This is a genomic window from Hoylesella loescheii DSM 19665 = JCM 12249 = ATCC 15930 (assembly GCF_000378085.1).
Taxonomy (GTDB): Bacteria; Bacteroidota; Bacteroidia; order Bacteroidales; family Bacteroidaceae; genus Prevotella; species Prevotella loescheii.
Genome location: NZ_KB899211.1, coordinates 329,413 through 376,720 on the forward strand (window position 1 = coordinate 329,413; position 47,308 = coordinate 376,720).

Annotated in this window: 30 protein-coding genes, 2 tRNA genes and 1 rRNA gene (1 of these 33 cut by a window edge); 19 read left to right on the forward strand and 14 right to left on the reverse strand. The window is 45.4% G+C overall.

Annotated features, from left to right (window positions below; translation table 11 throughout):
- Together F453_RS0103545 and F453_RS15615 are read left to right on the forward strand one after the other, a co-directional pair.
- On the forward strand, window positions 1–1,263 hold the 3' portion of the coding sequence (locus tag F453_RS0103545; RefSeq protein WP_025789935.1) for an alpha/beta hydrolase-fold protein. 423 nt of this gene lie to the left of the window's left edge; only the last 1,263 of its 1,686 coding nucleotides appear in the window; its start codon lies beyond the left edge, outside the window; the stop codon is at window positions 1,261–1,263.
- Window positions 1,264–1,780: 517 nt separating this feature from the next.
- Entirely contained in the window at window positions 1,781–1,921 is a 141-nt protein-coding gene (locus F453_RS15615) for a hypothetical protein (RefSeq protein WP_018966768.1), read from the forward strand.
- A gap of 214 nt (window positions 1,922–2,135) precedes the next feature.
- Here F453_RS15615 and F453_RS0103555 read toward each other — a convergent pair whose 3' ends face one another.
- Entirely contained in the window at window positions 2,136–2,738 is a 603-nt protein-coding gene (locus F453_RS0103555) for an RloB family protein (RefSeq protein ID WP_018966769.1), read from the reverse strand.
- A 2-nt stretch (window positions 2,739–2,740) separates the two neighbouring features.
- Entirely contained in the window at window positions 2,741–4,132 is a 1,392-nt protein-coding gene (locus F453_RS0103560) for an AAA family ATPase (protein WP_234398396.1), read from the reverse strand.
- Between the two features lie 434 nt (window positions 4,133–4,566).
- Here F453_RS0103560 and glsA point away from each other — a divergent pair, with 434 nt between their 5' ends.
- From glsA to F453_RS0103580, 3 genes are all read left to right on the forward strand, one after another.
- Window positions 4,567–5,415 carry a lyso-glycine lipid O-acyltransferase GlsA gene (glsA, locus tag F453_RS0103565; protein ID WP_018966771.1) on the forward strand — a complete coding sequence of 283 codons (849 nt, stop codon included), beginning with the start codon at window positions 4,567–4,569 and terminating at the stop codon, window positions 5,413–5,415.
- A 25-nt stretch (window positions 5,416–5,440) separates the two neighbouring features.
- Window positions 5,441–6,430: a glycine N(alpha)-acyltransferase GlsB gene (gene glsB, locus F453_RS0103570; protein ID WP_018966772.1), complete on the forward strand. Its 990-nt coding sequence runs from the start codon at window positions 5,441–5,443 to the stop codon at window positions 6,428–6,430.
- 423 nt (window positions 6,431–6,853) lie between these two features.
- Window positions 6,854–7,111, forward strand: coding sequence for a DUF5053 domain-containing protein (locus F453_RS0103580; protein ID WP_025789937.1), 258 nt, complete (start codon window positions 6,854–6,856; stop codon window positions 7,109–7,111).
- A gap of 208 nt (window positions 7,112–7,319) precedes the next feature.
- On the opposite strand, the gene F453_RS0103585 is transcribed toward F453_RS0103580, so the two are convergent.
- Window positions 7,320–7,395, reverse strand: a tRNA-Pro gene (locus F453_RS0103585).
- A 190-nt stretch (window positions 7,396–7,585) separates the two neighbouring features.
- Between F453_RS0103585 and F453_RS0103590 the strand changes: the two genes are divergently transcribed.
- The 3 genes from F453_RS0103590 (at window position 7,586) to F453_RS0103600 (ending at window position 11,096) form a co-directional block, all read left to right on the forward strand.
- Window positions 7,586–7,658: transfer RNA gene (locus tag F453_RS0103590), tRNA-Phe, on the forward strand.
- Window positions 7,659–7,991: 333 nt separating this feature from the next.
- Window positions 7,992–9,713 carry a sulfatase family protein gene (locus F453_RS0103595; RefSeq protein ID WP_025789938.1) on the forward strand — a complete coding sequence of 574 codons (1,722 nt, stop codon included), beginning with the start codon at window positions 7,992–7,994 and terminating at the stop codon, window positions 9,711–9,713.
- An 81-nt stretch (window positions 9,714–9,794) separates the two neighbouring features.
- The gene (locus F453_RS0103600) at window positions 9,795–11,096 is read left to right on the forward strand and encodes a UDP-N-acetylmuramoyl-tripeptide--D-alanyl-D-alanine ligase (protein ID WP_018966776.1); all 1,302 of its coding nucleotides are present in this window, start codon (window positions 9,795–9,797) and stop codon (window positions 11,094–11,096) included.
- 781 nt (window positions 11,097–11,877) lie between these two features.
- Here the strand turns inward: F453_RS0103600 and F453_RS0103605 are convergent.
- From F453_RS0103605 to F453_RS0103650, 9 genes are all read right to left on the reverse strand, one after another.
- Window positions 11,878–12,078 (reverse strand): hypothetical protein, encoded by a 201-nt coding sequence (locus F453_RS0103605; protein ID WP_025789939.1) that lies wholly within the window; start codon window positions 12,076–12,078, stop codon window positions 11,878–11,880.
- A gap of 11 nt (window positions 12,079–12,089) precedes the next feature.
- A complete protein-coding gene (locus F453_RS0103610) occupies window positions 12,090–15,467 on the reverse strand; it encodes a leucine-rich repeat domain-containing protein (protein ID WP_018966777.1) in 3,378 nt (1,125 codons plus the stop codon).
- Between the two features lie 755 nt (window positions 15,468–16,222).
- Window positions 16,223–16,423 carry a hypothetical protein gene (locus F453_RS0103615; RefSeq protein WP_018966778.1) on the reverse strand — a complete coding sequence of 67 codons (201 nt, stop codon included), beginning with the start codon at window positions 16,421–16,423 and terminating at the stop codon, window positions 16,223–16,225.
- Between the two features lie 10 nt (window positions 16,424–16,433).
- Entirely contained in the window at window positions 16,434–19,829 is a 3,396-nt protein-coding gene (locus F453_RS0103620) for a leucine-rich repeat domain-containing protein (protein ID WP_033404110.1), read from the reverse strand.
- A 455-nt stretch (window positions 19,830–20,284) separates the two neighbouring features.
- The gene (locus F453_RS0103625) at window positions 20,285–20,485 is read right to left on the reverse strand and encodes a hypothetical protein (protein WP_018966780.1); all 201 of its coding nucleotides are present in this window, start codon (window positions 20,483–20,485) and stop codon (window positions 20,285–20,287) included.
- A 10-nt stretch (window positions 20,486–20,495) separates the two neighbouring features.
- Window positions 20,496–23,891, reverse strand: a complete 3,396-nt coding sequence (locus tag F453_RS0103630; RefSeq protein ID WP_033404111.1) for a leucine-rich repeat domain-containing protein — start codon at window positions 23,889–23,891, stop codon at window positions 20,496–20,498.
- Between the two features lie 465 nt (window positions 23,892–24,356).
- A complete protein-coding gene (locus F453_RS0103635; protein ID WP_018966782.1) occupies window positions 24,357–24,557 on the reverse strand; it encodes a hypothetical protein in 201 nt (66 codons plus the stop codon).
- A 10-nt stretch (window positions 24,558–24,567) separates the two neighbouring features.
- Entirely contained in the window at window positions 24,568–27,927 is a 3,360-nt protein-coding gene (locus F453_RS0103640; protein ID WP_018966783.1) for a leucine-rich repeat domain-containing protein, read from the reverse strand.
- A 1,202-nt stretch (window positions 27,928–29,129) separates the two neighbouring features.
- On the reverse strand, window positions 29,130–29,639 hold the full coding sequence (locus F453_RS0103650) for a hypothetical protein (protein ID WP_018966785.1): 510 nt from the start codon (window positions 29,637–29,639) through the stop codon (window positions 29,130–29,132).
- 219 nt (window positions 29,640–29,858) lie between these two features.
- Here F453_RS0103650 and F453_RS0103655 point away from each other — a divergent pair, with 219 nt between their 5' ends.
- The 5 genes from F453_RS0103655 (at window position 29,859) to F453_RS0103675 (ending at window position 35,449) form a co-directional block, all read left to right on the forward strand.
- Window positions 29,859–31,070, forward strand: a complete 1,212-nt coding sequence (locus F453_RS0103655) for an ROK family transcriptional regulator (RefSeq protein WP_018966787.1) — start codon at window positions 29,859–29,861, stop codon at window positions 31,068–31,070.
- Window positions 31,071–31,224: 154 nt separating this feature from the next.
- Window positions 31,225–33,033 (forward strand): AMP-dependent synthetase/ligase, encoded by a 1,809-nt coding sequence (locus F453_RS0103660; protein WP_018966788.1) that lies wholly within the window; start codon window positions 31,225–31,227, stop codon window positions 33,031–33,033.
- A 181-nt stretch (window positions 33,034–33,214) separates the two neighbouring features.
- A complete protein-coding gene (gene prfB, locus F453_RS0103665; RefSeq protein WP_018966789.1) occupies window positions 33,215–34,333 on the forward strand; it encodes a peptide chain release factor 2 in 1,119 nt (372 codons plus the stop codon).
- A gap of 380 nt (window positions 34,334–34,713) precedes the next feature.
- Window positions 34,714–34,851 carry a hypothetical protein gene (locus F453_RS15810; RefSeq protein ID WP_169333977.1) on the forward strand — a complete coding sequence of 46 codons (138 nt, stop codon included), beginning with the start codon at window positions 34,714–34,716 and terminating at the stop codon, window positions 34,849–34,851.
- A gap of 97 nt (window positions 34,852–34,948) precedes the next feature.
- The gene (locus F453_RS0103675) at window positions 34,949–35,449 is read left to right on the forward strand and encodes a CYTH domain-containing protein (protein ID WP_018966791.1); all 501 of its coding nucleotides are present in this window, start codon (window positions 34,949–34,951) and stop codon (window positions 35,447–35,449) included.
- Here the strand turns inward: F453_RS0103675 and F453_RS0103680 are convergent.
- Window positions 35,400–35,825, reverse strand: a complete 426-nt coding sequence (locus F453_RS0103680) for a VanZ family protein (RefSeq protein WP_044108455.1) — start codon at window positions 35,823–35,825, stop codon at window positions 35,400–35,402. The genes F453_RS0103675 and F453_RS0103680 overlap by 50 nt on opposite strands.
- Before the next feature lie 184 nt (window positions 35,826–36,009).
- Between F453_RS0103680 and F453_RS0103685 the strand changes: the two genes are divergently transcribed.
- Both F453_RS0103685 and F453_RS0103690 read left to right on the forward strand, forming a co-directional pair.
- Window positions 36,010–37,371, forward strand: a complete 1,362-nt coding sequence (locus F453_RS0103685; RefSeq protein WP_018966793.1) for a sodium-dependent transporter — start codon at window positions 36,010–36,012, stop codon at window positions 37,369–37,371.
- A 77-nt stretch (window positions 37,372–37,448) separates the two neighbouring features.
- Window positions 37,449–38,360, forward strand: a complete 912-nt coding sequence (locus F453_RS0103690; RefSeq protein WP_018966794.1) for a ComEA family DNA-binding protein — start codon at window positions 37,449–37,451, stop codon at window positions 38,358–38,360.
- A gap of 106 nt (window positions 38,361–38,466) precedes the next feature.
- Here the strand turns inward: F453_RS0103690 and dgt are convergent, their stop codons facing one another.
- Complete coding sequence (gene dgt / locus F453_RS0103695; protein WP_018966795.1) at window positions 38,467–39,804, reverse strand: dGTP triphosphohydrolase; 1,338 nt, start codon at window positions 39,802–39,804, stop codon at window positions 38,467–38,469.
- Between the two features lie 231 nt (window positions 39,805–40,035).
- Here dgt and F453_RS0103700 point away from each other — a divergent pair, with 231 nt between their 5' ends.
- The 4 genes from F453_RS0103700 to F453_RS0103720 form a co-directional block, all read left to right on the forward strand.
- Window positions 40,036–40,713, forward strand: a complete 678-nt coding sequence (locus tag F453_RS0103700) for a Crp/Fnr family transcriptional regulator (protein WP_018966796.1) — start codon at window positions 40,036–40,038, stop codon at window positions 40,711–40,713.
- Between the two features lie 858 nt (window positions 40,714–41,571).
- Complete coding sequence (locus F453_RS0103710) at window positions 41,572–44,886, forward strand: SusC/RagA family TonB-linked outer membrane protein (protein WP_018966798.1); 3,315 nt, start codon at window positions 41,572–41,574, stop codon at window positions 44,884–44,886.
- A 12-nt stretch (window positions 44,887–44,898) separates the two neighbouring features.
- Window positions 44,899–46,299: a RagB/SusD family nutrient uptake outer membrane protein gene (locus F453_RS0103715; RefSeq protein WP_018966799.1), complete on the forward strand. Its 1,401-nt coding sequence runs from the start codon at window positions 44,899–44,901 to the stop codon at window positions 46,297–46,299.
- A 726-nt stretch (window positions 46,300–47,025) separates the two neighbouring features.
- Window positions 47,026–47,308: ribosomal RNA gene (locus tag F453_RS0103720) — 16S ribosomal RNA — on the forward strand; the annotation flags it as partial.

Consider the following 47,308-nt stretch of genomic DNA (forward strand, 5'->3'; position numbering starts at 1 on the left):
GACGACCTAAAAGCCCTCGAAAAAGAGTTTTACGCTGTGGACAAAGAGCCATTGAACAAAACGAAAGACGGCAAGGTTCTGTACAGCGAGATGAAGAAAGAGGCTGGATTCCTGCCCAAGCAACACCAAGACTATTCCCTTACGCTGGTGATAAACGACACGGCACGAACGGCATTCCTCGTTCATCTGCCCCCAAACTACAACCCAACAAAGCGTTATCCCTTGCTATTCTTCCTGCATGGGGCAGTCAGGAACAACCTCCTCACCGACTATCTGCCTGCTTCGTGGGTGCTATACGATTGGAACAGATACTACACCAAGTATGCCGAGCTAAACGATGTGATACTTGTCTTTCCCCACGGTAGTAAAGAATTCAACTGGATGACTCCCGATGATGGGTTCTTTATGGTGCCTAAGATTCTTACACTCGTTAAGAAAGCGCTCAACATAGACGACAACAAGGTGTTTGTTTCAGGGCATTCCAATGGGGCGACAGGCTCCTTTTCGTACCTCATGAAGCAGCCAACGCCATTTGCGGGCTTCTATGGCTTCAACACCCAGCCAAAAGTTTTCACGGGTGGAACCTTTGTCGAGAACATCAAAAACCGTTCGTTCATCAACTTTTCGACAGATCAAGACTACTATTATCCGCCTAATGCCAACGATGATTTTACCCAATTGATGAACAGCATCAAAGCAGATTACAAGGAATATCGCTACAATGGCTTCCCGCATTGGTTTCCCCAGTTCGACGAATCAGAACCTGCATACAAGATTTTGTTTGCCGACCTTCTTCATCGGCAAAGAAACCCCTTCCCAAAAGAAATATCATGGGAGTTTGACGACAATCGTTATGGTCACGTAGATTGGCTTTCCAACATGAAGCTAGACACCTTGGCAGTGCCTAAAACGTGGCATAAGGAGAAGAATTTCAAAATCATCCGCGAGCTAGAATACGACGAGAAAGACAGTCTTATAACCAAAGACGTAAACCGAATGGCCTTCGATTTTCCACGCAAATCGGGCAAAATATTGGCCAAGTATGCAAATAATGTCTTCCATATAGAAACCTCTTGCATCAAGTCTTTTGCGATAAACATATCCCCCGAAATGGTAGATACCCATAAGAAGGTGCGCATATATGTAAACGGGAAGCTGCGCTTCGATAAGCATATTGGATACGATACGGCCTTTATGTTGAAGAATTTCGATATAAACCAAGACAGAATTCAAGTCTGGATAAATCAGATTGACATACGATGAACGGCTACCCATAAGCTTTCGTATCAAGATCAGGCATGTTTTAGGCACTACTTGGCATCAGATGGTTGACTTCCCGCATCGAGCACGGGCAAGATTACAACCACGCGCAGGCGTGATTTGTAATATTTTCGTACATTTTTTAACATTGTGAGTGCCCGTCCGACCTGTTGTATGTTCATCAATGGCCAAATAATCGATTCTCGCAGGCACATTGTGCGCCCAAAAAGGGGCAACTTTTCATCCTCGCTTTGCATACCAAGCAAAGCATCATTACGAAACATCTAAACACCCACTTCTATCCAGTAGTTCACCCATTCACAACACCGACATCAACTAACGCATACCGACAATAGTGCTCTGGTGCTCTGTTTTAAGGCTTCGCGCGGTGTATTTTACCTGTTGGAAGGGTGTTCCCGCTTAGCTGGAATGCTGTTCCATATCAACTGTAACATTGTTCCATGTCAGTTGTAACAGCCTTCCAACTTAGTAAAAACCGTCTATCTTGCCCCAAAACGACATGCAAGAACATACAAAACGGAGGACGAAAGCCAAGAAAAAATGGAGAGAAAAAGTTGTGGATTTTGCTGAATTGGGAAGAAACAAGCTAACGCCAAACGGACCTAAAAGAGAGAGAAGAAGGAGAGTAATTAACAAATAAACATCGTTTATTGGCCAATTTTATTTCCTCACAAAGTTCCCTTTTGGATGCATTAGGCATAGAAAACAAAGATAAACTTTTCTAGAAGGTGAAGTGACGATAGGTGCTTTTTGTAAAATCCGTTTACCCACCTTACTCGTTTGCGGACATCAAACGATAAAGCATGCCCCATGATTGCAAGCCAAAGACCTGACCTTAATGAACAATGGTTGCCCTAGGTCTTCCTTTTCTCCAGCAGTTCCAATGCCTTATACACCCTGGAGTATGATACGTCCTGGCCTTTTTGCACCTTTTCTTCTTGCAATTTAGCCCTGTCAATTGCTTGTGTTAAACATCCGTTTTTGCACAGTTGCTTTACCCAGTCAGTATCTTTCAGAAACTTTTCGTTTTTGTCGAACTGTGTGATATGTTTCTTTAATTCCCTAACAACCTCGTCGCACGTATAAAACGGTCGGCCAACATCCTTATAATGCAGCAAAAACCAATATTCGATAGAGGGTAGGCTGTCGCATAACAACACGGCTTTGTTATTGGCATACTTACTTTTCATGCGTTCCACTAGTTGGCGTTCCTGGTCGTTGCGTTGCGAAACGTCGGCATCAAACACCACAATGGCAAGGCCTTGGTCTTTGAGAACGTCGTCTACGCGCTTGACTAGTTCAAACGCGTTTTCCCGTCCGAAGTAACGTGGCCTTACTTTTACCCTATATTTTCGCAACGTTTGCAGGTGTTTAAAATACCATTGCTCAGTAATCCCCGCTCCAATGATGGTGGGTGTTGGATCTTTTAATTGCTTTTGCGCTTGCTTCCTTGCCATACTTACCCGATGTTAGGCAATGCACCGAAGCGGCCATTGCGGTAGAATTTACGGAAAGAACTAATCTTATTCAGTCCCTTAAAGTCTGCAAGTGAATAAAGCTTGGTAGCACCATCCTCCCCTTTCTCTGTAAACCACACCATGTCCTTTCTAAACATATCGTCCACTTCATCTAAAAGTGGGTCGTAGTGTGTGGTGATTAGCAGCTGACTACGACCTTCTTTCTGCAAGAATCGGGTGAGGATAAACTCTACGAGTTCAGGATGTAGCGATGATTCTATCTCGTCTATCGTAAGAAAAGATTCTAGCACGCAAGCATGGTATATTTCAGTTTCTATACCAAAACCTCGTCTTGTGCCAGCACTTTGTACATTACTAGGCAAAAAATATGTTTCTTTTCCACGCGCTGTAATAACTTCATGCTTAAAATTAACATTAATTCGACTTGGTGCCCAACCATCTAGTAACATTTGCTTTGCACCATCTGAAAGCCTTTTGTCATGCAAAAGATTTTTGAACATTTCATCTGATAAAGGCCCTTTTTCACGTTTCACAATAATCTCTGTAATGTTAAAATCTGAATGCTGCATAAACCTTAAAAGGAAATCTTTTAACAGATTGTCGTCAGATACGGATTTAGCAGCTAATGAAAATACATCTGTTTCTGGTCTAACAACACACATCAAGTCAATGATCTCCATCCAATCAAGCACCTCATCCACAAAAGGTATCGCCACATTCACCATTTCTTTAGCAGCGAAAAACGACATGTTGGGCAAGCATTTCAGAGATAACTCCTCCAATGCGGCCTTTGATACTTTGAGGTTTGCTTGCAATTTGACAACCGAAACGCCATTGTCTAAGGTGCGGTTAAGCAGCAATGTGGGTTGTGTTGTTTTGTAATACGACAAGCGTTCGCTGTAAACCAACTTGTTGTCCAACACAACTTCGTACTTATACTTCACATCTCCCACAAAGAATACAAGCTCGAAGGAGGAAGGCTCGTTAGGGGTTGTCTGATCGAGCATAAAGGGTTGTGCACCGATAGCTTCGTCTTTCGCATGTTTTTTACTAAACCAAAAACTATGTAAGAATTCGAATGCGGCCAACAGGTTAGACTTCCCGCTGGCGTTTGCACCATAAACTAGGGCAAAGCGCAACAGCCGTGTGCTGCCAATCTGCACCACCTGATAGTCTTCGAGGGTCTTATCGTTTGTCGCTTCGAAACTAAATGTGGTAGCCTCTTTAAACGATAAGAAGTTTTTTATTGTTAGTTCTTGTATCATTGCCATTAATTGGAACGTAGAGATATTGGCTACATTCATTCTGCAAAGATAAGAAAAAGAAACTATCATACATCGATTTGTATGGTTTTTAACGATTCTATATTGCAAAATGGCGTAAGTTTGGCTAAAATGAGAAATAAAATATCGTTTTTAATGGGATATATCTCGTGATGAAACAATAACCTTCCACACCTAACGAGTTGCACTTTTGAATATCTAGAATGCAATGCTATCAGAATACGGGCAGTATGTTAAAGCAATTTATACGTTTTGTAGCATACAGGCAATAGAGCGCATTTTAATTTATACACCCAATCTTTTCAGCCTCTCACTTTTCTACCTTTTCGCAGTTTCATTTTTCTCACCCTTTCATCTTTTCACTCTTCCACCTTTTCACTCTTTCACCCTTTCTCCTGCCATAAAAATGCACATTGCGGGCAATATGCAAAAAAACGCACATTTTTTAGGCGACATAACGCATATATTAAAAAAAGAAGTGTTATTTTTGCAAATTGTTAGTATTGTTTTGATAGAACGACATTGTGGAGAAAACCATAGACATAGACAACATCCTTAAAAGCAAGATGGGCGACAAGGCACGTCTTGTGCCTCGACCGCTGGTAAGATGGCTTAAGCACATTGTGCACCAAGACGAGGTGAACGGTTTTCTTTGGGACAACCGCGAACGTGTGGGTGTAGACTGGTTGGAGGCTTGCGTTAGCTATCTTGGCCTCACATTGAACGTGCATGGCATAGAAAATCTGCCCGCGAAAGATGATGGCCGCCTATATACGTTCGTCTCTAACCATCCATTGGGTGGCATTGATGGCGTGGCTCTCGGTGCAATCGTGGGTCGCCACTATGACGGCAACTTCCGTTATCTGGTTAACGACCTGCTGATGCACCTGCCTGGTTTGGCTCCGCTATGTATTCCTATCAACAAAACAGGCAACCAAAGTCGCGCGTTCCCTGCTATGGTGGAGGCTGGATTTAAGGGCGAACAGCACATGATGATGTTTCCCGCGGGTCTGTGCAGCCGCAGAACAAAGGGCGAGATACGCGACATAGCGTGGACAAAGACGTTCATCGCCAAGAGCGTAGAAACAAAAAGAGACGTGGTGCCCATACACTTCGGTGGGCAGAACTCAAACTTTTTCTACCGTTTGGCAAACGCCTGCAAACGTCTGGGCATCAAATTCAACGTGGCCATGCTGTTCCTTGTAGACGAAATGTACAAGAACAGGCACAAAACCTTTAACGTCACCATCGGAAAACCCATTCCTTGGCAAACGTTCGACAATAGCCGAACGCCCTTGCAATGGGCACAAATGGTGCAAGACATGGTGTACCAACTGCCCACAAACAACCAAAACCGACAACTTAACCCCTAAGCCATAACCGATAACCGAAGGAAGAATGGAAGAAAAAATCATCCAACCCGTTGACAGGGAGCTGCTGAGAAGCGAACTCACGCCCAATAAACAATTGCGCCTGACGAACAAGAGCAATAACGAGATTTACATCGTTACTGCCCAAGACTCGCCTAACGTGATGCGAGAGATCGGTAGACTGCGCGAAATAGCGTTCCGAAACGCTGGCGGAGGAACGGGAAAGGCGATGGATATCGATGAGTTTGACACGATGGAAGGCGGATATAAACAGCTCATCGTGTGGAATCCTGATGCCGAAGAAATCATTGGGGGATACCGTTTTATATATGGAACGGACTGGAAGATGGGTGCCGACGGACAACCGCAGTTGGCAACGAGCCACATGTTCAAGTTCTCCAACCGCTTCCTTACCGAGTATATGCCCTATACGGTGGAGCTAGGTCGTTCGTTTGTGGCCGTAGAATACCAGAGTATTCGTAAAGGAGCAAAGAGCATTTTCGCACTAGACAACCTCTGGGACGGACTTGGCGCGCTCACGGTTATCAATCCTAAGCTGAAATATTTCTTTGGAAAGATGACGATGTATCCTTCTTACATTCGCCGCGGCAGGGATATGATACTCTATTTTCTTAAAAAACACTTCGACGATAAGGAGAATCTGATTACGCCAATGAAACCCCTTATCATCGAAACCGACCCGAAAGAACTGGAAACGCTATTCAGTGCGACCGGCTTTAAGGAAGACTACAAGATCTTGAACCGCGAAATTCGTGCGCTGGGATATGACATTCCGCCGTTGGTTAACGCCTACATGGGGCTTAGTCCCACAATGAAACTCTTCGGAACGGCTATCAATAATGGTTTCGGCGACGTTGAAGAAACGGGTATTCTCATTGCCGTTGACGAGATTTTGGAAGAGAAACGCGTGCGCCACATCGACAGTTTCATTGCCGAGAACAGGGAAACGCTGGAATTGACAACGGGACAAAACAAGATTATATATAAGGCGAAGTAGGGAGAAGATCCAAAACTGCTGATGCATGTTGGGGTGAACGAAGTGCAGCTCTATTAATCTTTGGCATGTAATCAATAGAAATAAACTGTGTATAATCAGACGGCACCCTCTTTGTATAGAAGTGTTAAATGCACTTTTAACACAGGTAAAAGTATGTAGTTCATTTGAATAGTACGAATAAAAGTATTATCTTTGTATTGTTCAAATTAAGTAATACGACCATGAAAAGAAGAGTGATATTGACAGAAAGTGAGTACGATCTGATCGAAACGGTAAGAAATTACAAAAGGTGTTTCCCAAATGGGGAGCCTGGATTAAGGTGGGCGATCGAAAGAATGCTAGCAGAATTGCTCGATGAACGGCTCTAATTATAAGAACAACAAACTTCATCATCAAGTTAGTTACATAAAAAAAGGAGGGACTATGGCAACAATGACATTGACAAAAGATAAAGTGGGGACAATGAAATCCCAATTAAAAGACATTCTGCTTGCTATTTCGTGGGCAGACCTTTCTAAAACATACTTTGGCAAATCGAACTCGTGGCTCTACCATAAGCTTGATGGTATAGACGGGAATAAGAAACCGATAACGTTTAATGAGCAAGAGAAAGCCCAGCTTAAAGGTGCACTAGTAGACCTTGCCGATCGTATTCGGCGAGCTGCCGACAATATACAATAAGCCTCGGTTGTATTACACCGTTGAACAAAAGCCGCCATTGGGCTTGTGGCGCACCCATAACCTCTCAACAAAATGAGAGGTTATTTTATTGAAGATAATGTGCAATTTGATCATTTTGCTTTATACCATATAAGGCTTTTTACAACAAAGCACACCCCAGAATCAATCGGCCACGACATTGGAAACCCAATGCGTGGCCGATTGCTTTTGGTCGGGATGAGGCGACTCGAACGCCCGACCCCTACGTCCCGAACGTAGTGCGCTACCAACTGCGCTACATCCCGATGCCAAAACGAATGCCAATGGCGAACCGTAATATTGCTTTCGCAACTGGCTTTCTTCGCTTAAATGCGGTGCAAAGGTACTGCAAAAATCTGAATAACGTGCAAATGAAGAGAAAATAATAAAGAAATGTTCCGCAAAATTTGCCAGTTAAATAATTAATCACTACCTTTGCACTCGCAATGGAAAAATGGTGCCATAGCTCAGTTGGTAGAGCAAAGGACTGAAAATCCTTGTGTCCCCGGTTCGATTCCTGGTGGCACCACTATTTTTTGGTTAATAAATTGTGTGGGTCTTTGAAGTCGTGAGATTTCAAGGACTTTTTTTATTTTCGATATTTTGATAGTTTATGCCCCGCGTGCTGCCCTCGTCTGGGTAGCGTTCGGCCAAGAGTCATAGCCCCACACCCAATCAAGAAACTTTTGCTTTCAATATAAAAAATGTGCCATCAAGGGTATCCATCCCCATGATTTTGTGTACTTTTGTAGTGTATAACGTGCAGCCAACATGGCCATCGCTATCTTAGCGAATGTTATTTGGTGCACAATAACAACCAACTTACACAAAGATGAATCTACCATCCCACTTCTCGCTTACCATGCTTCCTGCTCTCGCATTGGCCACAACGGCCGAGAAGGCAGTGGCACAAACCAACGACACCAGCTACCCCAAATGTCCTGAGCTGGCCACGTTTCCTGTAAACGCAGCGGAAAAAGCCGCTGCCGTGGGTCCGAACATATTATATATAATGTGTGACGACCACTCCATGCAAACCATCAGTGCATACGGCAGCGCCATATCTAAGCTTGCGCCCACGCCCAACATCGACCGTTTGGCACGCCGTGGCATGCTGTTTAGGTCGGCCTTTGTAGAAAACTCGCTGTCTACACCCAGTCGCGCCTGTCTCATAACAGGTCTTTACAGCCACCAAAACGGACAACGACAACTGGGAGAAGGCATCGATACCACCCGAACCTTTTTTAGCGAACTGCTTCAGAAGGCAGGTTACACCACGGGAATGGTAGGCAAATGGCACATGCACTGTCGCCCTAAGGGGTTCGATTACTTCCATATCCTGAACAACCAAGGGTCTTATTACAACCCCGTGTTCTGCTCAAATCGCGAATATGGCAAGTACAAGCAAGAGAAAGGCTATGCAACGACACTCATTACCGACCATGCCATCGACTTTTTAGAGCGTCGAGACAAGTCGAAACCTTTCTGCCTGTTGGTGCATCATAAGGCCCCGCACCGCAATTGGATGCCCGAAGAGAAGTATTTTGGCCTTTATGGCGACGTAGAGTTCCCACTTCCCAAGACGTTTTGGGACGATTACGCCACTCGTGGCTCAGCTGCAAGCACGCAAAAGATGCGTATCGACGACGATATGCGTATGATTCAAGACCTGAAAGTGCCCGAAACGCTCGACACCACCGATGTTGAAAGCATGGATTCGTATTACGCCCTGCTCGGAGAAACAAGCAGATTTACTCCCGAACAGCGTGTGGCCTTCGACAAATACTACATGCCCAGGAACAAGAAGTTTATCGAAGCTAAGCTTTCGGGCAAGGAATTGGTGAAGTGGAAGTATCAAAACTACATACGCGACTATGTTGCCGTGATACGTTCTGTTGACGACAACGTGGGTCGACTGCTTGACTATCTGGAACAAAACGGACTTAGCGACAACACCATTGTGGTGTACACGTCGGACCAAGGCTTCTATATGGGCGAACACGGATGGTTTGATAAGCGGTTCATGTACGAAGAATCGTTCCACACGCCACTTATTATCAGCTATCCCGGGCACGTAAAAGAGGGAACGGAATGCAATCAATTGGTGCAGAACATCGACTTTGCGCCCACCTTTCTTGACCTTGCTGGGGTGAAAAAGCCCACAGAGATGAGTGGCCGTAGTCTGCGACCACTGTTCAACGACACAAATGTGAAGGACTGGCGAAAAGACCTTTACTACCATTATTACGACTATCCAACCTATCATTTGGTGCGTAAGCATGATGGTGTGCGCAATGAACGCTACAAGCTTATTCATTTCTACGGCAAGGGAAGCGACCGTGCCGTGCAAGAAAACAAGTATCAACGCACACCCGGAACCAGCGAATACTATACCTATCAGGCATTGAAACGCATCAATTACTTCCGCGATGATGCCGACATAGATTATTACGAACTGTACGACTTGCAGGCCGACCCCGACGAGCTGAACAACATCTATGGCAAGCCAGGTACGGAAAAGGTTACCAAACAGTTGCTTAAGCGATTGCGCGAATATCGTAAAGAGTTGAAAGTAGACGAGTAACGCACGACCAAAGATAAGTTTGCGAGTGTGTCAATAGGTTGCTGCGCTTTTTGCAGAAGTAGCCACTATAGAAGAAAGAACATGACAACAGAACAATTATATAAGATTTTTGAACGCCACCCTGTGGTTACCACCGACAGCCGCGACTGTCCTGCGGGTAGCATTTTCTTCGCTCTCAAGGGCGAATCGTTCAATGGAAACAAGTTTGCTGCTGCTGCTTTGCAACAAGGTTGCGCCTTTGCCGTGGTAGACGAGGCCGAATATTGTGTGCAGGGAGACGAACGATATATATTGGTAGACAACGTTTTGCGCGCCTTCCAACTGCTGGCGCGCCATCATCGTCGTATCCTTGGTACGCGCATCGTGGGCATAACGGGCACCAACGGCAAAACAACCACGAAGGAATTACTGGCTGCCGTGCTGGGCGAGAAGTATAACGTGCTGTACACTTTGGGCAATTTCAACAACGATATTGGTGTTCCCAAGACCCTATTACGCCTTAAACCCGAGCACGAAGTGGCCGTTGTCGAGATGGGCGCGAGTCATCCTGGCGACATTAAAACGTTGGTTGAGTTGGTTGAACCCGACCTCGCACTCATCACCAACGTAGGCATGGCCCACCTGCAAGGCTTCGGTTCGTTCGAAGGAGTGGTGAAAACCAAGGGCGAACTATACGACTTTATGCGCCAAAGCAAGCGTGGAAAGGTGTTTATTGATGCCAATAACCCTCACCTGATGGGCATTGCCGAGGGGCTAGACCTCGTCAAGTATGGTACGCCAGCCCGTCCCGACCTCTTCGTTAGCGGGAAAGTGGTGTCGGCTGCACCGTTCTTGCGGTTCGCTTGGCAACGCGAAGGCGGTGCGTGGAACGAGGTTCAGACCCACCTTGTTGGAGCATACAACGTGCTAAACATGCTTGCAGCCATCAGCGTAGGCCTTTATCTAGGCGTATCGGCTGATGAAGCGAACCGCGCTTTGGCTCATTACGTGCCTAGCAACAACCGTTCGCAGCTGGAAGAAACGGCGCACAACAAGCTGATAATGGATGCCTACAACGCCAACCCCACAAGTATGAGCGTGGCTCTGAATAACTTTCACGACATGGAAGTGCCGCACAAGATGGCCATTTTGGGCGACATGCTCGAACTGGGAGCTGTTAGCCAGAGTGCACATCAGGCCATTGCCGACCAGCTTTCGCAACTAGCACTCGACGAGGTGTGGCTTGTTGGCCCCGAGTTTGCCCGCACGCATTGTGCCTTCCGCAAGTTTAACGATGTAGAAGAAGTGATTACCGAGCTTAAAAAGCATCGTCCCGAGAACCATTATATTCTCGTTAAGGGCAGCAACGGCATACATCTCGACAAGTTGCCGCAGTGGCTTTGATGTCGGTAATATGTGCGAGTTCGGGATAAGAGACAATCGTTGTGCCAACTAATGCGTAGTTCTAGTTGGCGAGATAGCCATTCGTTTACTGGTCTAGTTTTGTTCAAAAAGGCGTGGTATCTTATCCCGAGCTCGCCAACTAACCCTTTCGTCGCTTGCATTTTCATCGTTCCGAGAATGCGCTTTCTAAGCCTTGAAGATGCATTATTACATTAATCGCCGTGTTATATATGTTTTGGACGGCTGTTCCATGTTATCTGGAATGCAGTTCCAGTTGAATTGGAACACGATTCCAACTTAGCCGGAACGGGAGTCCATCTTAGCTGTAACAAAGTGGGAGCTTAAAAAGCTCACAACAAGGGCTTAACGAGTGGGGAATGAAAGATGGCGTTTGAAGGTAGGAAGGGTGAGTTGTTGGCGGTGATAGACTGTGGAATGAACGGCCCAGATAGTACCAAGCTAGCGTCAAACGCTACGAGAATTCGGGATAAGAGAAACGCGTTATGCCAACCGCTACACGGTAGTTGGTGAGATAACCATTCGCTTTTTATCTAATCTTGCGCAAAGAAGCATCGTATTTTATTTCGATTTTACGTTGATTTGACGTATTTATATAGCATAGATTATATGCCATTTCTCTCGGCCCACTTACGTATATTCACCATATTAAAAAGAAGAAGGGGAGCGAATAGTCGCTCCCCTTCTTGGGTTTTAGCTTTTTTCTTTGTATCCTACAAACCGCTTTAGGAGCAGTGTAGTAGTTTCAAAGGATGTATGCAGCCTAGTATTTCCATACGGAGAAAGGGTATTGCGGTTCGTCTTCCTCTTCTTCGTCTTCCTCGAAGAAGTTCGAACCTTTGCTGTCTACACCCGCACCCGGGTCGTAACCATCGCCTACACCAGGGCTGGCTGTTATCATCAGCTGTTCGGTTGCCAAGCTTATGTTGTAAGTTTTGGGCTCAATATATAGTTTCTTTTTCATTGTTTCGTACATTATTTGATGATAACTTTCTTGCCATTATGAATATAGATGCCTCTTTGCGGATTGCTTACGCGTTGGCCGTTGAGGTTGTAGAAGGTGTCGTTGCCCTTGTTCTCGCCATCGATGGTAATGTCTTCGATGCCCGTTGTGGCGTCGTCGTCGAAGTGGAATATCACCTTTGCACCGCTAGGATTGTTTAGCTTGAGGTAAGCCTTGTGTACGGAGAAGTTGGATATGTTGGTTGTTACCTTTTGGAACGCACCCCTTTGCATGACATATACAGGCGAACTAGCAGTGGCAGCCACGTTGGTGGGGTTAACCGTTACACCATTCATGATGTTCTTTGTTACATTATAGGTGGTGTTATCCTTTTCGCCGATGGTGTAGTAGAAGTCGGCGGGAGTGGCAGCAACATTCGAATCGAGCACTTTCAGCAGTACGCCCGTTTTTGCAGGAACGTAAGCATAAGAGTCTGCAGCACCACCGTTAACGTCGATACTTGTCATCCTGATGTGCATGGTAGCTGTTCCATAGTCGGCAGGGCCATTCTCTATTTTCGAACCAGCTACGAAAGCGGCAATCTTAGTGTTGTTGTTTGTTGCGTAGTAGTCGCTGAAATCGGTGTCGAACTCACGCGCGAAGGTACCATACTTGGTAGCAATCTTCACGTCTTTGATTTTATAGTCAATGCGCGAAGTGAAGTTGAAATCACTTACTTTCTCCGTACCTGTTGCGGTGTCGTACACCATCTTTTTCCAAGCCGTTTGGTATGCGGTGAGTGCCGACTTCTTTACGTAGATCCGTGTGTTGTCGGCAAACTCGTTGTAGTTATTCTTAGTCTCATCGAGTTCGAAACGAGTAGTACTCAACATACTCTTGGTGGGAGCACTCTCGATGAAGAATACGCTCTCAATATTACCTGCATTGGGTATGAAAGCTTTTGCGCCAATGTACTTAACGTTGCTCTTAACAACTACCTCTTTTATGTTGTTGGGTGCATTTTGGAAGGCGTAGTCGCCAATGAGGCTAACGGCGTATTTCGTGCCACTGTGCTCAACTTCCGTAGGCAATACGAAAGTATAGTCGGTGCGTGTGGTGCTGAGAAGGTTTACGGCCTTGTCTGAAACCGCAATATATTCTTCTGTACCATCGGTGAACGAAGGACTTGTAGAGGCAAACTTCTTGTAGAATTCGTCTGCTTTGTACTGAGCAAGCTTGTCTTGACGTACATTGATGTGGATTCTTCCAAAAGCGTTCTGGGTCTGTTGCGTTCCATCATCGAAAGCCATCGCGTTAGTTCCTTGGGCAATGTTGGCAGGGTTGATCATCTGATCGCAAAGGAAAGTAACCGTATTGAGGTTGTCGCAAAGACCAAAAGCACGCTTACCGATAGACGTTACTTTGTTGGGGATGGTAACGTTCTTCAGCTTTTTACAGTCGTAGAAAGCGTACTCGCCAATGGCGGTGATAGAGGGTGGGAGCAGTGTGAACTGATCGTTTGCCTTACCAGTTGGGAAGATGATGAGCTTCTCTTTGTTCTGCGATAGCAGATAGCCATCGACGCTAGAGTATACGGTATTCTTTTTATCTACATTGATGTCGGTAAGGTTCGTGCAATACTTAAATGCCTCGGGGCTAATTTCGGTTGTGGTCTCGGTAATGTTAACCTCAGATAGTGCCGTACAGTTACGGAAGGCCTCTCTTTCAATCTTACTTACCTTTTTGGGAACATTGAAATTCTTTAGACCACAGTCGGCAAAAGCACCTGAACCGATGGCTACTATTTCTGCATCTTTATCGAAACTTACGGTCTCCAAGCTGTGGCAGCCACCAAAAGCATTGGTTCCAATGGCAGTAACAGATTTGGGGAAGTTAAACGTTTTAAGATCCTTGAGGCCCACAAAGGCATTGTCCTGAATTTCGGTTAATGCACATTCGCCAAGGAAGTTAAATGCTTTCAGCTTCGTATTGGTTTTGAGCGCCTGTGATTTGATGGTTTTGAGTGTTGCACCAGCAGGGATATTAACGGTTTCAAGGTTGCTACACAAATAGAAAACCTCGTCAAGCTCGTTAAGTTTTTTGGGCAACGTAACTTCTTTTAGCTTTGTGCAGCCTCTGAAAGTGTAATACGCAATCTTGTTAATCTCCGATTCGGGATCGTAAGTAACACTTTCTAGCTCTGTAATTTCACGGAAGGCCTCAGGGTTAATGGTTACCACATTCTTGGGGATGTTCATTGTTTTAATGAACTTGGAACCTTGAAACGCACGTGAACCAATTGTCTTTACCGTTCCGGGTATAATGTAGGTATCGCCCGTTTTGCTTGGGGGATAGAAGTATAATGTTTGCTCGTCTTTTGAATAAATAACGCCGTCTTTGGCAGAAAAGTAGTTGTTTTCTGCTGGAACTTTGTATTCTGCAATCTTCTGGCAGGCTTCAAAACAACCTTCGTACAAGCCTTCTTTTGTGGCGGCATCGAAAGGTTTAATACCCTTAGGTAGGGTGATAGAGGTGAGTTCGGCTGCTGCGTAAATGGCTGCGTCGGCCAACTTGGTCACTTCGTTAAGGTCGATAGCCTGCATAAAGGAACTGTTAGAGATGGCATAACGAGCGACAGACTTGATGCCAGCTGGCACTTGATATGGGGTTGTTTGCTTGCTTCTGGGGTATAAAACGAGTTCAGTACCTTTAAAGAGTACGCCATCGATAACCTTAAAGTCGGTAGTTCCACCACTTGTGATATCGAATTCGGTGATGGATGAAGTGGGTGCGATGGTGGGATAACCTTCCTTGATATCTTTGAGGTTCTTAGGGAATACAATCTTCTTAAGGTTAGGAATATCTAGGAAGACAGCTTTGATGATTGTCTCAACGTTCTCATCGACGGTATATACACCGTTGTTTAATGCAACATTTGAAGGAACGCCATAAAGGGTCTTCTTATCTTTTGAGTAAAGAGCACCTGCTTGGTCTGCACTAAACTTGGTACTGCTGGCGTCTACGTTGAATTTAGGCAAGCCGTTTATGCTAGCCCATGCCGACTCGTGTATTTCTTCCAAGGATGCGGGAATGTTCATTGTTGTCAATCTGGCTCCAGGGAAAGAGTTTGGACCAATCTTTTTGATGGTAGAAGGTAGTTGTACGGAGGTGATTCCATAACATCTGTAAAGGGCATCGTAATCCGTTTCGGTTACGGTGTATGTAACACCGCTGTTTATAAGTACTGTTTCGGGGATAACGAGATGTCCTGTTGCAGCGGGGGTGTTGCCTAGATACGCGAGTGTTGCGTCGGCTGCCGAGATCACTTTATAGGTTTTTCCATCACGGGTGATGACTTCACCGTTTGTTTGGGAAAAGCCCAAAATTGGTATTGCCGTTAATAGCAACATCAATAAATAATGTCGAAATGTATTCATATACAAATGAGTTAAAAATGTAAATTATTGTTATCTTGAATATTCTAAATATATAAAAGGGGACAGACTTACAGTAGGAGTAAGTTGTTTTAAGTGTTGAATGCCATTTGAATAATCCCAATGACAGGTATGCAAATGACAAGTTTGATAAGACACGTTGCCTTATCGATCATGTTTGTTTTGTTTTATCCTATTAAAAGCATAAGTTAAGTATATTCGAAATGCGTATAAAATTGTAAACTCTCTCTCTTATAATAAAGGCAACTGTAGCCTTAAATCTATATGTGACAACCCTTTTTCAGGTCATCTGTTGCGTATCGAGAAACTTCTACCCACTAGGGTGATGGTAAATGATGAATGCTGATTACTAGTTTGAACCGCTTGTTGGAAACATAACACGGCGCATTGTTAATCGTTGCAAAGTTAAATAAAATTTATAATAGAAACAAGCGGTTTGCTTGATATTTTTTATAAATATGCACCAGAATGACTCTTGGCGGTTGGACAACTACCAAGTAATCAGGCAAGTAAAGGTAGAGTGGGGCAGACGGGCTTGGATGTAGGTGAATGGCTTTTAACCCTGCGAAAGATGGGGATACCTAAGGACGGCTGATGTGCCTAAGAAGAATGGGGAAGCGTTTATTCGCTTCCCCATAAAACATTCATTAACTCTTTATTGGTGATGAACAACCCTTATGTGGGCTGTAGATATTGTTGTGCTGATGGGCCTAGTTCTTCCATGCGGAGAATTTGTCTAACGTCTCGGTCTCCTCGCTATCCTCTTCTTCGAAGAGGTTTGAGCCTTTACCATCTATAGGTTTGCTGGGGTCGTACTCCCCACCAACTCCAGGACTGGCAACAAGCATCAGTGGTTCTATGGCCAAGAACACTTTCTTGGTTTGGGCCTTTTTATATGTTTTCTTCTCCATATTCTTATCCTTATTTGATAATCACCTTCTTGCCGTTATGGATGTAAATACCCTTTTGCGGATTGCTTACGCGCTGTCCGTTGAGGTTATAGTAAACGTCGTTGTCTTTGGCTTCCTCGTCTGTCGTGACGCTTTCGATGTCGGTGGTTTCGTCATCGTCTCCGAAGCTTAACGACAGTTTGGCTGGCGCTCCAGATGGCAGTTCCATGTAGGCTTTATGTACAGGGAAGTTGGAGATGGTGGTTGTTGCCTTTTGGAAGATGCCACCTTGCAATACATAGATAGGAGATGACACTCTGGCATTTACTGGCTTTGACTTCACCATTACACCTTTCATGATGTTGTTCGAGATATTATATGGCACGTTGTCTTTCTCACCGATGGTGTAATACAGTTTTCCAGAAGTGTCGCCAGTTTTGTTGAATACCTTCAATAGCACACCTGTGTTTGCGGGGATATATCCGTAAGAGTTGCTAACGCCTCCGTTAAGGTCGATACTTTTCATTCTCACATGGTGGGTTGTTGTCTCACCGTGGTCGCCCGATCCGGTTTTTATCTGACCTGAAACGAATGCAGCCACTCTCATTCCACCGTAAAGGGCGCAGTCGCTGAAGTCTACGTCGAACTCGCGAGCAAAGGTCGTGTACCTATTGCTAATTTGTGCGTCCTTAATCTTATATTCAATCTGATTCGTGAAGTTAAAGGGGCTTTTCTCCTCTTGTTTTTTGGTGGTGTTATAGACCATTTTCGTCCATTCGGTCTTGTACTTATCGTATGCCGACTTCTTAACATATATCTTCGTGTCATGGTCGAACTCGTTAAAGTTCTCTTCCGTTTCATCGAGCTTGAAACGTGTGGTGCTGAGCATCCCTTTAGTTGGTTCGCTTTCGATGAAGAAGACGCTCTTTAGCGTATTGTTCTTTTTCACGAAAGCCTTAGCGCCTATATACTTCACGTTTTTCTTAACTACCACTTCCTGTACATTATTCGGGGCATTCTCGAATGCGTAGTCGCCGATAAGGCTCACTTCGTAGGTATTGCCTTGGTGTTCAATGGACGTAGGTAAGATAAAGGTGTGGTCGGAGCATGTGGTGCTGAGCAAGTCGACAGCTTTGTCGGAGACCGCGATATATTCTTCAGTCTTCTCGTTGAACGACGGCTTTATCGAGGCGAACTTCTGGTAGAAAGTATTACCTTGATATGTGCTCAATTTATTTTGACGCACATAGATCTTGATCTTCCCTATTTTCTTATGCCCAGGTTTGTCGGCATCGAATGATTCCTCGTTTTGGGCTTGGTTAATCTTTTTGGGGTTGATTATCTGATCGCAAAGGAACGTGATGGTGTTGAGATTCTCACATAGCCCGAATGCTCGAATGCCGATAGAGTCAACCTTGTTGGGTATGGTCACGTTCTCTAGTTTTTTGCAATCGTAGAATGCGTAGTCGCCGATTGTGGTGATTGATGGTGGCAACAGCGTGAAATTGTCATTGGCTTTACCCGGTGGGAATATCATCAGTGTCTTCTTGCTCTTTGATAGCAAGTAACCATCTATGCTTGAATACACGTCGTTATCCTTGTCTACGTTTATCGCAGTAAGGTTAGAGCAGTATTTAAAAGCCTCGGGGCTGATGCTGGTTGTTGTCTTTGTAATGTTGATGGTGTGAAGCGCCTCGCATTTCAAGAAAGCTTCTCTTTCTATCTTCACTACTTTTGCGGGGATGTTGATGCTAGTAATGCCGCAATCGGCAAAGGCTCCAGCACCTATTACAGCAATTTCGGCATCGGGATGGAACTTTACCGTCTTCATGCTAGCGCATCCGATGAAGGCGTTGGACTCGATGACTTGCACAGACTTGGGAATGTTAAACGACTGAAGTTCACGCAGTCCTGCAAACACATTCTTCTCAATCTTTACCAAGTCGCAGTCGCCTAAGAAATTGAATGCTTTGAGTTTGGGGTTCGTGGAGAATGCCTTTTCTCTGATACTTGTCAGTTTTGAGCCTGCGGCAATGTTGATAGTTTCTAGGTTGATGCACATGTAGAAGATTTCGTTTAATCTCTGCAGCGATTTGGGTAGTGACACTTCTTTTAGGGAACGGCACCATCTAAATGCATGGTATTCAATTTCCTGTAAGTTCGAGTTTGCATCGAATGTTATTGTTTTGAGGTTTTCCACGTCACGGAATGCCTCTACATTGATGCGCGTTACTTTTGCAGGGAAATGCATCGAGGTTAGGTTTCGGGCACTTTGAAAAGCATGGCCTGCTATTACCTCTACTGTCTGAGGTATGTTATAGGTTGTACCTAGCTTGCTGGCAGGGTAGAAATATAGCGTTTTCATGTCTTTAGAGAACACAACTCCGTTCGCAGAAACAAAGTCTTTGTTGCCTGATTGTACCCGGTATTCTGTCACAAATGAGCATGCTTCGAAGCATCCTTCTACCATGCCGTCGCCTGTATCTTTGTTGTAAGGTTTAAGCTTTTGTGGCAATGTTATGGAAGTGAGCTTGCTTGGATTATATATGGACGACTTCACCAGTCTCGACACACGATTGAGATTGATAGATTCGAGAAGGCGGTTATTAGACATGGCGTAATAGGTAAACGCCTTAATCCCGTTGGGGACGGTGTAATCTTTATCAGGTTTTGCTATTGGATACACCACTAGGGTTGTGTCTCTGAATAGCACGCCATCAATTACCTTGAAGTTTGGGGCGCCTTGTGGAATTTCGAAAGCTTCGAGCGAGCTACTAGGAGCTATGGTGGGGTAGCCTTCAAACACCTTTTCCAGATTTTTCGGCAAGACGATCCTTTTGAGGCCTTGCACGTTTTTAAAGGCTGACGCACTGATAGTCTTCACGTCTGGGTGAACAATATACTTCCCTCCTTGAAGCGTAACGTTAGACGGAACGGAAAGAAGTGCCTTTTTGCCTTTGGTGTAGAGTGCGCCGTTCGCATCGTTTTCGAAATATTGATTCTGGATGTCTACCGTGAATTTTGGAGCCCTATCAATGCTATTCCATGCGCCAGGATCTATCTTCTGCAGTTTTTTGGGTATGTTCATGGTTGTAAGCGACGCTCCTGAGAAGACGTAACTATTGAGAAATTCCATGGTCTCAGGTAATTGTACAGAGGTAATACCGCCACTTCTATATTGAGGATTGTATTCTGCACCAATGACGGTAAGAATATATCCATTCTTGTCGGTTACTTTGGCTGGCAGATTCAACGGCCCTGTTTTGCTAGCCTTTGTGCCAATAAAAGAAAGGGTTAATTTCGTTCCAGAAACAACCTTGTAATAGCATTCTCCAAATTCCACGACCTGATCGTCGGTATATGAAAACCCCCGAATTGGTATTGCCGTAAGCAACAGTGTTAAAAGTAAAAGTCTAAATGTGTTCATATTCGTGTGAGTTAAAAAATGTATTGTTAATTATTTTCGTGAGTTTTAGTCGCGTTGAGGAATGCCTTCTTCTATGATAGATGACATTTGAGGGCATGAGATGCTTGGCCGTTTATCATGTTTCTTTGCGAGTAATCAGGTTTTGGGGTATTTTTGTTTTCTCATTTATATCTGTTTGTTTTTATCTCTCATGGCCCTTGCTAATATTAAGCTTTAAATCAAGTGTATAAATGTTCCATTTAAAATAGGAAAAATACAAGTCTCAATGGCCATGATAGACTTCACTCTATAAGGTGTTGTTTTTTATATTATTGTTAGTTTAATACTGTCGCCTGTTCTTTGAGTGATGAATAGGGGAGTGTTTTTCAACTCCCCTATTCGGGATTCCATTCATTTTCATTTTCAGGTGAACATCTTTCTTCTATTAGTTAGATGCGAAGCAGGGCGCTCTTTATCTAGTAATCCCAAACTGGGTTATAGCTTTGTGGTTCTATAGCCTCTGCTTCTTCGTCGTCAAAGAAGTCGGCTCCTTTACTGTTTATTGGCTTATGCGGGTCGTATTCTCCACCAACTCCAGGGCTGGCGACAAGCATCAGGTGCTCTATGGTCAAGAACACTTTCTTGGTTCGGGGCTTTATATATGTTTTCTTCTCCATAGTTCTACCTTTATTTGATAATCACTTTCTTGCCGTTATGGATGTAAACGCCCTTTTGCGGATTGCTTACGCGTTGTCCATTCAGGTTATAGTAAACGTCGTTGTCTTTGGTTTCCTCATCAGTTGTGATGCTTTCGATGTCGGTGGTTTCGTCATCATCTCCGAAGCTTAATGACAGTTTTGCGGGTGCTCCTGATGGTAGTACCATATAGGCCTTATGTACAGGGAAGTCGTTAATGGTGCTTGTTGCCTTTCGGAAGATGCCACCTTGTAATACATAGACGGGAGAAGACCCACTGGCATTTACTGGCTTTGAGCTCACCGTTACACCTTTCATGATGTTGTTCGAGATTGTATAAGTGACGTTGTCTTTTTCACCGATGGTGTAATACAGCTTACCCGAAGTAGCGCCAGTTTTGTTGAATACCTTCAATAGCACACCCGTGTTTGCAGGGATGTATGCGTACGAATCGCTAACGCCTCCGTTAAGGTCGATACTTTTCATCCTTACGTGGTGGGTTGTTGTCTCACCGTGGTCGCCCGATCCTGTTTTTATCTGACCTGAAACGAATGCAGCCACATTCATTCCACCGGAAAGGGCACAATCTCTAAAGTCAACGTCAAACTCGCGGGCAAAGGTGGTGTACCTATTGCTAATTTGTGCGTCCTTAATCTTATATTCAATCTGATTCGTGAAGTTAAAGGAGCTTTCCTCCTCTTGCAGTGTGGCGGGGTTATAGACCGTTTTCGTCCATTCAGTTTTATATTTGTCGTATGCCGACTTCTTAACGTATATCTTCGTGTCATGGTCAAACTCGTTATAGTTTGTTCCCGTAGCGTCGAGTTCGAAGCGTGTTGTGCCAAGCATTCCCTTGGTGGGTTTGCTCTCAATAAAGAAGACGCTCTTTAGTTTATTGTTCTTTTTCACGAATGCCTTAGCGCCAATATATCCCACGTTCGTTTTAACCACAACCTCTTCGATGCTGCTGGGAGCATTCTCGAAGGCATAGTCGCCAATAACACTCACTTCGTAGTCCTTACCATTGTGCTGAATTTTGGTAGGTAGGATAAAGGTATGATCAGTACGTGTTGTGCTGAGCAGGTCTACCGCTTTCTCTGAAACGAAAATATATTCCTCCGTCCCTGATTCAAAGGATGGGCTTATAGAGGCGAACTTCTTGTAGAAGGGGTTGCTTTGATAAGTGCTTAATTTATCTTTACGGACATTGATTTTGATCTTCCCCATCTTCTTTATACCTCCCTTGTCAGCATCAAACGATTGTTCGTTTTGGGCTTGGTTGATCTTTTTGGGGTTGATCATCTGGTCACAAAGGAACGTAATGGTGTTCAGGTTTTCGCAGAGTCCGAAAGCCCGAATGCCGATAGAGTCAACCTTATTGGGTATGGTTACGTTCTCCAGTTTTTTGCAATCGTAGAATGCGTAGTCGCCGATAGTGGTGATAGAAGGGGGTAACGGTGTGAATTTATCACTGGCTTTACCCGGTGGGAAAATCATCAGTGTCTTCTTACTCTTTGACAGTAAGTATCCGTCGATGCTTGAATACACCTCGTTGTCCTTGTCCACGTTTATTGCCGTGAGGTTAGAACAATATTTAAAAGCCTCGGGGCTGATGCTGGTTGTTGTCTTCGTGACGTTGATGGTGTGGAGTGCCTCACACTTTAAGAAGGCCTCCCTTTCTATTTGTTCAACATTCTTAGGAATCTTAATACTAGTAATGCCACAGTCGGCAAAGGCTCCTTCGCCGATCTTTTCTATCTCAGCGTCGGGGTCGAAAGTAACGGTTTTTAGGCTCGTACATCCAATGAAAGCGTTAGCCTCAATAAGCGTAACGGACTTAGGAATATTAAACGACTCCAGTAATGCCAGGTTGGCAAATACGTCATTTGAGATTTTGTTCAGTCCACAGTCTCCTTTGAAGTTGAAAGCTTTTAACTTTCTGTTGGTTTTAAGTGCATTGCCTGCGATTTCGTGCAAATTAGAACCTGCTGGAACGTTCACGACTTCTAGGTTCTCACACATATAGAATATTTCCCCAAGGTAGCCAAGCGACTTTGGTAAAGTTACTTCTCTTAGATTGTTGCATGCCCTAAACGCATAATATCCTATGTGGGTTACCTTCGAGTTTTCTCCAAAAGTTACTTTAGTAAGTTTTGGCATGGCCCTAAGAGCATCCGCACCAATCGATTCAACGTTGTCGGGAAAGTGGAATGAAGTGATGTTCTGCGCACTTTGGAAGGAATGTGCGCCAATCCTTTTTACCGTATTTGGCACAGTGTAAGTTATTCCGGGTTTGTTCGCGGGGTATAGAAACAGCGTATCTTTATTCTTGGAGAAGATCACGCCGTCTTCTGCAACGAAGTATTTATTCTCTGGTTTAACTTTGTATTCTGTCACCCTTTCGCATTCTTCAAAGCAACCTTCTGCCATTCCTGTTTTTGTAACCCAGTCGTGTGGCTTTATGTCTTTGGGCAGTGTAATCGTAGTGAGCTTTCTAGGCGCGTAGATAGCTGACGTCCTCAGGTTAGTAACGCCATTCAAATCGATGGTTTCCATGTGAAAACTGTTCGATATGGCATATCTCTCAATTGTTGTAATGCCATCGGGAACCTTATAATGGGGGTCGCTTTTACCCCTTGGATACAAGACAAGTGATGTACCTTTGAAGAGTACACCATCCTTAACTGAGAAGTTTTTTGCACCAGGAGCGATTTCGCATCTTTCGAGTGTAGATGTTGGGGCGATGGTAGGATAACCGTAAAGTATCGTTTCTAGGTCTTTGGGGAATACGATTGTTTTGAGATTATGAACGTTTTGGAAGGCTCCTTTGTTAATTTGCTTGACGCGCGAGTCAATAACATACTTCCCGCCAGTGAATGTAATCTCCGACGGAACGGAATGAAGTATAGCTCCTCCTTTCGAGTAGAGCACACCGTTGGCATCGTTTTCGAAATAGTTGCTTCCTGGATCAACCGTGAATTTTGGTGCACGGTGAATATTGCCCCATGCCACTTCGTCTATCTGTTCCATACTCTTGGGAATATTCATACTTTTAAGCTTCGCTGATGGGAAAGCGTATCCACCAATAGATTTCATCGTTTCTGGCAGTTCAATGGAGGTAATGTTCTTGCAAAAGTAAAATGGGCTGTATTCTGCTCTTACAACCGTGAAGATTGTGCCGTAAACGTCGGTCACGTTGGCGGGAATGACGAGATTCCCTGTTTGTGAGTCGTCTACTCCTAGGAAACAAAGGGTGTGCTTCGTACCTGAAACAACCTTATAATGGATTTTGCCGAACTTAACGATTTGGTTATCCGTATAGGAGAATCCTTTAAATGGTATTGCCGTGAATAACAATGTTAATAATATGAGTCGAAATGTATTCATGTTCTTGTGAGTTGTTTTTTTTTCTATTGGTTATCTTTGTTAAATGGGCTTAGATATGAGGGAGGTTTGTAAACCTTGATGTTTTCTGTTGATGTGCAAATATGCAGAATGCCCTGCGCTCAACCTTATTCTATTGCCTATAAGTAGTGTGTGGAATGTTTTATGTTCCCATCTATATCGGTTTGTTTTTATTTTTATGGCAGCAATGCATTTGAAGTTTGTAAGCTCTTATTCTCTAATCTTTATGTTAAACGAATTAACCAATACAAGTGTAGAATGCCCAAATGGTCTTGATTGTAAAAGGTTGTTGTATGTTCTATTCTTGCAAGTGTTATTTTGTCTACCCTCCATTAGTTTAAGAATAGGGGAGCGTTGACAGCTCCCCTATTCGGTTCTCCATTAATTCTCATTTGCTCATGAACAGCCTTTTGTGACCTTTCGGTACGAAAAAGGCGCATAGGTTGCCTAGTAATCCCAAACAGAGTTATAGCCTTGTGGTTCTATTGCCTCTGCTTCTTCTTCGTCGAAGAAGTCAGCTCCTTTACTTTCTATTGGTTTATGTGGGTTGTATCCTCCTCCAACTCCAGGGCTGGCGACAAGCATCAGTTGCTCTATGGCCAAGAACACTTTCTTGGTTCGGGGCTTTATATATGTTTTCTTTTCCATAGTTCTGTCTTTATTTGATAATCACTTTCTTGCCATTATGGATATAAATACCCTTTTGCGGATTGCTTACGCGCTGTCCGTTGAGGTTATAGTAAACGTCGTTGTCTTTGGTTTCTTCATCGGTAGTGACGCTTTCGATATCGGTGGTCTCGTCATCATCAAAGGAAAGTTTTAGCTCCTTTGCTGGCGCCATCCCAGAAGGTAGTGTTAGATAGGCCTTATGTGCAGGGAAGTTGGGAATGTTGTTTATTGCCTTTCGGAAGACGCCACCTTGCAAAACATAAATGGGAGCAGACGGACTGGCATTTACAAGTCTTGACTTCACTCTTACACCAGTCATGATGTTGTTTGTGATATGATAAGTGACGTTGTCCTCCTCACCGATGGTGTAATACAGATTGCCTGAGGAGGTGCCGGAGTTGTTAAATAGCTTCAATAGCACGCCCGTGTTTGCGGGGATGTATCCATAAGAGTTGTTAACGCCTCCGTTAAGATCGATACTTTTCATTCTTACGTGGTGGGCTGTGGCTTCACCATGGTCGCCCGATCCAGTTTTTATCTTACCTGAAACGAATGCAGCCACTTTCATTCCACCGAAACGGGTACAGTCGCTGAAGTCCACGTCGAACTCGCGGGCAAATGTCGTGTACCTATTGCTAATTTGCACGTCCTTAATCTTATATTCTATCTGATCCGTGAAGTTAAAGGGACTTTGTTCCTCTTGCTTTGTAGTGGTATTAATGCGCGTTTTGTTCCACTCCTTCTTATACTTAATATAGGCCGACTTCTTAACATATATTTTCGTGGAGGGGTCGAACTCGTTAAAGTTTTTCCCCGTCTCATCGAGTTCGAAACGTGTAGTGCCCAACATCTGCTTGGTTGGCTCGCTTTGGATAAAGAAAACGCTCTCTAAAGGATTGTTCTTCTTGACGAAGGCCTTAGCCCCGATATATGTAACATTCTTCTTCACAACAACTTCTTTTATATTGGAAGAAGCGTTTTCGAAGGCGTAGTCACCAATAGCGCTCACATCGTAGTTCTTTAATCCATGCACGATTTGGGTTGGCAAGACAAATGTTTGCACGTCGTGATTGGTGCTGAGCATGTATACGGCCTGATCGGAAACGGCAATATATTCTGCATTCTGATAATTGAACGATGGCTTTATCGAGGCAAACCTCTTGTAGAAGTTGTTTCCTTGATACTCCGAGAATTTGTTGCTGCGCACATTGATGTGTATATTGCTAAAACGTTTTTGGGACGTTTTGTCGTCATCAAAGGACTCTTCATCCTCTTCTTGTTTGATGTTAGAAGGATTAATCATTTGGTCGCAGAGGAACGTAATGGTGTTAAGGTTGCTGCAAAGACCGAATGCGCGTTTACCGATAGACGTCACCTTATTGGGAATGGTTACGTTTTTCAGCTTCTTACAGTCGTAGAATGCATAGTCACCGATTGTTGTGATTGATGGGGGCAACAGTGTGAACTTGTCATTGGCTTTACCTGGTGGGAAAATCATCAGCGTTTCCTTGCCCTTTGATAGCAAGTAACCGTCAATGCTCGAATACGTTTCGTTGTCCTTATCCACGTTTATCGCAGTAAGGTTAGAGCAGTATTTAAAAGCCTCAGGACTAATGAGGGTCGTTGCTTTCGTGATGTTAATGGTGGTAAGTGCCTCGCATTTCAAGAAAGCCTCCCTTTCTATCCGTGCCACATTTTTGGGGATATTGATACTGGTTATTCCACAATCGGAGAATGCTCCTGCGCCTATCAGCTGTATCTCGGCATCGGGATCGAACGTTACCTTCTGTAGCTTTTTACAGCCAATGAAGGCATTAGATGCAATGCTTGTCACCGATTTGGGTATGTTGAACTCGCGAAGTTCGGCAAGACCAGCAAAGACATTGTCTCCAATAGACTGCAATTTGCTCGCGCCTTTGAAGTTAAATGCTTTCAGTTTTCTATTTGTAGAGAATGAACCACCACCTATATTACGTAGCTTAGAGTCTGCGGGCACGTTGATAACTTCAAGGTTATCGCACTCGTAGAATACAGCTCCGAGCCAAGTAATATTTTTGGGTAACGTCACTTCTTTAAGTTTGCCGCATCCTCTGAAAGCAGAAGAAAAGATGTCGGACACTTTTGAGTTGGGGTCGAATGTCACGGTTGTGAGCTCTCTTAAGTCGCGGAAAGCTTCTGAGTCAATACGTTCAACATTGGTAGGGATGAAAATGGATGTGATGTATTGGGCACCATGAAAGGCGTGCATGCCAATCTTGGTTACGGTAGTGGGGATATTATATGTGGTTCCCTGCTTTTTGGGCGGATAGCTATATAGTATGGTCTTATCCTTAGATAGCAAAACGCCCTGGTCGATATAAAAATCACCATTGCCTGGAGCCAATAGATATTTCTCAACATTTGGACACGATTCAAAGCATCCCTCTTTTAGTCCTTCGCCAGGAACCGTACCATACTTCTTGATGTCTCTGGGGATGGTTATCGAAGTTAGTTTCTGTGCATTGTAAATGGCAGAACCTTCCAACGTCTTAACATTGTTCAAGTCGATGTTCTCCAATTTGCTGTTGTCTGATATGGCATAGGTGGCTATCTTCGTGATGTCGTCGGGCACTCTATAATAAGTGTCGTGTTTTCCCTGCGGATACAATACGAGTTCCTTCCCCTTAAACAGCACGCCGCTTCTGGCTGAGAATTGAGTACTGCCTCCAGGCTCAACCTCGAAGGCTTCGATTGAACCAGTCGGTGCGATGGTGAACATACCCATGGCAATACTCTTCAAGTCTTTGGGGAATACCAGTACCTTAAGGTTTTTGGTTCTGAGTATCGCACCTATGCATATTGTTTCAACTTGTTGGTTTATGTGATATTCCCCACCGGGTTGCAATGGTACGTTCGATGGCACCGAATACAGTTTTTTCTTGCCCTTCAAGTAAAGCGCGCCATTACTGTCAGTTTCAAAATTTTTATTTCCTGAAGCTACGGTGTACTTTGGCGCATTTGACAAGCAGCAAAAGGCAGAGTTGTCAATGTCTTTTACCGAACTGGGGATGTGCAGTTCTGTGAGATTGGACCAAGTAAAGCAGAATGACCCGAATCTTGTCACCGTCTCAGGTAGTGTGATTTTGGTCATTCCACTGCAGTCATAGCCAGAAACATACTCAACGGAAGTAATCTTGAACTTGCCTTCTATGCCTGCGTCAACGGGATTAGGAAGTGTAATCTCATTTCCTGCAGCCCCATTTTTGCCGATAAAAGCGAGTGTGCGATCTGTTCCTGAAATCACTTTAAACCATAAATTGTTAAATGTGACTATTTGGCCGCTCGTATAAGCTAGGCCCTTAATTGGCATTGCTGCTATAAACAACGTCAATAATAAAAGTCGAATTGTGTTCATGTCCTTATGAGTTAAGAATGGATTATTAGTTATCTTTGAAGGTTAGTGATGTAAGGGGCGGCGCCAAACCGAGGCCGTAGGTTATTTTCCAGGGTATTGAACGCCAAAAACCGCCACATCGTTTTCTTGTCACACGGACAATGCCAACGAGTGTTGCGCTTCTGTTCTTCCCTCTATGTCAGTTCCCTTTTGCTTTCCATGACTGGTGTAAGTTAAGTTATTGAATACGTATCGTATAAAATCGTAACTCTCAGTTTTGGGCTGTTGCCCCTGTCTAATCTCTCTCGGCTGCTGTCTTTCATGGGCATCCGTTATTTGTTGCGAAGTGTCCAACCCATTAAATGGATGGCGAATACGAACGTGGTACACAACTTGGGGCCTGTTGTTGTAAAACAATATCCCGAATGTATATAACCGATGCAAAGTTACGCATTTTTACATGTGTATCAAACATTTAGAAAGTTATTTTATGTTATTATACGTTTTGAAAAGAGAATGAAGGCTTATGATTTGCAATTGTAATAAGGGTGGATCGCTTATGTCGCTTTGCATAAAAATGTTATGCGCTGTATAGTTTTGCATAAGGATAATTCCTTTCACGTACGCGTGTATCTATATTGAAGAAGCTCATATTTTTTCAATATCCGTTAAAGGGCTTGTGGCGAAATGTTTTTGATGTTCGTCGTCTTCAAATAGTGGTCTGGCGTAAGTTGGGTAATAAACAATGAAGGGGCGTCCTTATAGGTCTAGAACACAGCTTATTCGTTGTTTGGCGTGTTATCTCTTAGTTGTACTCGTGTTCCATGTTAGTTGGAATGATGTTCCATCTTATCTGGAACAAGGTTCCAAGTTATATGGAATAGGGTTCCATCTGATGTGCAACTCGGCATGCGCTTTTAAAAGGCATGTTTAGGGCTTGTCTCTCGATGGGTCGAGGCTTACTTATTGAAGGGTGTCTTTTGGGTTATGGAGGTGTCTCGGTATTGTCCTAGCAAGGCGCCAGTCCCTCTCCATGCCTGTTCAGGCATGGCTCTGCGCAAGTTCGGCAACGCAAGTTGCAGGGCCTTTAATACGCCAACGCCCCACTTCTGCTTGCATCAAGCAAGGTTTGAAGTGGGGCGTTGCACGGGCGTTAGTTGCGCTATTGCGCGCGTATGTCAGTTTCTTACGTAGGGTAGTGGTCCATAGCGCAACACCGTGGTATAGGCATTGCCCGAGGGATAGATACACACGGTGAAGAGATAATTGTTTTCTATGGGTGATAGGCCACCTTTATAAAAGGGCATTTCGTCGTCTTCCCAATCGATGGTGACGCCTGGATAATCCTTATCCATTGTTTTGGCTAGGGCCTCCACGGTTTTCAGTGCGTTCTTTTTGTTTACGGGTGTTGAGGTAAAACGCGCCTCACTGAAATAGGTGTTGCCAAGGCTGTCGGTTTGGAAGTTGAATGTTGCCTTGTCGAACTTCACACCTTTGAACGTCATGTTCTTGTAAACGATTTGGCGTTTGTTGGCCGATAGGGGTGTGCCAAATTGGCTCTTGATGCCTGCGAGTGCCGTTTCGTAGTTCGTTCCAAAGGCTACGCCTTGAATGTTTGCATTGTTGTTGGCATAGGCCGAAGCCGAGATGAGAAGTGCGAACATTGTCGCAAAGAAGCTTTTAATCATAGTGTTAAATCTGTTTGTGGATGCAAAGGTAAGTAAAAAAACGCAGAAATTTGGGCTATTTCACACCCCTTTTCGCCCTCTTTGATGAAATGTTTGTTATAAAGTGTAAATCGAAGTGCGGATTTTTTACTAAATTGGGCCGAAGTGTAGGATATTTTTCGTAAGTTTGCATACTGTGGCGCATTGTGCCACATGATGAAAACCTAATAGTATATTGATATGGCACGCATGTTATTAAATGACCTGTTAAAGGGATCGAAGTCGGTGATGACGCACAAACGCATCATCTCTTATTACCTGAACAACAGTTCGTCTACCATCCCCGAATTGTCGAAGGAATTGAACCTGAGCGTACCCACCATAGCCAAAGTTATCGCCGAAATGTGCGAAGACGGATATCTCATCAACTGTGGTAAGATGGATACGAGCAAGGGACGTTCGCCTGCGATCTACGGTTTGGCACCAGAGTCGGGCTACTTTGTGGGTGTCGACCTGATGAGCAGTGGACTAAACCTGGGCTTGATGAACTTTAATGGCGAGTTGGTGAAGCTCGACATGGACGTGCCTTACCACTATCGCAACTCGCAGGAAGGGCTGGATGAGCTCTGTGGCTATGTCACTGATTTCATCGAACAGTTGGATGTAGCTAAGGATCGTATACTGAACATAGGCGTGAATGTGCCTGGACGCGTGAACCCAGAGATGGGACACAGCTTCAGTCGCTTCAATTTTGATGAGCGACCCTTAGTAGACATCATGGCCGAGAAGATTGGATGCAGTGTGTACATTGATAACGACACACGCTCGATGACCTATGGCGAAATGACCAAAGGTGTGGTTAAGGGCGAGAAAAATGTTATTTTCGTGAACCTTAGCTGGGGCATTGGCTGCGGACTTATCCTCAATGGCGAACTCTACACCGGCAAGTCGGGCTTCTCGGGCGAACTGGGCCACTTCCCATGTTTCGATAATGAGGTGCTTTGCCATTGCGGAAAGCGTGGTTGTTTGGAAACCGAAATATCGGGCATGGCCTTGCATCGCAACCTGTTGCAATGCGTGAAGGAGGGTAGGCAGACGTCGTTGAGCGAACAGATTATGAATGATGAGGCTTCGCTTAGTCTCGACGACATCATCGAGGCTACACTAAAAGAAGACCTGCTGTGCATCGAACTGGTAGAGGATATTGGGCAAAAGCTTGGTCGTTACTTGGCTGGGCTCATCAATCTGCTTAACCCCGAAATGGTTATCATTGGCGGTTCGTTGGCCCGGACGGGAGACTCGGTGCTTCAACCCGTGAAGAGTGCCGTAAGAAAATACTCGCTCAACATGGTTAATCGCGATTCGGCCATCGTACTTTCGAAGCTGCAAGATAAGGCAGGAGTTACGGGCGCTTGCCTCTTGGCACGTAAAAGCCTGTTCCAATTTACCTAACGCGCAAAGCTGTTAACGCACACTGTACACAGGCATACTGGGCAGTGAGGTAGGCGTGGAGTCGTGAACGAGGGTGTGTGGCGCAATTTATACGCTGCCATTCGCACTGTTTTGGCAGATTTATATTATCTTTGCAATCAAATCAATAGCCGATATGCAGACAAAATGCCACCTCTCATTGCTCATTCACGAGCAAGCTCGCAAGTATGGCGACGCACCCGCACTGACATTTAAAGACTTTGGTTCGGACAAATGGAAATCCGTTTCGTGGAACCATTTCTCGTTGCGCGTGAAGCAAGTGAGTAACGCCTTGCTCAACCTAGGCGTCAAACCGCAAGAGAATATCGCTGTTTTCTCGCAGAATTGCCTGCAATATCTCTACACCGACTTTGGTGCGTATGGCGTTCGCGGAGTAACAGTTCCATTCTATGCAACCAGTAGCGAACAGCAAATACAGTTCGTTGTGAACGATGCGCAGGTACGTTTTATCTTCGTTGGAGAGCAAGAACAATACGATAAAGCTCATCGCGTGTTCGCCCTTTGTCACTCGTTGGAGCGCATCATCGTGTACGATCGCAACGTGCGTATCAGCACCCACGACCCCAACGCCCTGTATTTCGACGACTTTTTGAAGCTGGGCGAAAATCTTCCACGACAAAGTGAGGTGGAAAAACGATGGGCCGAGGCCAACGACGACGACCTTTGCAATATCCTTTACACCAGTGGCACCACGGGTGATAGTAAGGGTGTGATGCTCACTTACGGGCAATACCATGCCGCCATGAAAGCTAACGACGAGTGTGTGCCCGTTGGCGAAACCGATAGGGTTATCAGTTTCTTGCCATATACTCACATTTTTGAGCGTGCTTGGGCGTACTTGGCACTCTCGGAGGGTGCGCAAATCATCATCAACACTAACCCACACGAGATACAAGACTCGATGCGGCAGACCCATCCCACGTGTATGTCGTCGGTGCCGCGTTTCTGGGAGAAGGTATATACAGGTGTAAAAGAACGCATCGAGGCTGCTTCGCCCCTGCAACGTCGGCTCTTTACCCGCGCTTTGGAAGTGGGTAGGCGACATAATATCCATTACCTAAGCCGCGGAAAGCAACCGCCATTGCGCCTACGCATGGAGTATAAGCTGCTTAATCGCACGGTACTAAGTCTTGTTCGCAAACAGTTGGGACTCGAAAATGCCAACATCTTCCCAACGGCTGGTGCGAGGGTGTCGCCCGAAGTGGAAGAGTTTGTGCACGCCATCGGCCTTTGTATGATGGTGGGCTACGGCCTAACGGAGAGCCTCGCCACTGTTTCTTGCGACCATACCGACAAACCTTACACCATCGGATCTGTGGGAAGGGTTATCAACGGAATACAAATAAAGATTGGAGAGAACAGCGAAGTGCTGTTGAAAGGTCCAACCATCACCAAGGGGTATTATAAGCGAGAGGCTCTAAACGCAACGATTTTCGACAAGGATGGTTTCTTCCGTACAGGTGATGCAGGATACATCAAGAACGGTGAGCTATTTCTTACCGAACGCTTAAAGGATCTCTATAAAACTTCGAACGGCAAATACATCGCTCCGCAGATGATTGAGGCCCTGCTTTTGGTAGACAAATATATCGACCAAGTGGCCGTAGTGGCCGACGAACGTAAATTTGTTTCTGCGCTGGTAGTACCCGAATTTAGGCTTGTTGAGGAGTATGCGCATGCCCATGACATCGAATTTAACTCGCGCGAAGACCTCTGCGCCAATCGTCAGATACACCAAATGATGCTCGATCGCATTCATACGCTCGTGCAGCAGCTTGCTCCTTACGAACAAATCAAGCGCATAACGCTCATTCCTCATCATTTTAGCATGGAGAATGGCGAACTAACTAATACGCTGAAGCTACGTCGCCCGGTCATCTTAACCAATTACAAGGACCTTATCGACAAGATGTACGAGGAGTGAAAACTCGCTCAAGGCGTCGAGTACTCATTATATATATAGAAGCATAACGCAACGAACAAACATCCCCAAACCTGTCAATACACGATGAAATGGCCGAAATTGGCCAATTTCGTTTGTGAAAAGGGCAATCGAAGTTCCGCTTAGCGGACGCGTATAAGGGGACATCGCAATAACGCAAATCATGATTACAGCAGACCAGCTTAAAGATATACAAGAACGGGCTGAAGCCTTACACCGCTATTTGGACATCGACCGTAAGCGTGTGGAACTAGAAGAAGAGGAGCTAAGAACACAAGCACCCGACTTCTGGGACGATCCCGCACGTGCTCAAGAGCAGATGAAGAAGGTGAAGGGCATTGAAAAGTGGATTGTGGGATATAAGGAAGTGCGCCAGGCTACAGACGAATTGCAGCTGGCTTTCGACTTCTACCACGACGATATGGTAACGGAAGAAGAGGTTGACGAGGACTATCGCAAGGCGATAACTGCCATCGAGAACCTCGAACTGATGAATATGCTCCGCCAAAAGGAAGATCCCATGGACTGTGTACTTAAAATTAACTCGGGCGCAGGCGGTACGGAGAGCCAAGATTGGGCGCAAATGCTGATGCGTATGTACATGCGCTGGGCCGAGGCACATGGTCATCGGGTTACGATAAGTAACCTGCAAGAGGGAGATGAGGCTGGTATCAAGAGCGTAACCATGGAGATTGAGGGCGGCGAATATGCCTACGGCTATCTCAAAAGCGAAAATGGCGTGCATCGACTGGTGCGCGTTTCACCCTATAACGCACAAGGAAAACGCATGACGAGCTTTGCTTCGGTGTTCGTTTCGCCATTGGTAGACGATACTATTGAGGTGTATGTAGACCCCTCGAAGGTGTCGTGGGACCTTTTTAGAAGTGGTGGCGCGGGCGGACAGAACGTCAACAAGGTGGAAACGGGTGTGCGATTGCGCTACCAATACACCGACCCCGACACGGGCGAAGAAGAGGAAATACTCATCGAGAATACTGAGAGCCGCAAGCAATTGGAGAACCGTAACAACGCCATGCGTCTGCTTAAGTCGCAGTTATACGACCGCGCGATGAAGAAACGCTTAGAGGCGCAGGCTAAGATTGAGGCTGGAAAGAAGAAGATAGAGTGGGGAAGCCAGATAAGAAGCTACGTTTTCGACGATCGCCGTGTGAAAGATCATCGCACCAATTACCAAACGGCCGATGTTGATGGTGTGATGGATGGTAAGATAGACGACTTTATCAAGGCCTATTTGATGGAGTTCCCTGTGACGGAAGAGTAAGGGTTGAGGAGGTGAGCTTGCAGGGTTGAAGCGTTTCGAACTTAAGTCGAATGCCCTGTTGCTTTGAAGAGGGGTGCATGCTTTGTAGGCTTCACGACCCCATGGGTTCAATAAAAGGATGAACCCTAAAACCCAAATCCTCAAAAGAGCATGAACTCAGAAACGAATAAAAACCTAATTAATAATGCCGCTCGCATGTAGAGCAACCGTTTAAAGCAATGCACATAAGCCTATACCGATGGCGAACCGCAGGCAAGAGACCACTTAAACAGATTTATTAAATCCCATAGGTCTGCCCAAACAACCACTAGGAGGATGATGGTAAGTGTGCTACGCAGCAAGTCGAACTACCCGAATGCGAGCCTAAAAACTAAAAGTCTATGAGTGAGAGAAGCAAAATGCGCCGTGCACAGCGTGAGGCGCGCCAAGAGAAACAAGCCAAACAAGTTATTTATTGGCTAGTGGGCGTATTGGCCTTACTGGCCCTTATCTTGCTAATTTATGCGATGAATTCGTGATTTTTCGTAACTTTTGGCCTTCGCCTTGCTTGTAAGGGGCACGCTGTTATGCCACCCTAAGCAAGGTGAAGGCCATTAAACACAACATGCCACATACATGAGCGGACAAGAAATAGAACGCAAGTTCTTGGTAGAAAAAGGCAGCGCCTATCGCGAAGCAGCATTTTCAAGCAGTCATATTGTGCAAGGTTATATTCCCTGTGAAGGTGCAACGGTGCGCATACGCAAACGCGACGAACGCGCTTACCTCACCATCAAGGGGCGTTCGATGAATGGTGGGCTGTCGCGATACGAGTTCGAGACGGAGATTCCATCGCAGGAGGCCGACCAACTCTTGCTGCTCTGCCGTGGCGGAGTGGTAGACAAGCGACGCTATTTGGTTAAAAGTGGCGCGCACACTTTCGAAATTGATGAGTTTTATGGTAACAACGAGGGCTTGTTGTTGGCCGAAGTAGAGCTGGGTAGTGAAGACGAAGCTTTCGAAAAGCCTCATTTCATCGGTCCTGAAGTAACGGGCGACCGCCGTTTCTACAATTCCAACCTGCTGGCTAACCCTTTCTGCCTTTGGCGAAACACTTTGCCAGAAGCATACCGATAAGGTTTCCCACAACAACGCCTATGCTATTGGCTGCAAAATCGAGCCAATCGCCACTACGGTTGCCGCCCGTACAGGTTGCTTGTGCCAGCTCAATCAATCCGCCCATCAACAAAGGAGCCAGAAAAACACCGATGAAAAGGCGCATTTTGTTTAGTTCGCGATGGTGGCGTAGATACTCCACCCATACCACTAGGCACAAAACCGCGTACAGGGTAATGTGCACCCATTTGTCGAATAACGTGAGGTTGTTCAGCGGTGTCTCGGGAACGGGCATCAAGCAAACCACCCATATCACAACGATTAGGCAGGTGGCAAAGGGATAGGCCATAATGAGGTGTCGGCCATAGTTTATTTTTTGTAATCTTGTCGATTTCATATTTATAACGCTTGTTAGGCTAACGAATGGTTGAATTTAAGCCGTTGAAAACGCGAAATTGTTGTTCTGAATGCCATAAAACACCAAATCGTATCGCCAAGATGCAATATTACTACTAATTTCTATGCAAAAGTAGATGATTTTTTATAAATTTGCACCATCATAAACCAAAATAGTTTCGATTATGTCAGAAAGTAGAGCGGGATTTGGAAGCAAGTTAGGATTGATATTAGCCACTGCTGGCTCGGCCGTAGGCCTAGGTAACGTTTGGCGTTTCCCCTATATGACGGGCGAAGACGGTGGTGCCGTGTTCATCCTTATTTATGTTTGCTGCATCCTGTTTCTTGGCATTCCCTGCATGGTTAGCGAGTTTATCATTGGTAGGCATGGTGCTTCAAACACGGCTCGAGCTTATACCAAGGTGGCAGGAAAGGGTAGCGCCTGGCGTTGGGTTGGCTTTTTGGGCGTGGCAACGGGCTTTCTCATCACCGGATATTACGCTGTTGTGGCTGGCTGGTGTCTGCAATACATGTACGCTTCGGCTGCAAACCAACTGCAAGGAGACCATGCAGCCATCGCCAACTACTTCTCCGACTTCTCGGCTAGTGCCTTTATGCCGGTCTTTTGGACAGCCATTATCCTGCTCTTCACACATTATGTCATCATCCACGGCGTGCGTGGGGGTATCGAAAAAGCCTCCAAGATGTTCATGCCCACGCTTTTCGTACTGTTATTGGTTATCGTTGTGGCCTCGTGTATGCTGCCTGGGGCAAGCAAAGGCATTGCTTTTCTCTTCAATCCCGACTTTTCTAAAGTCAATTCAAACGTCTTTCTCGATGCGTTAGGTCAATCGTTCTATTCGTTGAGCATAGCGATGGGCTGCATTTGCACATACGCCTCTTATTTTAGCAGGCAAACCAACCTGTTAAAGTCGGCTGTTCAGATTTCCATTATCGATAGTTTGGTTGCTATTTTAGCAGGTTTGATGATCTTTCCAGCTGCTTTCTCGGTAGGTGTAAGCCCCGATAGCGGCCCCTCGCTTATCTTTATAACCCTTCCCCACGTGTTCCAGCAGGCCTTTTCGGGAGCTCCTGCCGTGGGATATGTACTCTCGATCATGTTCTATGCCCTCTTGTCGTTGGCCGCACTCACATCGCTCATCTCCCTACACGAGGTAAGCACCGCCTTCTTTTTCGAAGAACTGCATATCAGTCGTAAAAAGGCGGCAGCCATCGTTACGGCAGGGACGCTTACGGTGGGCATATTCTGTTCGCTATCCTTGGGCTCAATGAGCGGTTTAAGCATAGGTGGGCACACGCTGTTTTCCATGTTCGACTTCGTAACGGGTCAGATTTTCCTACCCGTGGGCGGATTTCTTACCTGTATTTTCCTAGGTTGGTTCGTGCCGCGAAAACTCGTTAAGGACGAGTTTACCAATTGGGGCACGCTCCGTTCCACCCTCTTTGGCGCCTATTTGTTCAGCGTTCGCTATATCTGTCCGCTGTGCATACTCGCCATTTTCTTACATCAGCTAGGGCTGTTCTGATGGTTCTTACCTCCCGTAACAACGGGATAAAACCTCGAAAAAGCCCCATTTAACCGAAACTCATAACCTTACATACCATGTCAATAAAAGAACTGTTCTACTTTTCAAAGTCCGACCGCAAGGCCATCCTCTTCCTTTTGGTGGCCATTGTGGTAATTTTCGTAGCCATCCGATGGTCAAGCGGGCTGTCTGTAACACCCGACAAACCCGTGACCGAGCAGCTAAAAGCCTTAAAACGGTCGGTTTCATCGAGACATTCAGATAACGATTGGAGACTCGACGAACCTACACCGATGGCCATTCACTTAACGCCTTTTGACCCAAACACTGCTCCGCCCCAGCAATTATTGGCCTTGGGGCTGCAGCCTTGGCAAGTGCGAAGCCTGCTGAAATATCGTAACAAGGGTGGTGTTTTTCGGCAACCGTCAGACTTTGCCCGACTTTACGGACTCACCTTAAAGCAATATCGACAACTAGAACCTTACATCCGCATATCCGACGACTATCGTCCAGCAGCCGATTTCATTGCTTCCGAGCGTCCGCACGCCATGCACCAACGCGACACTTTGCGTTATCCCGTGAAGTTAAAGGCTGGTATGCATGTGTTCTTGAATAGTGCCGATACCACCGACTTGAAGAAAGTGCCAGGCATTGGCAGTTATTTCGCTCGCCAGATAGTGAATTATCGCAATCGACTGGGTGGTTTCTCCAGCATCGAACAATTGGCCGAGATTGAAGATTTTCCCATCGAGTCGCTCACGTTCTTTGCTGTCTCTACCGATGAATTGGGTAAAATTCATCGACTCAATGTCAATAAACTAAGCCTTAACGAACTGAAACGCCACCCTTACATCAACTTTTATATGGCACGTGCCATTGTCGATTTCCGTCGGTTGCATGGCGACTTGCAGAGCCTCGACCAGCTAAAACTGTTGAAAGACTTCTCGGAAGAGAAGGTACGAAGGCTGCAACCCTACGTCACTTTTTAAGCAAATGACGGTGAAATGGGCGAAAAAGCAACAAGAAAACACGCAAACTGAATAGCGACAGCTCTATAATCTGCGTGTTTCCGATATCTTATCTCGCTGCCTATCCTTACACGATAGGCAGTGAAATACCCTTAATCTTTTGGTAAACGTCTAGTGCAAACAGATCGGTCATACCACTAATATAGTCAATCACTGCCTGTATGCGCGTTTCAAGGTTAGGGCTGTTGATGTCGTATTGGCTGCTAAAGCGCTGAATAAGCTGTCTAGAATAATACCTTTGCGGTTCTACAGCGGCTTCAACCAATGCCGTAAGCAAGGTCTCCATAATGTTATAACCACTCAATTCTACATCAAGCACAGGTTTGCTGTTGTATATCTTCTGTCTCGAAACCTTTTCGCAGCGGTGATAAGCATCGCGTTCAAGGGGCGAAATGTGGTCGATTAGACAGCCTTCAAGCGTACCATCAAGCAGCCTTTGCTCGTTGGCAACGAAGGCCTCCACGCATTTTCGTTCCAACAAGCTTATCACGCAAGCCCGCATATACACCACCTTTTCGTGCACATCGGTAACACCCTCTTCATCAATTCGGTTTCTTATGCGTTGCTTTCCTTCTTCGTCGAAGAAGCCAAGTAATAGGTCTTCGGTTTCTTCAAGCGATAGTATCTTCAGCTTATGCGAGTCTTCGATGTCCATCACCTCATAACAAATATCGTCGGCAGCCTCTACCAGATATACAAGCGGATGACGAGCGAAACGCAAAGGTTCGCTGGGTGTAGACCGGCGAATAATCCCCAATTCATCGGCAATTTTGCAATACGTGTCTGCTTCCGAGGCAAAGAAGCCAAACTTGGCCTTCTTTCCTGCCGCACCACTTTCGAAGGGGTACTTCACGATGCTGGCCAACATGCTATAAGTCATTACAAAACCGCCAGCCCGTCGTCCGTTAAAGCGGTGAGTAAGCAAGCGGAAGGCATTGGCGTTACCCTCAAAATGGGTGAGGTCGGTCCAGAAGTTGGCCGACAGTTTGTCTTTCAACGCCAGTCCAGGTCCTTCTGAAAAGAAAGTCTGTATTGCCTTTTCGCCACTGTGCCCGAAAGGTGGGTTGCCCATGTCGTGTGCCAAACAAGCTGCGCTTACAATGGTCCCGATTTCCTCGAACAGCGTGTTGGCCAGTTCGGGATGCAGTGCTATCAGCGCGCGAGCTACATCGTTGCCCAGCGACATGCCCACCGAGGCCACCTCAAGGCTATGTGTTAGGCGGTTGTGAACGAATACACTGCCCGGTAGGGGGAAAACTTGCGTCTTGTTTTGCAGTCTCCTGAAAGGTGCCGAGAAAATCAACCGGTCGTAATCGCGTTTAAATTCCGAACGGTCGTCATTCCTTTCAGGGTGCTTACCCTCTTGCCCAAAGCGTTTGTTGGATATCAGTTGTTGCCAATTCATTGTCGATGTGCATTGTTTTGTACTTGCAAACTTACTCAAAAAAGTTCGTTTTCCGTTATTCTGGCCAAAGATAATGCGTTGTCCTTTCGTGCTGAATACCTATAAATTGGTATTTCCCTAGTCTTCGAATTTGCGTAACTTTGCTCGCAGATAGCATAAGGGGTTGCTGTGGGGAATGGTTTACAGGCTGCCCGACGCAAGCTATCTTTCATTTTAACGCCATTAACGCACATGTATAACGACGTATGGAATGCATTGGAACAGGCAACGCTGTTTGCGGGAATGAAGGCCGAGGAAATTGAAGGCGAACTGAAAGCGCTCGACTTCAATGTGCGCGACATTCCTGCGAAGGATACCTTCTTGTATCAAGGCAAAGCTTGCCAAGAGGCCATTATCGTGTTAGACGGCGAGTTGGTGGCGCGTATGACCGAGGGCGATAACAAGACACTCACCGTGGATTATCTGCGAACGGGTACGCTTTTGACACCCGCTTTCCTCTTTTCAAACGATAGAAATGCGCCCGTTAGCCTTATGGCAGTCAGTCATGCAAGGCTTTTTTGTATGTCTGTTGCCCATCTCGACCTTTTGTTACATGCCAACATGCAGGTGCGCCACAACTTTCTTCGCCTGCTGTCAGATATCAACCTTTTTCTTCTTAATAAGATAAAGTCGGTTTATCTTGCTCCACTTCGCGATCGGTTGGCCCAACATCTGTTGCGTATGGCCCGTAAGACAGGTAGTTCCAACATTACCCTGCACCACTCGCGACAAGAGTTGGCCGACCTTTTTGGTGTGAGGAAAAGTTCGCTTATCCGTTCTTTGTCAGAGCTTGAAGCGCAAGGCGCCATCTTCGTTCGCCAAAAAGAAATCGTCATTCTTAATGCCAACATGCTCAAAGCTGGCACATAAGGGCAAGGGGTGCCTTCATAGTTATGAGTAGAAAGGCTGTTTGCACTTTGCATAGGGGTGATGTTTGCGCAATGCTCTTGGTAACCAAGACGTATTTTGGGGATAACTCCAAGGGCATACTCACCGATGGTTGCGTATGTGGCAAGCCTTTTGGGGGCTCGTTTATAGCGTTTTTGTGGAATGCCCTTAATGAGGAGATGAAAAGCCTTATACGATAAGTCGCTCTACAAATGGTAAACCCTTGTAACGCCATTTTATATCGGTCGTCGTCTTATATCTAAGTTGGAACCCTGTTCCATGTCAACTGGAACGGTGTTCCATATCATCTGGAATACTGTTCCAACTTATATGGAACAGAAGTCCAAAAATGTTATAGCAGTCTAAGAATTCAAAAGTTGATGAATAAGGGCTTATTAGTGGATGTGCGTTTTGTTGTTAGGTGCGGTTTTGGCAAAGTGTACTTGCATCTAAGTAGTTCGTTCCTTGCATCGGACTATATATGGTAACGCTCTCCCGATAGGCTTTTGCCATTTTGCCAACGTCAACTACTCCATATTATATATATAATGTGTGAGAGGCGTATCGTTCTATGTTGAGCGGTTTGTAATTAACTAGCTGATAATGTGTGATTTATATGTTGTCGTGAAAAATATTTTATTTTGTCCCATCTTTTTTTATTCGTTATTTTTGCAAATAATAAGAAAATGACTATCTTTGCGAAATAAACCTGAATCGCTCTACATAAAACAAAGGAGCAACAGAATAGAATAGGTGGAGAGAACGGTATGCACATTGTGGCGGAGAAGTGCCTTGTCCCTTACCGAATTGTTTTAGACTGTAACGCTAATCCAGAATGAGATGAAATCTATCCACACCCAAACTCCTGAACGACAAGGCTTGCCCAAGGGCAAGTTGTTGCGCGTTTGCTGTGTATTGGCATGCGCGCTTGTTAATCCGTATGCACTGACGGCTGGTGCTTCAACACCAGAAGAGACCCAGACCGAGGTGCAACAAGACACGAAACATACGCAACGCCGTATTTCGGGGCGCATCGTTGACGACACGGGCGAAGGGCTCCCAGGCGTGGCTATAGCCTTTAAAGAAAGCTCGCTTGTGGGTATTACCGACAGTGATGGCTATTTTGACATTCCCTTGACCGATAAGGAAAAGACGATGGTAGTTACCTTTGTGGGCATGAAACCGCAGCAGGTGAGTATCGGTTCGAAGCGCAAGCTAAACCTGACAATGGAATCTGATCAGCATTCGCTATCAGACGTGATTGTGACGGGTTATCAAACGCTCTCCAAAGAACGGGCAACAGGTGCTTTCGCGCTTATCACGCCCGAGAAACTTAAAGGTAAGCTGCAAACCAACATCATGCAACGCTTGGAGGGTGCAGCCGCTGGATTGACGGTGATGGGCACGAACGACTTTTTTGTTCGTGGTATAACAACCTTGCGCAACGGAGCATCGGGCTATGAACCGCTTATCGTTGTAGACGGAATGCCATTCGAAGGCTCGCTCGCCAGTATTAATCCTGCCACCATTCGCAGTGTAACTTTGCTTAAAGATGCCGCTGCGGCTTCTATATATGGTGCAAGGGCTGCTAATGGAGTTATTGTAATTACCACGATATCTGGAAACGGAGCGGGTAAGGTGAACGTGCGTTACGATAGTAGTGTGAAGTTTACGCCAAAGCCCAACATGGATTATCTTAACCTTATGGACAGCCGTGAGTTGGTAGATTTTCAAAAGTGGTCTTTCAAATACGTTCAGGGAACTTATGGCGACTTGAACAAGCGTGAAGAACATAACCCATTATGGGTGGCCTTGCTGAAACATCGCGCGGGCATGATGGATGATGTACAACTTGAGAAAGAGCTGGATGTGTATCGCAATTTGGACAATCGGGATCAGCTTGACCGCTTTTATCGTCGAACAGGCGTGGAACACCAGCACAACCTAAGCATTACGGGTGGCAACGAATATAACACCTATGCGCTAACCCTTAACTATGGGGCGGTTTATCCTAACGCCAAATACGTATCTACAACGAACTATGGATTTACCCTGCGCGACGAGATGAAGTTCTTCAAATGGTTGAAGGCCGACCTTTCTTTGGCTGCCAACTTTACGCGTGGGCAGGGCGATTCGGGTGCAGGATCTTATGAGGGGTCGTTGTTGGGCATGCCTTCGTATTATATGTTGGAAGATGCCGAAGGGCGTCCGCTACACATCAGGCATAAAAAGTCTGAATACGAGATGCAACGACTGATGAGTATTGGATTGCACGACGAGCATTACAGCCCCATAACTAATCGTGAAGAAGAGTTCTTTGAGAATAAGAGCAGCTACTATCGTATGCAGTTGGGCTTCAATGTGATGTTTACGCCTTGGCTAAATCTTGATGTTAGGTATCAAAGCGAGAATGGCTATTATCGTGATAGGTATGTGGCTACGAAGTACTCTTATAAGATGCGGCACTACATAAATGATGCAGCGCAATACGACCCAGTTAAACAAGAACTGACATTGAATATTCCCGAGGGTGGTATGCTCACCGAAAAGCGGGGAGATAAACCATCGTACACCTTGCGTGCGCAATTGAACTTTGCCAAGGAGACGGGCAAACACTACATTACAGCTATAGCTGGAGCAGAACGAAGACAAAACCGCGAAACGGAAACAAGTGTGAATTATGTTGGCTATGACGACCAAACACTGGGCTATAAGCCAATTAACACTCTCAACTTGTTAAACCTGCAAGGTACGCAAGCACTCTATGGCTATTTCACAGAGTGGGGCCCGCTAGACAACAACTATGTAAGTGAGCACGACAATCGCTTTGTAGCCTTCTACGCTAATGCGTCTTACGCCTTCGACGATCGTTACGACTTAACAGGTAGTATTCGTATTGACCAGTCGAACCTATTTGGTACCGATCCTAAATATCAGTATCGTCCCCTCTGGTCGTTGGGTGCCAGCTGGCATTTGCGCAACGAACACTTTATGGAAGGGCGCGCTTCGTGGCTTAATAACCTAACCATGAGGCTTACTTATGGTATTGGCGGAAATATACCCAAGGGTGGTGGCCCATTCCTTACTATAAGCGACGCACAATATTCTGATTGGGCCAAGGATTTCTTCGCTCAAATTAAGAATCCGCCAAACAAGTCGTTGAGATGGGAAAAGACTGCGACGTTTAACTTCGGAATTGATTTTGCCATACTGGGAAACAGAATTTGGGGTAGTCTTGACTTCTATAACAAGAACACCACCGACCTGCTAGCCTTTCGCACTAGCGACTATACGCTGGGTTGGGATAATGTGCTGCTGAACTATGGTTCGATGTATAACCGCGGTGTGGAATTGTCGTTGGGTAGTACCAATGTGGCCACGCCTAACTTTAAGTGGGATACGTCGCTGAATTTCAGTTATAACAAGAACAAATTGGTAGATGTGGAAGACTCTGAAACCACAGTGTTCGCCTATACAAAGGAGTATGCTAATGTAAAAGGATATCCTGTTGGAGGAGTGTTCAGCTTTAAATATGCAGGTATTAACGATGCTGGTCGGCCACAGTTCTACGTAAATCAAGGTCAGGATGTGGATCAAAACGTGACCGACATTAACGACTTGGAGTTTTCGGGAACATCAACGCCCGTATATACAGGGTCGCTAACAAATAGCCTTAGCTATCGAAACTTCGACCTGTCTTTCATGTTCGTCTATTATGGTGGACACGTTTTCCGGGGTGAAGCAGCGCAATATCTGATGTATCCCACAGGTTCGAACATCGCAAGAGAGGTTCTTAACCTGTGGAAACAGCCTGGTGACGAAAAGAATCCAGATGTAACGCCCGGTATCGTAGGTGGTCAACTTGATATGGCTGATGACCAACACCCCTGGTATGCAGCCGATAAGCATGTGCAAAAGGGCGACTATATCAAGCTGCGCGATGTGTCGTTGACATACAATTTTTCAAAACAGCTCATCTCGCGCGTGGGGTTAAGTTCGCTTTCAGTAACCTTGCAAGCTCAGAATCTATTTACGTGGCATGCCAATAACAAGGGTTTCGACCCCGAAGCGATGTCCACCTATGGATACACATGGGGAAAAAGATCTACGCCCATTCCCACAACGTGGACTTTGGGAATATCTGCTAACTTCTAAACATGCTCGACAATGAAAAAGTTACTTATAAATGCGGCGCTTGGCGTGACACTCGTGGCCCTGAACGTGGCTTGTGAAGACTTTCTGAATGTACAGCCCAAGGGAGAGACGATACCGCAAACTGTAGACGATTACGCCTACATCATGAATTTTCCTGATCTGATGAAGGGAGGCGAGAACTTCCCCCTTTACCTCACTGATGATGTTTATCTGCCCGACACAGCAGAGAACGAACTTATCCCAGGACTGAATATCAAAGAGCGATATATACAAAATCTCTACACCTTTAATAAGGATGTGTTCGGCGAAAGCGTTACCGACGTGTTCTGGGCATCGGCTTATCAGCGCATATTCTACTCGAATGTGGTGATAAACAACGTGATGGATGCTACGCATGGCAGCGAGACTCAGAAGCTTAATCTTCGTGCTGAGGCTCTGGCTGAGCGGGCACTTGAATACTTAAATCTCGTCAATGTTTACGGTAAACATTACGATCCGTCGACGGCACAAGCAGATCTTGGTGTGCCTTTGGTGTTGGAAGATAACATCAACCTGACGGATTTGAAGCGCGCGACGGTGGCAGAGGTGTACGATTTGGTTGAGAAGGATCTTCAGGCAGCCGTGCGTGACTTGCCCCATAAGCCTAAGCCTAACGCCTTTAAGTTTTCAAAATCTGGTGCTCGGGGTGTTTTGGCGCGCATGTATCTTTATCAAGGCAAGTATAAGGAAGCTTTGGAATGTGCCGACAGTGTTTTGGCCCGTAACGATACACTCTTAGATATGAGGGATTATCATGTGCTGGTTAACGAAAGTGCCATTGGGCGAATTGATATCCCCGATAAAGATGCAAACAAGGAGAATGTGCTTATTCGTCTTGCACCATTTGTTTATGCACTGAGTGATGAAACTTTCGGTAGCGATGACTTGATGCAACACTTTACAAAGAAAGATATGCGTAGGCTGTTGTTCTTCAGTGATAGCATAAACAGCACGCAGTTTGAAAAACCCTTATGGCGGCCTTGGTTTGAGCAGAACATGGGGATAACTACATCCGAAATGTATCTTCTGGTGGCCGAATGCGAAGCAAGACAGGGAAGCATAGGAAGGGCAATGGAACTGCTTAACAAGTTGCGTAACAATAGGATTGTAGATAATAAGGCGCTTACAGCAGCGAATCGCGACGAGGCATTAAAGTTGGTGCTCGAGGAACGTAGGCGCGAGTTTGCATTAACAGGTCTTACACGTTTTATCGACCTGAAACGATTGAACCTTGACTCGCGTTTTGCAAAGACTGTCGTGCACCATGTTGTAGGGAAAGACCTAACGCTTCCACCCAATGATCCACGCTGGGCGCTACCCATTCCTGCACGTCCACTGCGCTTTAATAAGTCGATGCTGCCCAATCCAAGGTAGAGTAGTGCGATTTATAGTTCTCCCTAGAGGGATGCTATAGACTTTATAGATACGGTTTGTCGGGTTAGCTTGGTCTAGCCCGACAAATCTTATTTGTGCTTTTCCCTTGATCTGGCAATTGAGTATTAACCCACATGGGTGATTAGCCCGCTTAGGGTTTAATGTAGAATTGCTTGAGACTGGCGGCCTTATGTAAAGAAACATGTGAGAGCGTACAGCGGATGTCGAAAAAGGGATTAAGGTTACTTCATATTTTATTCAGCGAATAGAGAGAAATATTGTTCTGTTTGCAAATGTTCTGCTCTATATATATAAGGTGTATGGGTGTTTTTTAGATTCTTAAAGTATTTATAAACGTTAAATAATAGATTAAAATGAATATTTTCTTGCGAGTTGTTTTGCGGGAAATGAAAAAGTGTGTAATTTTGCATCCGCTTTCGGGAACAAAGTTGCCCGTGAACGTTATGAAAGAGTTCATTGAAAGATTTACATAGACAGTAGTAGTACAAGAGCAGACGCGCTCGTTTTTTAGACGGGCGTGTTTGGGTAGAACATTAAAGAACCGTCGGTTCCCCTTTCCCTTTTTGGGAGTGGGTTAATCGATACAGGTGAGTGTAACTACGATAGATTTGGGTGCTCGTCCTGATGGGATAATGCCGCAAGGCATAAAACTTTTAGCGTTTTGGTTTCTCTTTCGTTAGGGATTCCTTGATGCGCAGACATTTTACAATGGAGAGTTTGATCCTGGCTCAGGATGAACGCTAGCTACAGGCTTAACACATGCAAGTCGCGGGGCAGCATGGGGGTTGCTTGCAACCCCCGATGGCGACCGGCGCACGGGTGAGTAACGCGTATCCAACCTGCCCTTCACCACGGGATAACCCGGCGAAAGTCGGACTAATACCGTATGTTGTCCATTGACGGCATCCGATTTGGACGAAAGGTTTGGCGGTGAAGGATGGGGATGCGTCCGATTAGCCAGACGGCGGGGTAACGGCCCACCGTGGCG

Coding starts and splice junctions, on each gene's coding strand:
- F453_RS15615 (WP_018966768.1), top strand. CDS start 1,781: ATGCAAGAACATACAAAACGGAGGACGAAAGCCAAGAAAAAATGGAGA.
- F453_RS0103555 (WP_018966769.1), bottom strand. CDS start 2,738: ATGGCAAGGAAGCAAGCGCAAAAGCAATTAAAAGATCCAACACCCACC.
- glsB (WP_018966772.1), top strand. CDS start 5,441: ATGGAAGAAAAAATCATCCAACCCGTTGACAGGGAGCTGCTGAGAAGC.
- F453_RS0103580 (WP_025789937.1), top strand. CDS start 6,854: ATGGCAACAATGACATTGACAAAAGATAAAGTGGGGACAATGAAATCC.
- F453_RS0103595 (WP_025789938.1), top strand. CDS start 7,992: ATGCTTCCTGCTCTCGCATTGGCCACAACGGCCGAGAAGGCAGTGGCA.
- F453_RS0103600 (WP_018966776.1), top strand. CDS start 9,795: ATGACAACAGAACAATTATATAAGATTTTTGAACGCCACCCTGTGGTT.
- F453_RS0103605 (WP_025789939.1), bottom strand. CDS start 12,078: ATGAAAAAGAAACTATATATTGAGCCCAAAACTTACAACATAAGCTTG.
- F453_RS0103610 (WP_018966777.1), bottom strand. CDS start 15,467: ATGTTGCTATTAACGGCAATACCAATTTTGGGCTTTTCCCAAACAAAC.
- F453_RS0103615 (WP_018966778.1), bottom strand. CDS start 16,423: ATGGAGAAGAAAACATATAAAAAGGCCCAAACCAAGAAAGTGTTCTTG.
- F453_RS0103620 (WP_033404110.1), bottom strand. CDS start 19,829: ATGAACACATTTAGACTTTTACTTTTAACACTGTTGCTTACGGCAATA.
- F453_RS0103625 (WP_018966780.1), bottom strand. CDS start 20,485: ATGGAGAAGAAAACATATATAAAGCCCCGAACCAAGAAAGTGTTCTTG.
- F453_RS0103630 (WP_033404111.1), bottom strand. CDS start 23,891: ATGAATACATTTCGACTCATATTATTAACATTGTTATTCACGGCAATA.
- F453_RS0103635 (WP_018966782.1), bottom strand. CDS start 24,557: ATGGAAAAGAAAACATATATAAAGCCCCGAACCAAGAAAGTGTTCTTG.
- F453_RS0103640 (WP_018966783.1), bottom strand. CDS start 27,927: ATGCCAATTAAGGGCCTAGCTTATACGAGCGGCCAAATAGTCACATTT.
- F453_RS0103650 (WP_018966785.1), bottom strand. CDS start 29,639: ATGATTAAAAGCTTCTTTGCGACAATGTTCGCACTTCTCATCTCGGCT.
- F453_RS0103655 (WP_018966787.1), top strand. CDS start 29,859: ATGGCACGCATGTTATTAAATGACCTGTTAAAGGGATCGAAGTCGGTG.
- F453_RS0103660 (WP_018966788.1), top strand. CDS start 31,225: ATGCAGACAAAATGCCACCTCTCATTGCTCATTCACGAGCAAGCTCGC.
- prfB (WP_018966789.1), top strand. CDS start 33,215: ATGATTACAGCAGACCAGCTTAAAGATATACAAGAACGGGCTGAAGCC.
- F453_RS15810 (WP_169333977.1), top strand. CDS start 34,714: ATGAGTGAGAGAAGCAAAATGCGCCGTGCACAGCGTGAGGCGCGCCAA.
- F453_RS0103675 (WP_018966791.1), top strand. CDS start 34,949: ATGAGCGGACAAGAAATAGAACGCAAGTTCTTGGTAGAAAAAGGCAGC.
- F453_RS0103680 (WP_044108455.1), bottom strand. CDS start 35,825: ATGAAATCGACAAGATTACAAAAAATAAACTATGGCCGACACCTCATT.
- F453_RS0103685 (WP_018966793.1), top strand. CDS start 36,010: ATGTCAGAAAGTAGAGCGGGATTTGGAAGCAAGTTAGGATTGATATTA.
- F453_RS0103690 (WP_018966794.1), top strand. CDS start 37,449: ATGTCAATAAAAGAACTGTTCTACTTTTCAAAGTCCGACCGCAAGGCC.
- dgt (WP_018966795.1), bottom strand. CDS start 39,804: ATGAATTGGCAACAACTGATATCCAACAAACGCTTTGGGCAAGAGGGT.
- F453_RS0103700 (WP_018966796.1), top strand. CDS start 40,036: ATGTATAACGACGTATGGAATGCATTGGAACAGGCAACGCTGTTTGCG.
- F453_RS0103710 (WP_018966798.1), top strand. CDS start 41,572: ATGAAATCTATCCACACCCAAACTCCTGAACGACAAGGCTTGCCCAAG.
- F453_RS0103715 (WP_018966799.1), top strand. CDS start 44,899: ATGAAAAAGTTACTTATAAATGCGGCGCTTGGCGTGACACTCGTGGCC.